We start from the raw sequence: 49648 nt of genomic DNA, 5'->3' as shown, positions 1-49648 counted from the left end.
CAATAAAACAAAACAGCAATGAAAAATTTTGAAATAGTATCTCAGGAAGAATTACAAAACATCAAGGGCGGTATCAACGAAATGACTGATGTAAGTACCTGTGAAGATTGCATCGTGTAAGTCATAAATATATCTTTAAAAACATTGACAATGTTATTCTTATAATTTATATTTACTGGGTTCATGAATAATTTTGAAGAAATATATACACAAGAACTACATCTTCTTAAAGGTGGAGTAAATGAAATGACTGATGTAAGTACCTGTGAAGATTGCATTGTTTAATAATCCCTATACATTTTATTCATAAAATTAGTGTTTTTTGTAGTGTACAAACAAAAGGCTAATTGACTCTATTATTGAGACCAAATTCATTTGCATGGAGAGACGTCCTACATATAAAGAACTGGAGCAATTGCTGAAAGAAGAAAAAGCTAAAACTGCCAAGGCAGAAGTGCTTAAAAATTCTTTTCTGGCAAATATGTCACATGAAATTCGAACACCAATGAATGCCATTATCGGTGCTTCAGAATTATTACGTGATGATTCTCTTTCAAAAATAGAGCGAAATGAATTTACTAACATTCTTAATTCAAGCAGTAAAGAATTGTTGGATTTATTTAATAGAATACTTGAACTTTCCCAATTAGAAAGTGGGTCTATGAATTTCCAGGAATCGGAAATATCAGTTCACACTTTGTTTATTCAATTGTATTCTATATTCGGACAAAACATTAGTGATTCTCAGAAAAATTTAATTCTAAATTTCACAGAAGATCTTCAAGAAATTAAAATATTCACGGATCTCGATAAATTAACGAAGGTTCTATCCTATCTTCTCGAAAATGCAGTAAAATTTACTGAAAAAGGAGAAATTGATTTTGGTTGTGCTATTCAGGATAGAAATAATATTCTTTTCTACGTAAAAGATACTGGTCCTGGAATTAACAAAACTGAGCAAGAAAAAATATTTGAAAAATTTACGCAAGTGGATAATTCATACACAAGAATTTATTCAGGTGCCGGATTAGGTTTGAGTTTATGCAAAGAGATTGTAAACTTTTTAGGTGGTAAATTATTTATTGATTCCCACCTTGGACAGGGTTCCATTTTTTATTTTACAATTCCGCTAAAATATTCAGAATCAAACCTAGTTTTGAAAGAAAAAATAGAAGCTATTTTAAAGCTTAATATTAACGATATATATTCTTTATCTACTATTAAAAAGAATATTGCTATTTAGGAAAATTACTAGGTAATAAAAAGGAGCTTGCTGGTCACAAGCTCCTTTTTTTATTTCGATTTAAAGGATATTTCTTTTAAATTAAGTAAGAGGTCAAATACAATTGTAAGTATTAAAAAGTTAAACTTTTGATTCCAATCGTAAAAAAATCCTATACAAGCCACAATCATAAATAAAATATTTGCCAAACGCAGAACATCCAAAATTTTAAATGATTTAACACTTTCATAACTTAGTGTACTAAATCTGTAAAATACATTAAGAACAAGTCCCAGACTTAAAACAGCCAATCCGTATTTCTCAGCTTGCAAAATAAATAAGGCACCAATAATAATTAGTATTGTTGCAATGGTATAAACAATTGGTAATATTTTATTCATCTATTTTTATGATTAAAAAAGTAGTTCAGGATTAGTAAATTTGTTTTTGCCCAAATGTGCGTACGCCAGAGGAGTTACCTCTCTTCCTCTGGGTGTTCTTTTAATAAATCCTTCTTTAATTAAAAACGGTTCGTAAACTTCTTCAATTGTGCCACTATCTTCTCCAACAGCTGTTGCAATTGTTGAAATACCAACCGGCCCTCCATTAAATTTATCAATCACTGTATTTAGAATTCGATTGTCCATTTCATCCAAACCGTGCTTATCAATATTTAGTGCTTCTAAAGAAAATTTAGTTATACTCAAATCGATATTTCCATTTCCCTTAACCTGAGCAAAATCGCGAACCCTTCTTAAAAGTGCATTTACAATTCGTGGTGTACCTCTGCTTCTTGAAGCAATCTCACCGGCAGCTTCATGAGAAATTTCTACGTTTAAAATTTTTGCTGATCGTTCTACTATTTTTGTCAAAACAGGGAGGTCGTAATACTCTAAGTGACAATTAATTCCAAAGCGTGCACGTAAAGGTGAGGTTAGTAAACCCGAACGAGTTGTTGCACCAATTAATGTAAAAGGATTTAATTCAAGTTGGATGGAACGTGCAGCGGGTCCCTTATCAATCATTATATCGATCTTGAAGTCTTCCATAGCAGAATACAAATACTCCTCTACAATCGGACTTAAACGATGAATTTCATCGATAAACAACACATCGTTAGGTTCAAGATTGGTTAAAAGCCCGGCAAGATCTCCTGGTTTATCCATTACCGGACCCGATGTTATCTTTAGTCCAACACCTAATTCATTGGCCAAAATATTCGAAAGAGTTGTTTTACCCAATCCAGGAGGTCCATGAAGCAACACATGATCCAAAGCCTCTTCCCTCATTTTTGCAGCTTTAACAAATATACTCAGGTTTTCAACCGTCTTTTTTTGACCTCTAAAATCATTAAATTCAAGAGGTCGCAATTTCTTTTCATACTCTTTTTCGTTGTCCGAAAAATTATTATCTCTGATATCCAGGTGATCCTTCATTTGAAGCAAGATTTGACTACATTCATTTGTAAATAATGAAGTAATTATACAAAAAAGGTTACGGAAATTTATTAATAGACTTATCCCGAATTAGATTAATTCCTTTTCAAGGATAAAACTGAAGCTGCAAATTTATTTAAAGATCTAAACTTTTTAGCACTTTAAACAAATTATCAATTTCAAAAGGTTTCGCGATATGACCATTCATCCCATTTCTCAGACATTTTTCTTCGTTGGCAATCATGATATCTGCTGTTAAAGCTATAATTGGAATTTTCTGACCATTTTCCAGATTTCGAATTGCTCTCGTTGCATCTAATCCGTCCATTTCAGGCATCATGATATCCATTAAAATAAAATCGTAATCGCCTTGTTTAAACATCTCAATTGCCTCTATTCCGTTATTGGCAACATCAATTAAATAACCATATCGTCTTAAAGTAAATTTAACAACAGTTTGATTTAACTTATTATCCTCAACTAATAAAATGGAATAGTTTTTTGTTTCCCAGCTCATATTCTGTTTCGTGGATTTTTCAATGCAATGCAAGATAATAAAATCATAACAAAAACAAGATATTTGAAAGAACTAATGATTTGAATATATTTCATGCTTACGGTACACAATTAACCTTTATCAACAAGTCTAATATTATTATTTATTTTTTAAATTTCTTAAAAGAATATAATGATTAATATATCCTGTTAATACTGTTGGTAAGAGTTTCGGTATTTTGTTGATTTTTGATTTAAATTGAACCTAGTAACAGGAAATGAACAGGTATTGTTAATTTTATCATGTTTGATTTTCAGTGAAATAATGATGTTATTAACATGTTGTTTATAACTTGGAATATTAATAAAAATTTAATTTATTGATATTAACAGCCTGTTGAAAACCTGTTGAGAGATGTGAATCTTTAGATGAAAAATAAAGTTGTAATGGGATAATATTTTTTCTATACAATTATGAAATTGTATGATCCAAAGAAAAGATTGTAAAATTTAGTAAGGAAAAATCAACAGTATGTTAACTGAATGTGAACAAAAATGTTGATAGTAGTTAAATATTAGTGTAAGTATCAGATTTTCAGTCTTTCTGTTCATTGTTTTAATTCAATTGAATGTGAATATATTAAAATCTTTTTTTTTTAAGCAAATGAGTAATTTTAATTAGTTTTGTAGCCTTAAACAATGAATATTTTTGCGGATTTTATAGAATAGATTAAAAATTCATACTTTCTTAATCTACTTTATTTTGAAAAATTACAAATATGAAAACACTAAAAATAGCTATTGCATCAGATCATGCAGGTTATCAATTCAAGAATAGACTTGGAGAATTTTTAAAGGAAAACGGTTATTTGGTAACTGATTTTGGTACTGATTCGGAAGCTAGTATGGATTATCCTGATACAGCTCACCCATTAGCAGAGGCTGTAGCCGCAGAGAAATTTGATTTTGGATTTACTCTTTGTGGCAGTGGTAATGGAATTACTATGACAGCAAATAAGCATCAGAAAATTCGGGCCGCATTGTGTTGGAATTCTGAAATTGCAGAATTAGCAAGATTGCATAATAATGCAAATGTGTGTGGAATTCCGGCTCGATTTATTTCTTACGAAGAAGTAGAAAAGATTGCAAAGATATTTTTAGCTACTGATTTTGAAGGGGGTAGACATCAAACTCGAATCGATAAAATTCCTTTAAAATAGAGTGGTATTTTTTTGATAAACAGAATCTAAATAAGGAATTAAAGAATTAAAGATGCTTTATTAGTAGTAAATATTGTTATATTTGTGCTGATTATTAGATGAATGTGAGAGTAATACTAAATAGAAAGAATGTTATCGAATACCTGTAAATATGCAATTCGTTCAGTAATTTATTTATCACTGAACGGAACAGAAGGAAAGAAAATTGGAATCAAAAAGATTTCGGAAGATTTAGAAATTCCTACTCCATTTTTGGGCAAAATATTGCAAAGTTTAGCCAGACAAAAATTGCTTACTTCAACAAAGGGGCCTCATGGTGGTTTTGGTATGGGAAAAAAACCATCTGAAATTACTTTAATGAATATTGTAGAAATAGTTGATGGATTGGATATGTTCGAGAATTGTTTAATTGGTATGAAACCATGTAAAACACATACAAATAAGCAATCTCCTTGCCCGGTTCACAATCAGTTTGGAAGTATCCGACAAACTATTTATGATTTATTTAATGGCAAAACGATTGGTGAATTAATAGATGAAATGGGAACAGCCGAAGAATTTATTAGTTTATAATATTTTCTTTAAAAAAGATATCTTATTAAAGGGCTTGCGGTTTAACAGCAAGTCCTTTTGTTTTTTTAGCCAAGGATACATTATTATAGCAAAAATACCTCCTAAAATATCAGCGAATAAATCCCAATAATCACCGCTTCTATGTATAAAATAGTTTTGCTGAAGGTACTCTATTAAACTTCCGTAAAAGGCAATTAATACTAGTATAATTACTGCACTATAAATTCGTTTTAATTTCGTTTGAATACTTAGCTCTGCGAAGAGAAAAATTCCCATTATAAAGAACATTCCAAAATGAACAATTTTATCGAAGTGTGGTATTGATATTAGTGGAGTTTTGGGAAGGTCATCTCCAGGAATTGAGCATAGAATGAAAATGATAACTGCCCAAAGAATGTTGCGCCAAAATAATTTAGTATTCATAAAGTTTTGCTGAATTTTATTCAAAGGTAATACGCATTTTTAAGATTTTTATTTTTTCAGAAGAATACTTTCTTTTCTCTCAATGGAGAATTATTACTTGGTGGGTGATTGTAAAGAGTAAATAATTGGTTCATAACTTGTAAAATATTTTATTTTTATGATATATATTTTTGAGTGTTTATTGTTTTAAACGGCAATTATTGGATACAAAAAAAGGAATCAAATTGATCCCTTTTTAAGTTCGTATGTTGTTTTTATCAATACTTTTTTAAACTGCCCAGAAAAGAAATATCACTTGTAATTTTAGGTTCGCCCTTGTATTTAACCGAACCAATTCCTGAGATACTTACCCGAAGATCTTCTTCTACACAAATTTTACCACTTCCAACTCCACTAATATCAATACTTCCTCTTTTTACAATAAGATCGTAGGCACTTACACTACCTGCACCGGAAATATCAATTGAAACCTCGTCGCATTTGCCTGCCAGTTTAATGGTTGAAGCTCCACTATTATCAATTGATAATCGGTTAGCTGAAAGTTCTAAATCAGCAGAAGATGCCCCGTTTATTTCTATTTCCAACTCATCGAAACGCAGCATTTGATTGCTTTTTAAAGAAATTGCACCATTGGCTTTTAAGCCGTTAAGGTGTTTAAAACCGATGTATAATTTCAATTCTTTTGATTTGTAGATACTCTTTTCGGTTGATATGTAAAGTACGTTGCCTTTTACCTGGGTTTTAATAATCTCCATAAGATTTTCATCGGCAACTACTTTTAAGCTGTAGTCATCACCCTGTGAAAGAACAATGGTAAAGGCACCGTTTACCTTAATGGTTTCGAAAGAGCTTACTTTTCTTTCCTCTGTTTGCACATTTCCATTGCCTTTTACTCCATCTGCCTGAGCAGGAAGTATACATATAAGGCTGATAAACAGAATCAAGACTAAGGAAAATATTTTTCTAATTGGATTCATAACTGCTATTTTTAGGTATAAGTTCACTTTAGATTTGCTGATATAAAGACGTTTTTGGAATACAAGTGTTGCATTTTTTCGAAATGGATTATTTTTATAGCTAACAAAAGTGAACAAGATTTTTAATTATTCTCTTGTTGAAGAGGAAAATTTATGAAATGAATTTACCTTGCAGAAAAATAGATTGATATGTCGGGAGTATATTTTCACATTCCATTTTGCAAACAACTTTGCCACTATTGTGCTTTTCACAAAAGTATTTCATTGCAGGCAAAAGATGACATATTGGAATGCTTAAAGCTGGAATTAAAACTTAGAAAAGATTATTTAGGAGATACATCTTTAAATACCATATATTTTGGAGGAGGAACACCATCGGTGTATCAACCGGAAGAAATTGAATCGCTGATCGATGAAGTGACCAAGTATTTTACCATTGATGCAAATGCGGAAATTACATTGGAAGCCAATCCTGATGATCTTACTGAAAACTATCTGAAAGAACTGCTTAAAACCAGAGTTAACAGACTTAGTGTGGGTATTCAATCGTTTCATGATGAAGATTTGATTTTGATGAACAGAAGGCATACTGGTAAAGAGGCTTTTGATGCTATTCGCAGGGCACAGAGTTTTGGTTTTGACAATATATCGGTAGATCAGATTTATGGTGTTCCCGGCCTGAGTATGAAGAAATGGAAGGAGAACTTAGATCTGGTTTTTGACTTGAATGTTCAGCACATATCATCCTACCATTTGATGTTTGATCCGAATACGATTTTCACCAATAAACTGGAAAAAGGACAGCTGGTTGAGATGGATGAAGAAGAGAGTTTTGAGCAGTTTAATTATTTGATTGATGAAGCCAGAAAGCATGGTTTTATTCACTACGAAATTTCCAATTTTTCGAAAGAAGGATATATTTCCAAACACAATTCAAGTTACTGGAAACAGAAAAAATATCTGGGAATTGGACCATCAGCTCATTCCTACAATTTGGAGCAAAGAGAGTGGAACATTGCCCACAATTACAAATACATAAAAGCAATTAGGGAAGGGGAGTGTTTTTCTGAAAAGGAAGAATTGAGTGAATTCGATCGTTTTAATGATTTTGTTTTGACTTCGCTTCGAACTTATTGGGGAATGGATTTGGAATTGGTGCGTAAAGATTTTGGTGAAGAACTTTATCAGCATTGTATCACAAAATCTAAAAAATACCTTTTATTTGATCATATCAGGCAAGAAGAGAATTGCATTATTTTAAATGATAAAGGTGTGTTTGTATCCAATGATATTATGTCCGATTTTTTCTGGATTGAGGAAGAATAATAGCATGCAAATACAAACGTTGTTAAAGAATACATGAATTACAATTCTATTTTGGATGAAAGCAATTACTTCTTTTTTACTTGTGTTTATTGTGTTAGGCATTTCAAATGTTTACTCACAAAACGATTCAATTCAGGTCTTGAGCCCAAACCATTTTAACAGGGTTTTACAGCTAAATCCAGACGTTGTTCTAATTGATGTAAGACCATCGAAGGAGTTCAAAAAAGCTCATATTAAGGGCGCTTATTTAGCTCAAAATTCTGAGGTATTATTTCATTTGATTGATTCTTTGGGAACATCGAAAGTATACTTGCTTTATTGTAAGTATGGAGAGCAAAGTATTGATGCCGGGAAGATGATTTGTGAAAAGTATAAAATCTCTGTTTGTTCCCTGGAAGGAGGATTGGATGCCTGGCTTCAGGAGGGAAAAGAAATTGAGAATTGATATTATTTCTACTGCAATTGATCCAAACATACTTGGTTTGAATAAACAGGACTGTGTTGGATCTGCCAATTTAAACTGTTTTGGTACCATTTCTCAAGCAATTGTTCAATTCGAATCTTAAATTGTAAGAATTTCTGCAGAAATTCTTACAAACAAATTTGGTTTGAGTGACAGGATTGCATTGGATCAGTTCATATGCTACTGCATTGAAGAATTTCCGGAAAGAACAACTAAATAAAAGGCAGATCTCTAAAGATCTGCCTTTCTCAATTAAATTCTTAATATTTCGGGATTAGAAAGTGAATCCAGTCCATCCCAGTACTGAAGTATCAGCACCTGTATTTCCTGCTTCGATTACCACATTTGTGTAAGTATCGTTTGCTTTGATATCGTTGCCTGATTTAGTTACATTAGTAACAGTCAGGCTGATAGATGAAGCAGTATTGCCATCACCTTTGCCATCTGTCAGGTCAATGATATCAGTGGTAGTTCCACCAATCATCAATGCATTGGTAATTGTTGCAGTGGCACCACGACGGACTTTAATACCATCTGTCATTTCGAAACCTGAAGCATTTTTAATGGTAATGTTTTTCATGGTAAAGTCAGATTGACCTGCATCGCCAGGGTAGTTACCATCGAAGTTCCCATCGGCTTCAATACCGCGTGGATCAGCTTCAGTACTAGTATAATCACTTTCCCAGATGCCATAAGCATTGTCCAAAGTACCGTTCCAGCCTTGAGTTACGTCGAAACAATCATCATCGCAGCTTACAGCCAACAGGTTTTGTACATTTACCGAACCACCAAAGAATTCGATTGCATCGTCAGCACTTTTGTAAACATAAATGTTGTTGATAGTTGTTCCGCTGCCTACAGCGTCAAGAGTCAAACCATTGTGCTCAACAGTTTCAGAGTTTTGAGCCCCGGTGTATAACAATTCTACAAATTCCAAAACACCAGAGTTGTCATCGCTTACATTTCCTCCGTAAACAACTGAAGCATCCATTTCGCAAGTTGCAGTACCTCCACCGGAGATAGGTGCCTTACCGTTCAGGATCAAACCACCCCAGTCGCCTGCTTTTGGGCTTGCTTCTTCAGATGTGAAAATGATTGGCTCGGAGGCAGTACCTTTAGCCATGATTTTACCACCTTGTTCAACAATAACATAAGAAGCAAAACCTTTTTTAGCTTTGATAACTGTTCCGGCAGGGATGTTTAATACACCACCGTCTTTTACACTTAAAGTTCCGGTCAGGTTGTAAGTAAAAAGTGCGTTTAAGGTCATTTCGTTTACTACGCTGCCATTCAATTCAACAGTTGATTCTGATGGGAAATTATAACCTGTCCATGCAAAAGCAGCCGTAGAAGCACCTGTATTTCCGCTTTCAATTGCAACATTTGGATAAGCACCGTTTGCATGAATTTCATGCGAAGCATAAACAGATTTCTCAACAGTTAAGTTGATTGAAGATGCTGTATTGCCATCACCTTTAGAATCTGTCATATCGATAAGATCGCTGGCAGTTCCACCAATGAGCAATGCATTGCTGATTGTTGCAGTTGCGCCACGACGGATCTTAATTCCATCTGTCATTACGAAGCTGGAAGCATTTTTAATGGTAATGTTTTTCATGGTAAAGTTCGATTGGCCTGCATTGTCAGGGTAGTTACCATCGAAGTTACCATCGGCTTCAATACCGCGTGGATCGGCTTCAGTACTAGTATAATCACTTTCCCAGATACCATAAGCATTGTCCAAAGTACCGTTCCAGCCTTGAGTTACGTCGAAACAATCATCATCGCAGTTTACAGCCAACAGGTTTTGTACATTTACTGAACCACCAAAGAATTCGATTGCATCGTCAGCACTTTTTAAAACATAAATGTTGTTGATAGTTGTTCCGCTGCCTACAGCATCAAGGGTCAAACCATTGTGCTCAACAGTTTCAGAGTTTTGAGCCCCGGTGTATAATAATTCTACAAATTCCAAAACACCAGAGTTGTCATCGCTTATATCGCCTCCGTAAACAACTGAAGCATCCATTTCGCAAGTTGCAGTGCCTCCACCGGAGATAGGTGCCTTACCGTTCAGTATCAAACCACCCCAGTCGCCTGCTTTTGGGTTTGATTCAGCAGATGTGAAGATGATTGGCTTGGCAGCAGTACCGTTAGCCATGATTTTACCACCTTGTTCAACAATAACATAAGAGGCAAAACCTTTTTTAGCTTTGATTGTTGTCCCTGCAGGGATTGTCAGCGTTGCGCCATCTTTAACGCTTAATGTTCCAACCAGCGAATAAGTAACAGAAGCATCCAATATTACATTTCCTGCAACAGGTCCATTTAGCTCTTTGTCTAGAACTGGTACCGGATCATTGTTGTCATCATCGTCACTACATCCTGTAAAAAGGAGCGCAACAATAGAAATTGCGAATAAAATCTTTTTCATTTTTTTCATTTTAAAGTTAAAAGTTATTATAATATTCATTGAGTTTAAAAATGATAGGAAATCCCAAAACTGAAGTCAATGCCTTTTTTATAATTTCTAAGTACGATTTTTTTGGCTCCCTCAATACTTGGGTCACGAGATAGCTTGTGTTCGGGATCCAATAGGTTTTTGGCTTTTAGTTTGATTCCCCAATGTTTGTTCATTTTAATTGAAGAAATAAAATCTAAAGTAGTTAGGCTTTCTTCATTGATATCCTTATATCCGTTTACCCCGACGGAATAAATGTGTTCACTAACGTAATTAGCTACAATCGATGCAGTGAACTCAAAATCTTCTTTGAGGTAATTATAGGACAAATCTCCGTTTGCAATTTCAGGTGAAGCACCTTCAAGCTCGGTATTTTGTTCTGTAAAATTAAGCGGGATCGCACTCGCAGTTTGGCTTTTGGTTTTAACGTCGGTATTCAAATACGAGAAGTTAAGCCCGGCACTTAATTTGTTTGTAATGTTGCCAGACTGGTTTGTTGCTGAAAACAAATTTTTCCTCATTTCTATTTCAATGCCTGCAAGCTTTGCGTTGTCTGCAATGTTGGCATATGATAAGAATCCGCCGGCGCTGTTAACTTGAACCCTTGAAATAGGATCCTTGATGAATTTTCCGAAAGCAGTCACCGAAATCAGCTCCCCGCTGGAAGGATAGAAATCCCACTTTAAATCTACGTTGTAATTTACAGACGGATTCAGGTCGGTATTACCCTGAGAACTCCATTGCGGTCCTTCGTATAACATTGGTGAGATTTCTTTCGATTGTGGCAAGGTATAAGTCCGGCTGGCTCCCAGACGCAATGTATTCTGCTCATTTAAATTGTACTTTAAATTCAGGTTTGGCAAAAGATAGAATTCATCCAGTGAATGAGAATCCTTCTTTGAGCCATCATTAACATTATAGTCCACAATCAGATTAATAATGTCTGTCTTTAGGCCAACGTTCAAAATGAAGTCCATTGTCAATTGATAGTTCAATTCAGAAAAGATGGAATGGATTGTTTTGTCGACGCTGTAAGTTGAAATATTATATTCCTCATTTTGAAAATGACCCGCAGCAAACTCTTCATGATTAAAAATTGAGTTCAGTGAAAAATCATCAAGGTTTAATTTTGGCAATGTTGATTGAGTCCGTGAGTTGTCCCAACTGTTTGCTTTGAAATCATCATTTAAAAAACGTCCCTTGTAACCTACTTCCAGCGATGTAATATCATCAGCATCCTTTGAAAATTTGTATTTTACTTTGGCAATCACATTCAGGTCGTCTTCTTTCAGTTCGTTGAAGTAACGGTGCTGGCGTCCTGAACCACGTAAAGGAGAAATGATATTGTCGCCTTCATAGGACAGATAGTTGACCCTGCGGTCCGGTTCTTTGCCATTCGTGTGATTATATGCCAATCCAATATTTGTTGATAAATGTTTATTAATTTCCTTTTCGAAATCAAGTTGGTTGACTAACAGGAAGTTGATATTATTTTGCTGACGTCTGACTAAACCCATGTTTTCCACAGCTTCCTGGAATACTTCAGAATTTTTGCCGTAATCATCTCTTAAGCCTTCCTTTGCAGTATGAATAGCGACTAAATTGTACGACAGTGAATTTTTGCCGAATTGGTAGTTGACATTGGCCATTCCTAAATGAGACGATTTTCGAATGTATTCTTCTGTTTTCTGATCACGGAAAATGTTTCCGCTAGTTGTTGTTTCACGGGTATTACCATCGTGATAAGTATAGTCGTTTGAATAAGTACCAATTACATAAAAACTCAATGGGTTATTATTGATTTCGTAATGTTTTCCTCCCGAAAATCCAAAACTTTTCCCTAATTGAAAATTCTGGGTCGAGGGATCCAATGAATTTTTAAAGGCGTAACTGTCATGATCGGTCGGGCTGCTTGTGTTTTCTCCAAAACCCAGTTCGCTTATCCCTTCAGAAATAAAAAAATCTTCTGTTAAAGTCCGGCTGTTTGCTTTTGCTGAAACATTAAGGTTGAACTCACTGGCACCAACTAATTCTTTTGATGAAATATCAATGATTGCCCCGGTTGCATCACCTTGACTTTCTGCATTAAAAACCTTTTTTACACCAACCGCTTTAATAATATCAGAAGAAAAGAAATCGAGTGAAATATTTTTATATTCAGGATCTTCTGAGGTAATGGGGAACCCATTTAAAGTCGTAAAGTTGAAACGGTCGCCTAAGCCACGCACGAAAACATTTTTAGCGCCTTCCTGTTTTGCAATTCCCGAAACTTTCGTCACTGCCGCTTCTGCATCGCCGGCACCTTTACGCGAAATTTCCTGCGCACCGATGGCCTGGTTTGCTAAAACCGCTTTTTTTTGTTCCACCAGCAACATAATTTCCGATTCGCGGTTGGCTTTAGCAATCACGACCACATCATTCAGTTCGACTGAAGAAGCACCCATTGCAAAATTAACCACAACCGAATTTCCCTCTTTCACAGTGATGTTTTCTTTCGATAAGCTTTCGTAGGATATAAAAGAACACTTAAGGGTTACTACACCTGCAGGAATATTTGGCAGTGTATAATTTCCATCAAAATCGGTTACAGTTCCAATGGTGGTGCCTTCTATATATACGGACGCACCAGTAAGTGCTTCTCCGGTTTTTCCATCTTTCACATTTCCTTTTGCGCTTCCCTTTTGCGCAAATACACTAATTGATGAAATGCTTAGTAATAAAACTAAGATTACTTGTTTAATCATTTTTTAAAAAATAAGTCAATACATTTTTACTTTCTAATCACATTGCGATGTTAGGTAAGAAGTATGATTAGAATGATAAGAACGCTTTAAGTAAAAATTATCAAACTCAACTGTCTGTGTTAATTTTAAGTTAGGATTTGATGTGTTTGTAAAACAAATGTGAAGTGAGCGTTAAGATGATATTTACATTGATGATTGTAGTGTCAGGTAAGAAGCATGTAATTAGTGTGTTATATTTGTGTGTTGCGTTATTATTACAATGAAATTGCGGAATTGTTACAGTATTTTTTTAAGACATTTTTTTTTGATTTATTTATTTATTGGGGTAAAAATGATCGAAAATTTACCATCAAATATTTCTCGTATTTTTAAGAATAAATTATTGGTTCTAAATATTTTTAAGTCTTAATTGTTAAGATTTTATTAATATTTAAACGATTGAACTACAATAAGATTAATGAAAACTTAACATGAATTTCAACTATTATCTTACTTTTATTTAAATATTTGCTGATCAAAAAAAGGAGTGATCTGTCAATCCATATTTACGCCATTATTGCTGGTTTACTTACTTATTTGAAATTGTGTTTTAAAAATATTTTAAGATAAATATGAAACTCATAACAAGAATATTTTGACGCACAGGGGGATAATTATTGGTTCATGGTAAGTTCCGTATAGCAACTAAAAAACAAATTATAATTATATGAAATTGATTTCATCAAAAAGGGTTACAGTCTATCTAAGTTTATTTACTGCATTGCTAAGCATATTACTATATGGGCTCACTTATTTTTTACCCTTTAATTTGTTGTATCTGATTATATTTACAATTATTACAGGTTTGCTGGTTTATTTCATGACAAAGTATCTCGTTGATCGATTTTTATATTCTAAAATCAGAATACTTTATAAAACAATTCATGATACTCAGTTAATTGATAAGGATTTAGCTGAAAGAGTTCAAAATACCGATGCTTTGCATGCCGTGGAAATGGAAGTGATGGAATGGAGCGAAAACAGGGGATCGCTGGTTTCACAATTAAAAAAACAAGAGAAATACCGAAAAGAATTTATTGGTAACGTCTCTCATGAGCTTAAGACACCTATCTTTAATATTCAAGGTTATGTTCTTACCTTGTTGGATGGAGGCCTGGAAGATCAATCCATTAACAGAATGTATTTGGAGCGAACCGAGAAAAGCATCAACCGTATGATTACCATCGTGAAAGATCTGGAAGTTATTTCAAAATTGGAATCAGGGGAATTAAAATTGTATTTTGAACGTTTTAATATTATCGATTTGATAAATGAGGTGTTGGAGATGCAGGAAATTAGAGCTAAAAAGAATAATATAAAGCTTGTTTTTGCACAAGAGAATGATAGTTCTAAATTTGTGTATGCAGATAAAAAGGAAATCTTCCAGGTTGTAAATAATCTGCTTGTTAATTCCATTAAATATGGAAAAAACAAAGGAACTACTCATATTGAAGTAATGAGTATGGATAAAACGTTTCTGATCGAAATTCGGGATAATGGTATCGGGATTGAGCCAGATAATCTTCCTCGGATTTTTGAACGTTTTTTTAGAGTGGATAAAAGCCGCTCCCGAAATATGGGTGGTTCTGGATTAGGACTTGCAATTGTCAAACACATTATTGATGCTCATAAGCAAACTATAAATGTTAGCAGCACGTATGGTGAGGGTGCAAGTTTTACGTTTACACTGGATAAAGCAAAATAAATAAAACTAAATAACCAAACGTATAATGGAAAGCAGTAATTACAAGATTTTATTGGTAGACGATGAATCTGATATTCTTGAGTTTTTGAGTTATAATCTGAAAAAAGAAGGTTTTCAGGTTGCCACAGCTGGAAATGGCGTTGAAGCCATTGAAAAAGCAAAAAAATTTCATCCTCACTTAATTATTTTGGATGTAATGATGCCGGAAATGGATGGAATTGAAACATGCGAAAAAATTCGTTCAATACCTGATTTTCAGGATGTGCTGATTTCTTTCTTAACCGCACGTGGAGAAGATTATTCCCAAATTGCAGGTTTTGAAGCAGGAGCTGATGACTATATCAATAAACCAATTAAACCAAAGGTATTTATAAGCCGGGTAAATGCTCTTTTGAAAAGATCAGGACGAATTTCTGATGATACTTCGAATCCATCAACCCGACTGATTACGATTGGAAATTTATCAATTGATAGGGAACGTTATCTGATTATTCAAAATGGAAATGAGTTTTCATTGCCAAGAAAAGAATTTGAATTGTTATTATTGTTGGTATCGCGTCCGGAAAAAGTATTTACCCGTGATGATATTTATGCAGCCATTTGGGGCGAAAAAATTATTGTGGGAGATCGGACAATCGATGTACACATTCGAAAACTGCGTGAGAAAATTGGCGATCGGTTTATCCAAACCATTAAAGGAGTGGGATACAAATTTGTTGATGTAGATTAGGCATATGCCAGGGTAGCAATACTAACTTTTGCGCCCTCGGCTTTCAATAATGCATGTGCGCACGCTTCAAGGGTCGATCCGGTGGTAACAACATCATCAACCAATAAAATATGTTTGTTAATTAGATTCGATGGCTCGGTCAGATCAAAAATGTTATCTACATTTCGCCATCGTTCTAATTTGCTCTTTTTGGTTTGCGATTCGGTATGTATCTTTCTAATTAAACTTTTTGAATCAATAGGTTTCAGCATGGATTTTCCAAGGCCAATTGCCACTAATTCTGCTTGATTGTATCCTCTTATTTTTTCTTTCTTTGGATGAAGTGGAACGGGAATAATAACATCAATATCTTTAAAAAATTCCGAATTTTTTAGGCTTTCACCAAAGTGTTTTCCCAATGCAATTCCAATTTCTTGTTTATTGTGATATTTCAACTTGTGAATTAACTTTTGAAATTGACTCCCTTTACTAAATGTATAATACGAAGTGGCATAATTAATAGTTACTCTACCCCAAAACAATATCGAGACAGGATTATTTTTATTCAAATGAAAATCAGTCTTGGGTAAATGAAATAAACATCTGGTACATATTGTTGTTTCATTTTTAAAAAGATAACTGCCACAAGCCTCGCACAATCTTGGGTAAAACAAATTAAGGAAATCATTAAACCATATTGATATAGAGCCTTTTAATGTCATGTTGTTTGGATTGTAACAATTTCTCAATAAAAAGTTAACTCATACTTAATATTTTAATAAGCTTATTCTAATCTCTTTCAGATTATACTGAGATACATTTGTAGTGTAAAGAGAATGGTAAATACAATGAGTTATTAATTACCTTCTAAAACTAATAAAATTAAGTTAATTAAAAAATATTTGAAGATTGAATGTTCTTCTTAAACTGAAATCAAAAAAAGATGAAAAAGTTCGTATTCCTTTTTGTTGCATTGCTTGTTTTAGGTCTTGAAAGTCAAGCTGAAAATGTAGTTACGCCTGTGGGCGATAAAGAAATGGAAGTTGCCGAAATGGCAACAATGACAACAACGAGTTTAACTGGTGTTGTTTTGGATAATGAAACTGGTGAAGCATTAACAGGAGTTGCTATCCGTTTCGAAGGATCAAATGAAACTGTTTACACGGATTTTGACGGGAATTTTAAAATTGCCAATGTAGTTCCAGGAAATTACAACATTTTATCAAGTTACATTTCTTATAGTGATAATAAATTAAAAGATGTAAATGTGAATGGTGTAAACAATGTTATTCGCATGGTTCTTAAAAAGGATTAATTTTTATAGATGAGTAAAAAATTACCAATTGTCTTAGGCATTTTATTTTGTCTGATTGCAAATCACTCTATTTCCCAGGTGATTAAGGAAGTTGAAGGATTGTATTATAATACCACCGGAGATCTGTATACGGGAACATATACCGAATTTTACGAAAGCGGTAACAAACGGATAGAAATGAATTTAGCGGAGGGAAAGCGAAATGGAAAAATTACGCTTTACTTCGAAAATGAAAAAATTGAGGAGGTTCGTTCTTATTCCGACGGACTAATGGATGGAACCTGGATTACCTGGAACGATAATTCTGTGAAAATTGCGGAAGCAACTTATAAACGGAATAAAAAACACGGGAAATGGTATATCTGGGATGATAATGGTGTTAAAAGATACGAGATGGAATATAGTGAGGGTGAAAAAGTTGGCACCTGGTATATCTGGGATGAAAATGGAAATCTTTTAAAAGAACGTAAGTTTTAGTAAATTCAACAATAATAGTTCTCTGGAGTCGCTTAATGAAAATTAAGCGGCTTTTTTTGTTTATTCTAATTGATTGTAATGAATACATGAAAATTGTTAATAATTTTGCAATAGACGCGTTAACTATTACAATAGTAATCTGAAATAGAATAAAATTTAATGAATTCCTTTTTTCAAATAGTAAGAAATGTTAAAAACTGGCTTGTTCAATTTTTCAGCTTTCTATATTCTGAATTTGTTGTTTTTTTGAGAAGGAATAAATATGGTGTGATGGGAACACTCGCGTTTCATATGCTTCTGATAATACTGCTGCTGGCATTTAAACTGAATACGAAGAGAGAATTTTTGGAATCGGAAATTTTAATTGATATCCCACCCGAAGTGGCCGAACAATTTTTGAAAGAAGAGAAAGAGAAAATTGAAGAAGCTCTCGAAGAAAAAAAATCTGAAATATCTAAAAGTGTAGACGAACTTCTTCGATCAATTGCCGTAAACCAAAACGTTGCAAAATCGAAAACGGATCCGAAACGAAACGTCGATAAAATGATTGAAGAGATTCGTAAGGATTTGGATGATTATGGTTCTGATGATGCAGTAAGTGGTTCAGGGGAGTTAAAAGAGTTTAAAAAAGATAGTTTGACAGCAGCCGAGGCAAAAGAAAAACAGAAGCTTTTAGATTCTTTGGAAAGTATTGAGTACAATGGTCCCAGCAGTGTTTATTACAGTTTAGAAGGACGGCATAAAATTTATTTGCCTATTCCGGTATTTAAATGCGAAGGAGAAGGCTTAATTGTTGTGCAGATTGCAGTTAATCAGTCAGGTAGAGTTATTCAATCCAAGATTTTGGAACAAGCATCTGGAGTTCAGGATGATTGTTTATTTGATGCTGCATTACAAGCTTCCCGAAAAACCAGATTTAATATCAGCACCAGTAGTCCGCAGCAGCAAATTGGTACAATTACCTATCAATTTGTAAAGCAATAAACCTGTTGTATTGGTTTACTGATATAGCATGAAAATATATTATTGATTATTAAGCAATAATATATAAATTGGAAACTCATTTTATTAAAAAATTTAATTTCGCTATGAGCTTTTTTTTAGCATACAAACTTCGTAAAGCTTCTGATACTGTTGGTATTGAAAATAAAAGAGATACTCTTAGAAAAGACTTTGAAGACTTTAAAGCTTTTTCTGTTTCTGAAGAATTGAAAGATTATTATGATTTGGAAGCCTATGTTCTGTCTGAGAAATTCAAATCAAACAGAAAATCAATAGAAAGTAAGAACTATAAAAAGAGTAATCTTTTTAAGGATGAAACGGATTTTAAACGTTTTCAACGATCAAAGAAATTCAAAACTTATTTTCGATTAAAAGGGTCTAATGAGTTATCCACTTTTGAATTAACGAAAGTATCAGAAGAAATTTCCCGATTCAAGGAGCTGGATTCTATTGTTCACTCAGTGAATTTTAATAAGAAGGACCAATTGGAAGAATTAAAGGAGTTTAAGCTGATGAAAAATTCTCAGCATATTAAGGACTTTTTTAAGTTTGAAAAATCGAAATCTTATAAAATTTATAAAGAGCTTGAGGATTCGAAAGAATTGGAAGAGTATTTGAAGTTGGAGGAAAAGATTAGTTCTGATGAATTCCGGGAAGAAAAAGCTGATTTGCTGGATAAAAAGAGATTCGAAAAGACCGATGATTATAAGAAGTTTCAGGAATACATGGCTCTGAAAGAATCCGACAGATATAAAAAGTACTTCGGACTTAAAAATAAAAATCCTTTTGGCGAATTGAATCAATGGGAGCTTAGCTTTTCTGAAGAGTTTGATTCCAAACAATTGGATGAAGAGAAATGGATCAATAAATATTTTTGGGGTGAGGAACTGTTGAATAAGGGATATAGTCTAAATTCAGATTTACATACCTTCACCGAAGGTAAAAATATCGATCAATCGGGCTCTTCAATTCTGTTGCAGGCGCGAAAAGAAAAACATCAAGGTTTGTTGTGGAACCCAACAATGGGTTTTGTGCCTAAAGAATTTGATTACACATCGGCCATTATTAATACAGGAAAATCATTTCGCCAAAAATACGGTCGTTTCGAAGCCAAAATTAAGCTTACAAACCCAAATCAGGTTATGCATTCATTCTGGATGGTTGCTGATAAAAATTCTCCTCATATAGATGTTTTAAAGACTTCCGGTGATGGTAAATTATTAATAGGAAACTATTGGGGGAGTGAGAATCAAATTCATTCAAAACATTTTAAAATAAATGGAATTGACCTTTCGAAAAATTATTTTATTTACACCTTGGATTGGAATAAAAATGAACTGGTTTGGAGGATAAATGATGTGGTGGTAAGAACACAGACCGAAGGTGTTCCGCAAGATCCAATGTATTTAAATTTTAGCATGGGTATTACTAAAGAACAAGCAAACGTAAATGCTTCCCTCGAAATAGATTGGGTAAGATGCTACAAAATAAAGGAATAAAAAAAGTGCCCGCTACTAGGGCACTTTTTTAATTTAACGATGTTCCGACATTAAATACACTAAAGTAGTTATCTATTGAATCGGCAAGTTGAGATTTCAGGTCATCCAATTCTTCTTTTTCCATTTCTTCTTCATCCCAATAAGTAAGGATGATATTCAGGTAATCTTTAATTAGTGCCGGTGATGTTTCAAGACCTAAGTCGCTTCTTAGTAAAAGATTGAATTCGGCAAACCACAATAAGGCTATTTTGTGCTCGTGAACAGTTCCTTCAACAAATGAACTTAAGGACTTAAATTCCAAAAATTTCTTGATGGTTCGTTCTGAAGCTAAATAATACAATCTTGTTCCTAATTCCAGAAATTCTTTCTGTAGTTTTTTGAAATTGCTTTTACTTTTCTTTTCGCATAATATTTTCATAAAAAATGCATTAATCCGGAGAAACTCCTCACGTTTTTCGTTAGAATTGTTTGCAGAAGTATGAGATTCACTCAATTCATTTTTTATTTTAATCTCATCAGAATCCCTTGTGGTATTTTTCTTTTCCTGGATTAAAAAGGAAATTAAGAAAGCGAGTGCCACCAAGCTTAAAATCTGTAATATCATTAAAGCGATTTCCATGAGTAATATTTTTATAAATATGGCTAATATTGTCGAATGTCTGTAACAAGTTTGTAATGAAAAATTTACGAATTATTATGTTCTTACACAAAACAAGAATGTCTGTTTTTATTTATCTACGTTTTTGTTGGACTAACAGACTGTTTTTCGAGACTAAAAAATGATTTTAAGTTTTTATAAATTCACTGGTAAAATCAATAAAATCAGATCTTTATGGATTGTGTTTGTATGTCGTAATTTTTATCATTTTCTTTTGGTTATTCAATCTTAATGCGTAAATGAAATGTTAGTTATCTTCAAGTAAACAGTACGGGCTAAAGGTATCTTATAAAAAAAAGCTGACCCTTTGGCCAGCTTTAATTGGATGAATAATATAAACTATTTTTTAGAGAATATATCGTATAAACGATGTTCGATTTGAGTTGAAAGGCGGAACATAACCGGCGCAATAATTAGCGTTAAAAAAGTTGCAAAACTAAGTCCGAAAATAACAGTCCACGACATAGGCCCCCAAAATGCTGTACTATCACTACCGAATGATAATTGTGGATCGAATTCACTAAACAGAGTAAAGAAATCGAAATTCATACCTACGGCAAGAGGGAACAGACCAAGAACAGTTGTGATTGCTGTTAGCATAACCGGACGTAATCTGGTTTTACCTGCGTTTGCGATACAATCAACTTCTTCGGCAGAAGTCAAATATTTGCGTTGGCTTTTGTCAATGGTTTCTATTTTGCGTTTTCGCAGCAAGTCAATGTAATCGACAAGCACAATCCCGTTGTTTACAACAATTCCGGCAAGTGAGATAATACCAATTCCTGTCATTAGGATAACGAATGGCATATTGAAAATACCTAAACCAAGGAATACACCGATCGTACTAAATAGTACGGTAATCATTATAATTAGCGGCTTAACTGCCGAATTAAATTGTGTAACCAATATAAGGGTAATTAAAGCAAGGGCAATTAATAAAGCCTGAGTTAAAAATGCTGATGTTTCATCTTGCTCTTCCTGTTCTCCGGTTAATTTGTGAGTGTATCCTTTTGGCATTTCGAAATTGGCCAAAGCTTCCCTTATTTTTGCGTTTATTTCATTGGCATTAAACCCTTCTTCTACGTTAGAGTAAATTGTAACAACCCGTGTGTTGTCAATTCTATTAATTCTTTCGTAAGTAGAACCATAGTTGTAGGTTGTAACAGCTGAAATTGGAATTTGAACCATTTGGTTACTTACCGGACTCATTACATTAATTTTCTGGTTCATAAGAGAGGGAACGTCATATCGGTATTTATCTGAAAGACGGAGCATAATGTCATATTCATCTTCGCCATCTTTAAATTTGGATACTTCCAAACCATATAATGAATTACGAAGTGCACGTGCTACTTGATTCGTTGATAAACCAAAGCGTCTTACCTTATCCCGATCGATATTGATCAGCATTTCTGGTTTTCCCTGATCCAGATCGAGCTTCAATTCTTCAATACCGGCAATTCTTTCGTCATCTAGTTTCTGTTTTATACGATTTGCCTGAATCAACAATTGTTCAAAATCATCACCTGAAACCTCAACGTTGATTGGATGTCCAACCGGAGGACCTTCAGAATTTTTTTCGACAAATATTTTGGCTCCAATAAAACCTTTAAAGTTTTTGGTAAGCTCCTGCATTAATTTAGAAGTACTTACACCATCTCTTTGTTTGTATTCAACAAATGAGATGCTGGTTAAAGATTTATTTGCTGAACGGGAACCTTCAAACATGCCACCTTTACCTGAACCTACATTGGTTGAAATGGAACGAATGATATCTTTATAGGGTTCCATTGTTTTCTTTACAATTTTCTCAACCTCAACGGAAATTTCGTTGGATTTGTGAATATCAGTTCCTAATGGAAGTTCCATAGTAACGTAAACAGACTTGGGATCGTTATCCGGAAAGAAAACGACTAAAGGCTTGGTTCCAAAATAAAACATGATGGACACAATCATTAAAACAAAAGTTCCAAGAAAGAAAAGTAAGGGACGAATACCTTTAAGTGCATACCTTAGGGTTTTTTCATACGAGTTTTCGAGTGCAACCAGAAATTTTAACTGAAACCAACGTGCAAAAGGTTTTAGCACCAATAAATTTGTTACGATTAATAAGCCCATGCATGCCAAAAGATTCGCCATGATATAGGTATCCAGCACTCCAAATGCTTTGGATACATAGAATGGAAGTGAGGCAATTAGGAAAGATCCTGAAATAATAAGGTACTTTTTAGCGTCAATCTTTTTCGAAATATTATCTATTTTTACAAAACTAGCTGTAAATACAGGATTTAGAATTAATGCAACAAACAGCGATGATGACAACACAATGATTAATGTAATTGGAAGGTATTTCATAAATTCGCCCATTATACCACCCCAAAGCAATAATGGGAAAAAGGCAGCAAGGGTTGTTGCTGTTGATGAAATAATTGGCCCTGCAATTTCACTCACTCCTTGTTTGGTCGCTTCTAGTTTCGACAGTCCCTCCTCATGCAGTCGATATACGTTTTCGACCACAACAATTGCATTATCAACAAGCATTCCCAATGCCAAAATCAAAGAAAATAGAATCATCTGATTTACCGTATATCCCATTTGATTGAGAATAATAAACGAGATAAACATCGACATAGGAATTGCTAAACCGGAGAAGAGTGCGTTGCGTAATCCCATAAATAAATAAAGGATCAGGATGACCAATAACATCCCCATAATAATGGAGTTCTCAAGGTCGCTTACCTGACCGCGAACATCTTCTGATGTATCATCGGTAACTGTTACCAGCAAGCCTTGCGGCAAATTTCCCAACTCTTTTTCTTTCGAGATAATTTTATAGATTTCATCGGTAGCAGCCAAAAGGTTTTCTCCCGATTTTTTAGAAATCGAAAGAGAAACAACAGGATTATTATTCAATCTCGAAATGGAAGAAAGTTCTTCATATCCATCTTCAATTTCGGCAACATCCTTAAGATAAACCACTTTACCATTGGTAACTTTTACAATGGTATTTTCGATTTGCTGCATGTTGGTGTAATCGGCACTGGTTCGAATGCTTCGACGGGTATTATCAGTGATTAATGTACCTGCACTAACTGTAACATTTTCATCGCTAATGGCAGTCTCAATATCATGAAAGGAGACACCATTTGCTTCCATTTTGTGCAAATCGGCATTGATCTTAATTTCTCTTTCATCAACCCCTTTGATATCAGCCTCAGAGACTTCAGGTAAGGCTTCAAACTTATCTTGAAGATCTTCTGCAAATTCTTTTAATTCGTTCAATCCAAAATCGCCTGAAAGGTTAATGTTTAGGATTGGAAAATCAGCAAAATCAATGTCTTCAACAACTGGATCTGTATCCAAATCATCAGGCAATTCACTTAAAGATTTGTCTACTTTGTCTTTTGTATCCTGAAGAGCTTGTTTTACATCTACATCAGTGTTAAACTCAACTACAATCAAACTCATATCCTGATACGAGGCTGAAGACATTTTCTTAACTCCTTTTAAGGATTTTAACTCCTTTTCGATTGGTCTGGTTATCAGATTCTCGATATCAACCGGAGAGTTTCCTGGATAAGGAGTTGAAATTAGAATATTCGGAATCACTACTTCAGGAAAATATTCCCGAGGCATACTTTGGTACGAAAACCAACCAAACATGCAGAGAATTGCAGTTAGAATAAAAATGGAATTCTTATTCTTTAATGCTCCAAATGTTGGTTTAAACTGCCTTTGATTTTCTTCGGCAGAGCTTGTATCTTTGATTTTATCCATTTTATTTGAAATTATTTGGTGCTAATCAGCGATCCGTTTACAACTTGAGAAAACCCATCTGTTATAATTTGGTCACCTAGCGAAAGACCAGAATCAATCATCGAAACATTGTTGTAGGTTTTGGAAACAGTTACATATGTTTTTCTTGCCACAAGGTTTTTCCCTTCCTTTTTAGCTACGTACAGGTAGTTTCCTTCAAAATCTTTTTTAATAATGATTGAAGGAACAACCATGGCATCCTGAACCTCATAATCTTTGATTTTCATTACAGAAATCAAATTTGGCTTGATCATGTGTTTTGGATTGTTAAGGTTGATTCGAATTTTAAAACTTCTGTTTGCAGGATCAATTACATTTGATGTGCGATAGATATTTGCTTTGGTCTGGTAATTAATAGCCGGGAAATCCAGTTCTGCAGCTTCTCCTGCTTTAATAAAATTTAAGAATGTTTCAGACACATCACCTTCAACATATACTTTATCGATATTTACCAACTGTGCGAATGGAATAGAAGGTCCTGCTAATTCTCCTTTTTTCTGATGTATTTCATCAACAATACCGCTAAAAGGAGCCATGATAATTGCCATGTCTTTTTGAGCTTCCAAACCTTCCAGTTTACGCTCGAATCCTTCTTTATTTGCTTTTGCCTGCAAGTATTCAATTTCAGAACCAATCTTCTGGTTCCATAAACGCTCTTGTCTTTCGAAGATAGTTGTGTTTAGTGCAAGATTGGTTTTTGCCTCGTCAATTTGTTGTTGAATTTGAGATGTATTCAATTTTCCTAAAATATCACCTTTGTTTACATGCTGTCCTTCATTTACATCAATAGAAATAATATTACCGGCAGTTTCCGGGGTGATTGTTATGTTTTTATCGGCTTCCACATTACCGGTTACTTGTATATAATGTTCAAATTTTGATGTCGCTAATTTTTCAACAATCACATTGATCGTTTCTTCTTCGTTATTTGTACTTCGAATTTCATTTTCCAAATCTGAAATTTTGGTTTTCAAAATAGAAAGTTCTGATTTATACTGTTTTAATTGTTCGGATTTGTTCTCATTTTTTTCCGAGTTCTTTGCAGAACAGGCAAAAAGTAATGGAATAATACAGGCTATAAGTAAGTTCTTCATTTTATAATATTTTTTGTAGGATGTTAGTATTACAATTTACCCAAGGCTTTTTCAAAGGCAATTTTCGAATTTAAAAGCGAGAGTGTCGAATTAATATATGCGGAATGCGAATCCAGGTATTGTTTTTCGTTTTCAGATAATTCTGTACTTGTAGATATTCCTTCCTTAAACTTGATTTGGGTTCTATCGAAAATTCGTTTGGCAATTTTTAGGCCTTGGATATCATTTTCATATTTCTCCTGAGCATTCAACAAGTTGGTAAAGGATAGAGTTACATCCATTTTAAGATTTTGTTGAGTCATCTCCTGTTGGTTTTCCAACTTCATAAAATTGATTTTCTCTTGCTTAATTCTTGAACGTTTTTGGCCGGCCGAAAAAATCGGCATTTTTAATTGAAATCCAAGAACTGAAGATTTAAACCAGGGAACATCAGATCTGAATACATTGGTATAATCTGAACTGGTGTTTTTACCATAGTTGTAAAAGGCCGAAATAGTTGGTAAATAAGCCGCTTTTTCATTTTTTATAATCAATTCCTGTGCTTTTAATTGGGTCTCAATAATTCTGAAATCTATATGATCAGACATATTAAAGTTCGAAATTACAGGCGATTCTGTTCTAATAGGATCAACCAGTTCTTCCAAGCTATTGGTCAACTCAATATTTTCATCAATTTCTATCCCTAAGCCAAATTTTAATATAATTAGGGAGGTTTGAATAGCCCTTTTGGCATCTGCTAATTGATTTTTATTTGTATTGAGCATCAGTCGAATTTGATCTACATCCAATTCTTCTCTAAATCCATTTTGATAGTAGGCATTGGTTTCGTTTAGGAGTTTCTGATTAATTTCCAGATTTTCCTGAATGGTTTTGTAATTTTCTTTGGCAACCAAAACAGTAAAATAGGCTTGAGACACAGTGTTTTTAATCTCAATTTCTGATTTTTCTTTTTGATTATGAGAAAGTTGTACAAAAACTTTGGCTGCCATTGTTCCAACAATGTAAGATCCGTCGAAAATTTTCTGACTAACACTAAGGGAAGCAGAGCTGGTATATCGCTGACCAAATTTAATTGGAGTATAAGTTCCTGGTGTGCCTCCAAAAAATTCAGAAGGAAGCAAGGAAACAGATAAATTCAGATTATTGTTGTAATCAAGTGAAGCGTCAATTTGAGGCAAACCATCGGCAATTGTTTCCCAAACCTTTTTCCTGGCTACTTGTAAATCGTATTCGCTTGCTTTTACCGAGTACGAATTCTCCAAAGCGTACTGTTGTGCTTCGGCTAAGGTAAGTTTTAAGTTGGATTCAGTTTGTGCTTTTGCGGGAGTACCGAGTCCAATAAAAATCACCATTAATGCTGGTAGGATGTTTTTCATTGTATTATTTAAATTTATTTTTAAAATATTCAATTCCTTTATTTGTACAAATACCATAAAGATGATAGAGGGTCAATTCCCTGTGCATATCTTTATTAAAAACTTCGTTGCTTGAAAACACCTGATATTCTGTTGTGTTAAGATTTAAATAAAAACTAACCAGATTCTTACTAATAAACCGGATATTTAATTCCGGCCGATACAGACCTTCTTTAATTCCTTTTTGCAGATTGTAAATTATCTCTATTTGGAAATTTTTAATTTTCTCCTCTTTAGTTTTCAACCATATTTCAGGGTAATACTTTTTTAGATCATAGTCTAACGAATCACATTTTTTAAGAATCCTTTCATTAATAAAATTGAAAAATTCAAAATACTGATCGAGTGCATTTAAATTAATTATTTGATCAGATTTAAAGGAAAACTGAGGATTTTTGATATCCCATTCACAGGCTTCATTTATTAATTCATTTTTGTTGGAGAAATAATTATATAATGTTTTTTTAGACATGCCCATTTTTGAGGCAATGTCATCCATGCTTATACTTTTAATACCATATTGGAAAAATAAAGCCCAACTGGTAGTAATGATATTTATTTTTTGCTCATTCATTCTACAAATATAAATCAATAAAAAACCTCAGAAACTATTTTTGTGTTAGAAGTTTCCTTATCATTGATTAACTCTTGTTAATAAACTACTCATGGGACATCAAAAACCTATGAATCAAGTGTAAAAATAAGGATGTGACGGCGCATTTTCTTTTCTAAATAGGTAATTTGAAGGTTTTTATCGGTAAACGGCGATTAATTAGTTCCTATTGTTAAGTAAACAAAATGGAATCTGGTATATTTGTTGTAAAGAATACATCTATGAAAGCAACTTTATCCATACTATTTTTTCTTATTGCAGGACACTTGAGTGCTCAAAATGGCGCGAAAATAAATTTACAGTCGACACAAACAACGGAGAATATAAGATATTCAAGACCTGGTGACCAGCGTGTTGATTATTACAGTTCGTGGACCGAGCGAACAGCAAAAGCAGTTCCTTATGGTGAGATACAATTAAGTGCATTGGCTGTAAGCAGATATGGAAATTATCCCAAAACGGAAATTAATTCTCAGTTATTACTTTTTCCATTTGCGCCCAATGTTGGTGTAAAACATGAATGGTTCGGCAACAATACAATTGTTTCGACTCAGCATACTCTTTATTATCCCACGCCTGGTCTTAAATGGGCACGAAGTAGTGGATTTCAAGATCAAATTCCTAAGTCGGCAGTAATTCTGCATATTTTCACCTTTAGAAATGAATTGATTGTTAGTCATATAATTAATCCACAGCCTAAAGATTGCTTTATAAAACTTCCCGATTTAGTACTTACAGGAAGGCTTGGTTTTGATTTTTCGTTAGCAACAGGAGACTCTCAGTTACCATTGCTGGATTATCATTTTTTATACCACAGAACAGCATCCTATTACAACAGCCAAAAGCTTTATTTTGCGGGAGTAGAATTGGATGGTAATGTTTATCGAAATTTTAATTTTTCGATCAACGCAGATTATTATTCTATCGATTTTAATGACGAATGGGCTGCTGAGAGCCAGGGGAAAATTCATTGGCACCGCAATAGTAAATTTTCTGTTTCGGGAGGGTATAAATTATACTACCTGAACACCAATTACGGGTCTCAGTTTTTAGCGATGCCGGTTATCGATTTTGTCTTTAAATTGAATCACACAACCCGCCTTCAGAATGGTTTATTTAAAAAATAGAAATCCATTCTTTAAAGGAATGGATTTCTATTTTATTCGTGATACAAACTGGTGTACAAATACCTTTTTATATTTCTTTTGGGAGTTTTCTTGAATTCCTCGGGAAATACAATAACCCGCGATATTTTCATATAGGCAGGAAAGCTTTTGTTTAAAATTTGCTTGTCCTTATTAAGTGCCTCTTCAATTTCGTCTTTGTTTAATCCTTCCGCATCACAGGCTTCGTAATCCGGATAAATCAATGCAATTAACTTGTGATCTTTATCATCAGTAACAATTGATTCCTGAATAAATGGCATGTTATTTAATTTTGCCTCAATTTCTTCAGGGTAAATATTCTGTCCCGATGGACCGAGTAACATATTCTTACATCTGCCTTTGATGTATATGTTATCGTCTTTATCAATGATTCCAAGGTCACCTGTTCCCAGCCAACCCTCTTTATCAAGAGCTTCTTTTGTTGCGTCAGGATTTTTGTAATAACCCTTCATAACGTTGGAGCCTTTTACCTGAATTTCACCAACAATATTGAACGGGTCGTCAGATTTAATTCTAACCTGCATGCGATCAACTACTTTACCACAGGAATGTGCGCGAAATTTAGTGTTTGGACTATAACTAATTAATGGACCACATTCGGTCATTCCGTAACCAACAGAAAATGGGAATTCAATTTTTAGAAGAAAATCTTCCACCTCTTTGCTTAAGGCTGCACCTCCAATAATAACTTCGATAAATTTTCCACCAAAGGTTTCTGTGAGTGAATTTCGAATTTTTTTGTAAATTTTCTTTTCCAATAATGGGATCTTCAGCATCAGTTTCACTCTTCGGCTTTCCAATACTGGCAATATTCTTTTTTTATAGATCTTCTCCATAATAAGAGGAACCAAACAGATTAACCGAGGTTGTACTTCCTGAAAGGCCTTGGTTATTATTTGAGGAGTTGGCACTCTTGAGAGAAATATAACATGACAACCACAACAGAATTCGGTGAGGAATTCGAACATACAGCCGAATACATGTGCCAATGGCAAAAATGAAACGATCTTGTCCTGAGGACGAAAATCCATATAATCGAAGCCAATTTGTATATTCGAATACAGTGACTCATAGGCCAGCATTACTCCTTTCGAAAATCCGGATGTTCCTGATGTATACGATAAAACTGCAATATCTTCGTCTTTAGGATCGGCGTAATCCAGTTTGTTTTTATCTACCTTATTTTTTAGTGATTCTGCATTGGCTTTTTCAACTGCTTTTTTCAATTTGTCGCACGATGAACAAAAAACGTTATAATCCTCCAATGAAATGATCCCCTTTAGTTTTTCGATTTTTGAATCATCAATTTTATTGAAAATATTTTCGGTAGTAAAAAGTAATGTAGATTCGGAATGATTAACAATGTGATGAATATCGCTGGAATTAAAATCGGGAAGAATGGGTACAATTACAGCTCCATAAGTTATGGTTCCCAAATAAGTAATGGCCCAATTGTTTAAATTGCGACCAATAACTGCAATTTTGTCTCCTTTTTTTATTCCTAACTCTTTAAAAAGAAGATGCATCCAATGTATTCTTTGGGCAACTTCCTGATAAGTTAAGGTGTCTTTTTGGTAATTGGTAAATGCTGGTTGCTCCCAGTTTTTATGTATGGTTTTTCGAATTTTTTCGATTAACTTATTCTCAATCATATACTTACTGATTATTTGAAGGGCTTAAAGATACTAATCTTGACAAAAAATCATAATCATACTTGTATTAAATTCCTTTGTAATATAAATAAGCATCACAAAATCAATCGTTTGCGCTACAGCTTTAATGTTGAAAAAAAAAGGTATTTCAGTTTATTAAGAGAATAAATGTCCAGTTTGTCTTACGATTTTAAGTGATTATTTACTTAATAAGACCATAATTGAATCCAATTTTATATTTTTGTAAACTTATTATCTCATTAACCAGTAATATAAAATGGAACAGAAAAGAATTAAGATCAAGAAGCTGTTGGTTTCGAATGAAGTTGGCAGTGAAGTAAATGTGAAAGGTTGGGTTAGAACCAAGCGTGGAAATAAGCAAATTAATTTTATCGCTTTAAATGATGGTTCTACAATTCAAAATCTTCAGATTGTTGTTGATGTTCCTAATTTTAATGAGGATTTATTAAAGAAAATTTCGACAGGGGCAGCAATTTCTGTTGTTGGAGAGGTTATTGCTTCGCAGGGAAGCGGACAGAGTGTTGAGGTTTCTGCTACAAAAATTGAGGTTTTAGGTGTTGCCGATCCCGAAAAATACCCACTTCAACCAAAGAAACATTCCTTGGAATTTTTGAGAGAAAAAGCGCATTTACGTTTCCGTACCAGTACATTTAGTGCGGTTTTCCGTATTCGTCATGCAATGGCTTTCGCAGTACACGAATTCTTTAATAAAAAAGGATTTTTCTATATGCATACGCCACTTATTACAGGTTCGGATGCTGAAGGTGCCGGTGAAATGTTTAGAGTAAGTACTTTGGATGCTAAAAATCCACCTTTAAACGAGGATGGAAGCATTAATTATAAGGAAGATTTCTTTGGAAAGGAAACGAATCTTACAGTGTCGGGTCAGTTAGAAGGTGAATTGGGAGCAATGGCTTTGGGAGAAATTTATACTTTTGGTCCTACATTCCGGGCTGAAAATTCAAATACAACCCGTCATCTGGCAGAGTTCTGGATGATAGAACCTGAAATGGCATTCTATGATATTACCGATAACATGGATTTGGCCGAAGAGTTTTTAAAGTATATGATTAAATATGCTTTGGATAACTGTATGGAAGATCTTGAATTTTTGAGTAAGAGATTAAAAGAAGAGGAAAAAGGGAAGAAAGCGGATGAACAATCAATGGAATTGATTGAGAAATTGAAATTTGTTTTGGAGAATGATTTTGTTCGTTTAACTTATACTGAGGCAATTGATATTCTTCGTAACTCTCAGCCAAATAAAAAGAAGAAATTTCAATACTTGATTGATGGTTGGGGAGCTGATCTGCAGTCGGAGCATGAGAGATATTTGGTAGAGAAGAAATTCATGAAACCAGTTATTCTGATTGATTATCCAAAGGAGATTAAATCTTTCTATATGAAACAAAATGAGGATGGAAAAACTGTAGCTGCTATGGATATTTTATTCCCAGGAATTGGTGAGATTATTGGAGGATCGCAGCGGGAGGAAGATTTAGATAAATTGGTAACCCGCATGAAAGAAATGGGTATCCCTGCTGAAGATATGGATTGGTATTTAGATACCAGAAGATTTGGAACAGCTACTCATAGTGGCTTTGGATTAGGATTTGAAAGAATGATGTTGTTTGTTACCGGAATGGGTAATATCCGCGACGTAATTCCTTTCCCAAGAACACCAAAAAATGCTGAGTTTTAAACGGATAAAAACCAAATGATATAGAAAACCGTATTGCATATGTAGTACGGTTTTTTTGTGTTTTAAATTTTTAATATTTGGTGTTGAAATTCGTGGTTTTATTTGATGTTTTATCCCGATAAGGCAAAGGTTGGCAGAATTGTTTATAAAAAAACAATGAAGTAAGTTACTTATTCTGAGCTTTTTGAGTCTGCCTGTTCTGCTTAAGATTTTGATACTTACCACTTATGGCTTGAAAATTGTACTTGAGCGATGATCTTCTTGTAAGTTCACAAGAGAATATGTACCTTGCTTCATTCAAAAAAAGAACGGAATTAGTATGCTAAAGCAAAGTTTACAGCAAAAGTTATTACAGAAATTATCACCTCAGCAAATTCAGGTGATAAAATTGTTGGAGCTTCCAACTTTGCAGCTTGAAGAGCGAATTAAAAAGGAGTTGGAAGAGAATCCTGTTTTGGAAGAAGGAAATACTGAGGAGGATTATCATGATGATAATCAATCCGATGAAGCTCCGGAGAAAGACAAAGATCAGGAAGAATTTTCTTTGGAAGATTATATGAATGATGAAGATACTCCATCTTATAAACTTTCTGCACAAAATTATTCGCAGGACGACAAGCACGAAGAAATTCCTTTTTCGGGAGGAACAACTTTTCATGAATTGCTGATATCACAATTGGGATTGCGTATTCTTACTCCTGAAAAGTATGCTTTAACGGAGTATTTGATTGGAAATATTGATGAAGACGGATACCTGCGAAGAGAAATTGAAAGTATTGTGGATGACTTGGCTTTCTCGATGGGGGTTGAGACTTCCTATGAAGAATTAGTGGAATTGTTACGGGTAATCCAGGATTTTGATCCGGCAGGAGTTGGTGCGCGCGACCTGCAGGAGTGCTTGCTTCTTCAGATTGAACGCAAAGGCAAATTCAATCCCGATGTAAAATTAGCTAAGCTGATTCTGAAAAAGAATTTTGAAGAGTTTACCAAAAAGCACTACGATAAAATTCAGAAGAGAGTTGGTGCAAGCGATGAAGATTTTAAATGTGCTGTTGACGAAATTTTAAAGTTAAATCCAAAACCGGGAAGCACATTCAATAATCCATTAGATAAGGCATCGCCTACTATTATTCCTGATTTTATATTGGAAGAGGAAGATGGTGATTTGTTATTAAGCCTGAATTCACGGAATGTTCCTGAACTGCATATTAGCAGAGCTTATTCCGAGATGCTCGAGGATTATTCCGGCAATAAGAAAAATCAGTCACGAGAGAATAAGGATGCCGTTATGTTTGTGAAGCAAAAGCTCGATTCAGCAAAATGGTTTATTGATGCAATTAAACAACGACAAAATACATTGTTGATAAGTATGAACGCGATTATTGATTTTCAGCGGGAATATTTTCTGGAAGGTGATGAACGTAAACTCAGACCAATGATTTTGAAAGATATTGCTGAAATCACAGGACTAGATATTTCAACCATATCACGAGTATCAAATTCGAAATACATACAAACTCATTTTGGTATTTTTTCCTTAAAATATTTCTTCTCAGAAGGTTTGCAGACCGATTCCGGAGAAGAGGTTTCGACTCGCGAGATAAAGAAAATATTACATGAATGTATTGATAATGAGGATAAGAAGAAACCATTAACTGATGATAAGTTAGCGGTTATTTTAAAGGAAAAATCGTACATGATTGCAAGGCGTACTGTAGCTAAATACAGGGAACAATTAAATATTCCTGTGGCCAGATTAAGAAAAGAATTATAAATTTTGTTAAAGAATAAACGAGTTGGTGCAAAGACAATTATCTTTGCACTTTTGTTTTGTTAAAGGGCTTGGATAAATGATGTAAATACTTTTTTCACATCTCTATCCGGCATCTCAAATCTACTTTATATGAATTTCGCTCGAATAATATCAGGAGTGGCACATCCAATGTTAATGCCATTAATTTCTGTTTTTGTAATATTTCATTCAGGAACCTATCTTGACTTTGCGCCCCATCAATTGGTACGTGTAATTTATATGATTGTAGTAATTTCAACGGTATTACTTCCCTTAAGTATTTTGCCTTTACTGAAGAATCAGAATATTATTTCAGATATTGGTTTGGAAAAACGTCAGGAAAGACTCATTCCCTTAGTATTGACACTACTATTTTACTTTTTGGGCTATTACATGTTGCTTAAATTTCCAATCACAAGGATAATCGCTAATTTACAACTGGCAGCTATCATTTCCATTTTCATAGTAACTCTTATCTCACTAAAGTGGAAAATCAGTTTGCATATGGCAGGTATTGGGGGGTTTTTAGGAATGGTAATTGCGTTTACCATGCTTTATTCCAGTTCTCTAAAACTTGTATTTATGGTGGGAATTATTTTTGCCGGATTAATTGCCTATTCCCGGTTAAAATTAAACCTGCATACTCCATCTCAGGTTTACGCAGGTTTTATAGTTGGTTTAGTAACAATTTGTTCTTGTATGCTGCTAATGTAAATTCTATTATTTATTGGTGTAACAACCACAAATCCGGTGTTTTATTCAACTTCCGTAAGCGAATCAGTTCTTTTACTGCAGTTTCTTTTTTATTAAATGATTGCATTACAACACGGAACTTTCCGTTTTGTTCCATTACAATACTTGGATATCCTTTTTGGTACAATTTACTTTTAAAATTTTCAGCCTGACTTATATTATTGTAGCTGGCGGCTACAATGTGATAATCAAAAGAATTCCTGTTTTCAGCAATTTGCTCACTTGTAAATTTTGGATCAGGCTTGTTTGGTTCTGGTGTTAATTCAGGAACCAATCGTTTTGCTGTCTGTTCTACAACCTTACCTTTTTCAATCGGAGTTATTGTTTTTTTATCTTTACATCCGGAAAAAAGAAGAAATATAAGAATTAAAAAGAAGTTAAATTTTACCATTTTGATGTCAAGTTTCAAATCATCGTTTAATATAAAGCCAGTTTTCTTTATGCTCTTCAGATGCTCTAGCCGATTTTAGTTCCTGAAAAGCAAGAGTGCGATCTGAAAAAGCTTTGTAAGAAACCCGGTGAAAACCATTTGCAGCTTCAAAAACTTCAGAACTATAACCATCCTTGGTTAATTTTTGCTGCAAACATTCAGCATTTTTCATATTTTGAAAACTAGCTAAAATTAAAAAATACTTGTTCGGAACTTGTTCAACTACAGGTTCGAGTTTCTTTTTAGCTACTACAGGCTCGGCTTTTGGAGTCTCTTTTTTTGCCTTCACCTTTTCAGCAACTTCTTTTTTTACAGGTGTCTTTGCTTCATCTTTACAAGCTGAGACACCAATTGTAAGAATAAGTGAAACAATAAATGCGGTTCTAATATATTTTCTCATAAGGGCAGGATTAATATTATAGTAACAAATTTACAATTTTATTAATGATTTCAATAATACTTCGTTTATTTGTTATTCCATTGGTGTCAGATCTATTTATTCGCAGCGGGCTTTGGTTCCTGTCATTTCATGAATAAACGAATATTTTACAGAAGCACTAATATAAGTATGAATTATTAATTAAAAAAAGGATTATCAACTCATACTTTGTGAAATATATTAAATTACAAAACAATTAAAAAATAAATGTATGAAGACAATCGCGTTGGTTGCTCACAATGAAAAGAAGAGTGTGATGCTTGCCTGGGTAAAAAGGCATAAGGATGAGCTTAAAAAGCACAAATTAATTGGGACTACAAATACATCAGAATTATTGAATTCAGTTTTAGATCTTGAGGTGAAAGGTTTTGGTCATGGCCCAAATGGTGGAGATATTCTTTTAGCAGCCCAGATATTGGAAGGAAAAGTAGATGAAGTAATTTTCTTAATTGATGCTGAAACACCGCACGGACATGAGCATGATATTCAAACTTTAATAAGAACATGCGTAATAAATAATGTGCCAATGGCCTTAAATGTGGCTACTGCAGATTATTTGGTAAAACTTAATAAATCAGAGGTATAAGTGTATTAACATTAAATTAACACAAAAATAACGTTTGTGAAATATTAGCGTCTCCATGTGTTTGTATGTTTGCGGAGAATTTACGAACTTATTACATGGAGAACTTTTACTTAATTATTGTAGTAGTGCTTTTTGCGCTGGCTGTTTCTGACCTCATTGTTGGGGTTAGTAATGATGCTGTTAATTTCTTAAACTCTGCATTTGGTTCCAAGGCCGCCCCGCGTTGGGCGATTTTAACAATTGCCAGTCTTGGAATTTTGGTTGGAGCCACTTTTTCCAGTGGAATGATGGAAGTTGCCCGAAAAGGGATATTTCATCCTGACCAATTCTACTTTGCAGAAATCATGATCATTTTTATTGCGGTAATGTTAACGGATATTATTCTGTTGGATTTTTACAATACCGTAGGTTTACCAACGTCAACAACCGTATCGATTGTATTCGAATTACTGGGTGCTGCTGTGGCTGTGGCCGTTGTAAAGATCATGAACTCTTCTGATCAGACAATGCTCGATTTGGGAAGTTATATTAATTCGGCAAAAGCATTGGCGATTATTACAGGTATTCTGTTGAGTGTGGTTATAGCCTTTTTTTCAGGTGCTCTCGTGCAGTATATAAGTCGCTTGATTTTTACTTATAAGTTTGAGAAAACGTTTAAGTATTTTGGAGCCCTTTTTGGTGGGTTTGCAATTACTGCAATTACGTATTTCATTTTAATAAAAGGAGCCAAGGGTTCTTCTTTTATCACAAAAGAAACTCTTGGTTGGATCAAAGAAAACACACTAACAATTATTTTTGTTTGTTTTGTTGGATGGACAGTTGTTCTGCAGGCTTTGGTGTGGTTTGTACGTTTAAACATCTTAAAAGTAATTGTTTTGGTTGGAACCTTTGCTTTGGCAATGGCTTTTGCGGGTAACGATTTGGTAAATTTTATTGGTGTTCCATTGGCGGGTTTCAAATCGTTCCAGGCATTTATTGCAAATCCAGGTACTGATCCTTACGGGATGACAATGGAGATTCTAAACGACAAGGTGAAGACAGAAACTTATTTGTTGATTATTGCCGGTTTAGTAATGACAATTACTCTTTGGTTTTCTAAAAAAGCCAGAACAGTTACCGAAACTGAAATAGGATTGAGTAACCAGAATGAAGGCGAGGAAAAATTTGGATCATCCTTTTTTGCCCGTCTTTTGGTTAGACGTTCTTTGTCTGCAAACAGTAGTTTAAAAAGTATATTACCTGTTAAGTTTCAAGAGGGGATTCAAAAACGATTTGCCAAACCTTCAGCTCCGACAGGTATCGATAAAAAGGATGTGCCTGCTTTTGATATGATTCGTGCTTCGGTAAACCTTACGGTTGCAAGTATCTTAATTTCTATAGGAACATCTCTAAAATTACCTTTGTCTACAACCTATGTAACATTTATGGTGGCAATGGGTACTTCACTTTCCGATAGAGCTTGGGACAGAGATTCTGCAGTTTACAGAATTACAGGAGTACTTACAGTAATTGGTGGTTGGTTTTTTACAGCATTTTTTGCTTTCACCGCGGCTTTTATTTTCGCAAGTTTAATTAATTGGCTAGGTGGATACGCTATTGTTGGTTTATTAGCCGTAGCGGTTGCATTCGTTGTGCGTTCGCATGTATTTCATAAACGCAAATCGAAGAATCAAGACTCTGTAGAAGAAATTGATGAAGAAGATGCTTCTATTATTAGTAAAGGAGAGATTTTTGAACAACTTACTCATGCAGTATCGGTTGTAACCACTAAGATTCCTAAGGTGTATGCTAAAATTGTTAATGGTTTGGCTTTTGAAGAACGCAGCATCCTTAAAGAATCTCTGAAAAAGGTTAGAAAGCTCGATAAAGAAGCTAAATCTCTGAAAGATCAGGTTCCTTTGGTTGTTCAGAAACTTTCTGAAGACAGCATAACAACAGGGCCATTTTACGTTCAATTGCTCGACTATTTAAGAGAAATTGCTCACTCGATTAATTTTATTGCAGAACCTGCTTTCGATTACGTGGATAACAATCACAAAGCATTGGTTCCGGAACAAATCGACGAATTGAATATTATTCAGGTAAAGCTTGAGGATTTCTTCAAAACTATAAATCGTCTGTTAAAAGATAATAACTATGATTTAGATCAAATTGAAAGAGCTTTTGAGAAACAAAAAGATTTGTTATCATCTTTAAATAAGTTTAGAAAAGAGCAAATTAGAAGAATTAAGGCTGAGAAAGTTGGAACCAGAAATTCGGTTCTTTATTTGGGAATCATTAATGAAACCAAAAACCTTGTGCTTTATTCAGGGAATCTTTTGAAAGCATCCCGTGATTTTACAACGATGAATAACGAAGGTGAAATTACTGATGATGTTTTGTAGTTAAAATATCATTCAAAAAATAGAGAAGGGTATCCGATTTTTTTGGATGCCCTTTTGTTTATTTTATTTTTCGCTCGAGAATACCTTCCTCCTCAAAATATTTTTCAAATTCTTTCGTGTGTGTTTCAATATACTCTTTAAAGCTTTTCGAGTTGGGAAACACTTTGTTAAACTGATCTTTTGATAGAAAGAAGATCTTGTATCGATTCCCGGAAATTGGCTTGTAACGATAAATCATAAAACCCTTATCGATATCTGAACCAACAAATTGCATATTTAAATAAACATTCCCGTTTACTTCCGATGAATACATTCGAAGGTTAATAATTGATTCAATATACTTCGTTGAGTCTGCAATTTCTATTAATTGAACAAGGTACTCTGTATCATTAAAAGGAATCACTTCGATATAACCTGATGCTTCTTCTTTTTTATTGTCGGAAGAAAGAATCCATTCTCCCAATAAACTTTTTTCGATTACAGAATTACCCGAAGGCGATATTGGTACTTTCGATTCATAATGATTACAAGAAGTCAAAACTAATATTCCCAATAGTAGCAACAGCACTTGTCTTTTCATAATTCAATGGTATTTAATGAAGAAGTTCGAACAGTTTTTCCATTCCAACACTCGCCTTTTCTCTAATATAAGTAATATTTCTGTTTGATCGCATTAATGGTTGATTTGGATCGATGACATAAACTGCTGTTTTATTTGGAATATAGTCGATTAAACCTGCTGCCGGATACACATTTAACGACGTCCCAATAATTACAAAAACATCCGCTTTACTAACAATAGCAACCGCTTCGCTAATTGCCGGAACACTTTCTCCAAACCATACAATATGTGGCCTCAATGGCGAGCCTTTTTCACAGGTGTCGTTAAAAGTTAGTTCCCAGTGATCCAAATTATAAATTAATTCAGGATCAACTGTACTTCTTGCCTTCATTAACTCACCATGAAGATGTAATACATTGGAACTTCCAGCTCGTTCATGCAAATCATCAACATTTTGAGTTACAATTTCAACCTCATAGTGTTTTTCAAGTTCTGCAATAAGCAGATGTCCCTTATTGGGAAAACAATTAAATAACTGTTTACGGCGCTCGTTGTAAAATTGATGCACTAAATGTGGATTTTTTTCCCATGCATGCGGACTGGCAACCTCCATTACATCATATTGGTTCCAAAGACCACCCATGTCGCGAAATGTTTGAATACCACTTTCAGCACTTATACCGGCACCACTTAATACAACCAATTTTTGCATACAGTAAATAGATCTTTACGATTCAATTTAGTCATAAAATAAGGTCGTTCAAAATTTATCAATTCGGGCAATTATCTATTTAAACGAATTAAAGCAAGTATAAACATATATTTATTTTGCTAACTTTTTAAAATCACTCCCCAAAAATCTGTCGTTTTGCTTGCCTTTTACCATATGGTAATCGAAATAATAAAACTTTGCGTCGCCGGCACCTATAAGTATTTTAAAACATCTGGCCTTGTTTTTTGTTTTTTCGGGGCCAACTTTATGCAAAAAGATAATATAGTTGTTCTTATTTCGAATGGCTTCCTCAATTTCATCGGCTTCAACCAATTTCACTTTTCCAGGATATATCTTTCGGATTTTAGCTACGGAGTTAACGTCATCATTCATCTCATTTTTTAGCAAATAGAGAGTTTTGTCTTTAGTTTCGGAACTGTTTTTATTGTAGTATTTCAGTATGTTTTCAGATATAATGTCAGGATTTTCAGTCACCAGTGCAATATGGTTTTGCATAAACAGAACCAAAGAGGTGAGTTTATAAATGTAACTTTCTTCATCAACCCGAACATACGATAATGGGATTGAACACAGGTCAGGCATATCACCAATCTGATTTGCCTGTCCACCCAAAAGCAGACTTAAAAAATTGTACTTGGCATTGGTTTTGTCTTTATTAAAAGTAACAATACTTGTTATTAAAAATGAATACTTAGGATTGAATTGTTGCTTTTCGAATTCTGCATTCGAAATAAATTCATACTCGGTAATAGTCCAGTTTTGTTTAACCGCTTCTTTTATCTTGTCATTAAAATCGGAAAACAGATTATCTTCCAAAACCACAAGTGTTTTTGTGTTGTAAAATCTATTGTAATCAGATGCACTTGGCAAATGTTCTTGTGAGAATGACTGGATTCCTGCCAGACAAATTGCGATTGTTATAATGATTCTATTCATGGTTTTACATATTGCTAATGCGTTGACTTGCTTGTTTTTTTTATAGTTTTAATACAATTCAAGTATTGAATTTAATCAAATAAATTATGTCCATCAAAATGTAGAACGAATTGTTGCTGGTATTATTTTCGATTCCGGAAGAATTTTCAAGAGAATGATTACATGGTTTTGTGGTTGGTTTAATATTGAATTTCTAAAATCTGTCGATCTTTCCATTTTTATCAATCTTGTTTCCTATTTTTGTTGCTATGATTGATCAGTCAACAGTTGCACGAATTTTCGACTCTGCTGAAATTACCGAAGTAGTTTCCGATTTCGTGACTCTTAAAAAAAGAGGCGTTAATTTCCTGGGATTGTGTCCTTTTCATAACGAAAAGTCACCCTCTTTTACCGTTTCTCCTGCCAAAGGCATTTACAAGTGTTTTGGTTGCGGAAAAGGCGGAAATTCTGTGAATTTTATTATGGAGCATGAGCATCTCGATTATGTAGGTGCATTAAAATATCTGGCGAAAAAATATCACATCGAGGTTGTTGAAAAAGAGCTTTCGCCCGAACAGGAACGACAAAAGAATGATCGGGAGAGTATGATGATTGTAAATTCTTTTGCTCAGAAATCATTTACCCAGAATTTGTATGAGCATCCTCAGGGTATGGCCATAGGAATGGGATATATGCGGGAACGTGGGTTTCGTGATGATATTATCAAGAAGTTTCAGGTTGGCTATTGTTTAGAGGCTTGGGATGCTTTTTCGAATCATGCTCTTGATTGTGGTTATAAAAAAGAATATCTGGTAAAAACCGGATTAAGTATCGAAAAAGAAAACCGATTGCTTGATCGCTTTCGTGGAAGAGTAATTTTTCCGATTCACGGAATTGCCGGCCGGGTTCAGGCATTTGGAGGAAGAATACTTAAAAATGATGCCAAAGCAGCCAAATATTTAAATTCCCCCGAATCAGAAGTATATCACAAAAGCCGGATTTTGTATGGCATTTTTCAAGCCAAGAAATCCATCGTTCAAAACGAAAAGTGTTTTTTGGTTGAAGGGTACACCGATGTACTCTCATTCCATCAGGCAGGAATCGAGAATGTTGTTGCTTCATCGGGAACGGCTCTTACTGCCGACCAAATACGTCTCATAAAAAGATTTACCAATAACATTACCATTATATACGATGGCGATGCAGCAGGTATTAAAGCTTCACTCCGTGGAATCGATTTGGTATTGGAACAGGAAGTGAATGTAAAAGTTTTGCTATTGCCGCAAGGCGAAGATCCTGATTCATTTTCCAGAACTATGGGAGCAAGTGAATTAACGGAATACATCGAGAAGAATGAGAGTGATTTTATCGTTTTTAAAACCAATTTGCTTCTAAAAGATGCAAAAGATGATCCGGTTAAAAGAGCTAATCTCATTATCGATATTGTACGTTCCATTGCAATAATACCCGATGGTATTGTTCGGGCAGTTTATGTGCGCGAGTGTAGTAATATCCTAAATGTAGACGAAAGAGTATTGTATACCGAAATCAATAAAATAATCCATAAAGTAAAAGAAGAATCTTGGAAAAGTGAGCAGAGATCTAACTTGCCTCCGGATCAGGGACAAGAGAATTTACCTGATAATTCTGCATTTATGCGTTCAGCAAATGAATGCGATCTGGAAGAACGGGCATTGGTTCGAATATTACTCAATTTTGGTAATGAGATTCTGTTTAGTCAAAAAGACGAAGCCGGAAATGAAGAGCAGTTGTTGGTTGGACAGTATATTATTACAGAGCTCTCCAATGATGAACTGGAATCCGTCAATCCATTGTATCAATTGGTATTCGATCAGTACGGTGAAAATATGGAAAAGGAAGCCTTTAATACAAAAACCTTCTTTCGCGATCTTCCCAACGAAAAAGTGAATCAGTTAGCTGCCGATATTCTTAGTGAACCCCATCAATTAAGTGGTTTGTGGACGCGTAATGAAAGCGTTGTTGAATCAGAAGAAATGAAACTGAAAGAGATCGTTCCTAAATTGGTGAATGAATACAAAGGGAAAAAGGTTCGTTTGTTGATGAAGGAAGTTATGCAGGAAATGCAGAAAGCTCAGGACACCGGTAATGCCGATCGAATGATGGAACTAATGAAGCAAAAAATGGTGCTCGATCAAATTAAAAATGCGATTTCAAAAGAACTGGGAAATCGAACCATATCATAGAATCTAATAAAACACATATATATGAAGACCATATTTATTGAATCCAAGGAACAGATCGACGAAATCATTCATTCATGCGATACTTGTTTTTTGGGAGTAGTCGATCCGGAAAACAAACCATATGTTATTCCTATGAACTTTGGCTTTCACGATAATTACATTTATTTACACGGAGCAGGCTTTGGAAAACTAATAGATTGTTTAAAATTGAACCCGGAAGCATGTGTTACTTTTTGCACACCTCCAGAGCTGGCTTATCAGGATGCTCACATGGCATGCAGTTACCGCATGAAGGGGAAAAGTGTCGTTGCACGAGGTACTATCGAATTCGTCATCGATATGGATCAAAAGGTCGATGCCCTAAACATTACCATGGCCAATTATACCGATCACAAATTTACCTACAATACTCCAGCCGTTCGTAATGTAGAAGTATATCGTATGAAAATTGATGAACTCACCGCCAAAGAGTTTGGAGCACCACATGGCAACGAATTCCCCTGGCAAATGAAACGAGACAATAAAGAATCTCAAAAAGACCAATAAAAACAGCAAGCCTTCTCATCTCGGGAAGGCTTTTTTTCAGGTTTGGGCGTTTCCCTCATAAATTCGGGTCAGGCTTTCCGTTCCTACTCCTCGCTTTACTCTTCTATTATATAGCAGTAAGTAAATTAATCAATCTGCCTCTTCCAATTTCTCAAATGATTTTATGCAGCGCTGTGGGGTATCCACTTCAATCCTTAACGCAATAGTATACAATTTGCTCAATTTGGCACATTTGGCAGTTGTAATTTGTTTCTCATAAGCATATATTTGCTTTTTAACAAAATAATATGCGATTTGTACTTGTTTCACTATTAAATTACAAAACGGATGATTCAAGTAAACATATTTGGATAATATTGTTTGTAAATACTTAACATTTAATCGATTATGAGAAAATTAATTTTTGCATTCTTATTTCTTTCCTTTGTTTTTGCAGCTTGCGATAATGGAAGTGATAAGAGTTTAGATGATTTAAAAAAAGAAAATCAAGAGTTGAAAGATGCGCTTGCTGCCAGCTCTAAAATTACCAATGTAGAATTTACTGCATCTGAAATGATATTAACCTATAGTAATGGGTTAAAGTTGACAACTGCAATACCAGATGTATTAAGAGGTGAAGATGGTACTACGCCAAAAATTGGCGAGAATGGAAATTGGTGGATTGGTACTACTGACACAGGAGTTCTTGCACAAGGACAAAATGGAACTAATGGTGCCGATGGTACTGATGGATCTAATGGTACTAATGGCGTTGATGGGAATTCTCCAATTATTGGAGAGAATGGAAATTGGTGGATAGGTGATACCGACACAAATGTTGCAGCAACGGGAGCTGCTGGAGTTGCAGGTGTAGGAATTCAATCAATAAGTTTCGATCAGTCAACAGGAGTAATGACCATTACCCTAACAAATGGAACTGAATCAAAATTTGTGATTGATAATAAAGATGGAAGCTTGGCAGCATACATCATGGAAGATTTAAATGGAAAGTATTTGGTAAAGAAAATTACCATGGGCGACATTCCATATGCTGAGTTTGAATATAACGATGATCACCAAATTACTAAATTGACTTCTTATTCGGCTAACGGGTATCAAACTTTTAAAAGGTTCGAAGTTGAGAAAGAGTATGTAGATGGGAAGCCAAGTAAAGTGCTTACCAGACGTTTTGCAACAGAAAAAACTACAAAGTATAGTGATGAATATGTGGGAAGTAATGGGTATGATGTCATTGAAGTAGATGAAGATAAGGGAGATAGATTTATGGAAGAGAATAGTGATGGTATATTTTTTGTGTATTTTAAAAACGGTCCGACTGAAAATGGATTTGGATACAATAAATATTTTGCTTCAAAAGGAAGTCGTTTATATTCTGAAATTAGTTTTAATGCAGGAGGAAAAACATGTACGGTCTATGATTATGAAAGTACTGTAAGCATAGCTAATTCTGAAAATGTAAATATTGATTATTACTATTATAGGGTATATGAGAAAGCTCTTATATTTTCCGATTATGAAAATTCTTATTATAAGTCAATTAAGAGAGCGGACAATCAATTTGAAATATATGAACACCGAGGTTCTAGATATTTCTATAGAAGTGGTAGTGGGAATATCGATGATTTGGAGTTCTATGTGTTAAATAGTGTTAGGACTATCCAAGGCACTTATGAAATTGGAGAATTAATGAGTGAAACCTATTCCGATTTAGTTTATGATTCAAGTAATAAAGTTGAAAAAATCTACGAAAGTAGAGAAGAAGGTGTAGAAGCAACGTCTTATATCTTAAATTCTTATGATGGAGATAATTTAGCCAAAACAGAACGTTTTAGTAAGGATGGTGATAATTGGATGAAAGAAGCTAAGTATTCAACCTATCAATACAACTCACAGAATTTATTAACTCAAGCCATCGAACACGATGCGGAAGGAAATGAGAAAGTAATTTCTAAAATTGAGTATGATCAGGAAGGTAATCCTATTGAGATATTCAAATACTATAGTGAACAGGTTGATCGTTACGGAATAGTTAATCCAGAAACTGGAATCAGAGAGTATCAGGATGTTGTTGTTGCTGAATCTGGTTTGTATTCTTTTGCGAAATTAGAATACAATTACACCATGAAAAATTTCTTTGGTAATACAATTACCGGTTTATTCCCAGAATTGTATGGCTTTAATTTTATCAATGCCTTGAAAAGCGGGACTTTTTCAAATTCTATAAATGCAGGTGCTATAGAGTACAAGAATTTCAATGATGGGGGTTATCCTCAAATAATGGAATTTATTGGATCGGGAGATGATGATTCATCATTCATTGGTCAATTAAAAATTGAATACATCAAAATTGAAGATTAACTTTTATTAAAATAGATATTAATTCGCCACAAACACTGTGGCGAATTAATGTTTGAGTTTAAAAGAAAAATTAAATTATTAATATCTTCGGTGGCTGCTTCAGTAATACATTGAAGTAGCCATTTTTATCTTCTGCCACATGTCTCAATTTTTACGACTGAATTTATTGATTTCAGTTTTGCTTGTACTTATACAACCTTCGTTTGCTCAAATGTCAATTAAAGGGATTGTTGTGGATCAATCAAGTGGTTTGCCAATCGAAAGAGTAAGTCTAAGTGGTTTATCGGTAAATAAAAATGCTGTAACCAAAACGAATGGAGTATTCTTAATCGAAAATGTTCAAACGGATTCGGTGTTATTTGCAATTCGTCATGTATCGTATCGTGCAGATACTTTATGGATTAGTGCGAACGCAGAAAGTGTAATTATTGAACTGGAACCTTTGGTAATCAAATTGGACAACATTAGTGTATCAGCTATGGCGCAAAGAAAAAGTCAAAGACCGGTTGATAATGTAATATTGGGAATAAAGGAAATTGAAGCTTTACCAATTCAACTTGGCGAAGTAGATGTTTTGAAAGCATTGGAAGCTCAGCCAGGAGTCTTTAGAACCAGTGAATTGAGTTCGGCAATAAATGTAAGAGGTGGATCTGGTGGGCACAATAGTTTTTTGCTAGACGGGCAAACCATATTTAATCCTAATCATCTATTGGGCTTTATGAGTACATTCAATGCTGATTTAATAGAAGGGGTTGAAATGAGCAAAAGTGGTTATCATCCAAATTTGGGAGGTAGTTTATCCTCATTTATCCAGATATACAATAGAATTGGTAACACCGATCAATATAAAGGCAAAATAGGAATTGGACTACTGTCTTCCAGACTAATGATAGAAGGTCCTTTGAAAAAAAATAAATCATCGATAATAATTGGTGCTCGCAAGTCTTATTTTGACCTTTTCACAAAAACCTATAATAGAATTCATGAAGGGAAAATTGATTTTACTCCTCTTCCGGAATATAATTATAATGATATTCAATTTAAACTTCATTCGAGTTTAGGCTCCAAAAGTTTTATTGAATTTATTGGTTTTAATAGCTCCGATAAATTGGATTTGATAAAAGAGAGCAGTAAAAAACTAAATACTGGTTGGAGCAATAAATTTTTGGCACTTCACTTAAAACATTACCCTTCAGGCAAAAGTTATTTTAGTTTTAATTCAGGAGTAAGCTCCTATTCGTTTGATCTGGATAGAGATTTTAATAGTCAATTGTTAATGCGGAGTGATATTTATCGTTGGAACAATTCTTTTAATTGGGAAAGGGAGTTTTCTAAAGTATTAAATATTTCAAGTGGATTATTTTTTGATCGAACCTGGTATAGGCATAATAACAGGAAATTAGAGAACCAATTACTACTTGAAGAACAAAGTGAAAAGCTTCAATCGATATATACAGGAGCATATATCCAATCGGAAATAAGTTTGTCTTCTACAGTCAGGTTTGATTTGGGATTACGGCTAAATAGCTTCTTTCAAGACAAATGGTTTTTAAAACCTGCTCCCCGATTGGTTTTGGCTTATGCAAAAAATGATTTACGAATCAACCTTACATATGCCCGGACTTATCAGTTTGATCATTTGATTACAGCATATGGCATGAATTTGCCTAACGATATTTGGTACCCATCCGGTAACGATTTTCCGGAAGAGAGCTCTGATCAGGTGACTTTAGGAGCTGAAAAGAAGTTTAATAAAACCTTACAGGGCGGTATTTCTTTGTTTTACCGAAAAATGAATCATCAGTTCGATTATAAGGAAGGAGCTGATATAGTATTCGAAAGTGTAAGTGAGCAAATACTTATAGGAAAAGGTGAGGCCAAAGGAATAGAGGCTAATTTCAATTTATCCTCAGGTAATATAGTGAGTGATATTAACTATACTTTGGCAGACACATGGCGAAAAACAGATGGTATTAATAATGGACAGAAATATAATCCTTCATTTGATATTACCCATAATGTTAATGTATCGTTTCAATACAAGATAAAAACAAATTTATCTTTTTGTGCATCTTGGTTTTTTGCTTCAGCCCAATATATCACTTATCCCCAAGGATTAATGTTGGTTCAAGGATTTGGAAATGACATTGCAAAACAGAATTTGGTTCCTTTGTATGGGAAGAGAAATAATGTTCAAATGCCTTCAACTCATCGTCTGGATTTGTCCTTAAATTATTCAAAGGAGCATTCAAAGGGGCGGTCTACAATAAGTATAGGTGTGTATAATGTTTACAATAAGGCAAATCCATATTTCGTTTATTTTGATACAGAGAAATCAGAAATGAATTCAACCCGAATAATACCTGAACAAAAATCAATGATTCCGTTTTTACCCAGTTTTAATTACAGCTATGAATTTTAATCGAGGACAGATGCGTACAAGATGTGCTTTTATATGGACTGTATTGATTGTGATCACCCAAACGCTGCTATCATGCATGCTTGAAGATGATGTAGATATTGAATTTCCGGATGTAGAAAGCCAAATGATGCTTGAATGTTATTTATGTCCGGAGGAAAATTATGAGTTGACATTTATGGAAACGAATAAGCTAAGTGAAGATCTGATTCTTCAGCTCAATTGGAATGCAGATATCACCATTAGATCCTATCATGACACCATTTCCCTTTTTAATATTTTGAACATAGAGAAAGAAACAGGGTATGTATTTAATTACGGGACTCCATCAATTGTACCGAATAATGAGAGCGGAACTTACTATCTTGATGTTGTTACAGAATCGGGCATTAAAATTACAGCTCAAACTAATATTGTGTCTCCTGTTAAAATTAGTGAAATACAGCTTAAAGATAAAAATCTAAGTGTTCTTTTCACAGCAGATACTGATCCGACTCAACGGTATTATTCTTTGTTAGTGGAAGGATATCTGGATGGTGAATATACAAAAGTAAGAGACTATATGGATGCAAGTAAAACAAATGAGAATGAAATTACTTATTCGGTTAAAGCGAGTTTTTATAAATGGGAATCAATAAAAGTAATGTTATTTCATATTACTATGGATAACTATCATTTTCAAATGTCAGCGAAAAATGCCTTAGTCGCTAATATGGATCCATTTTCTGTTCCAGAGGAGATTAAGTCAAATGTAAGTGGTGCAAAAGGGATATTTACGTACTTTACTGTAGATTCTTTACAGATTAAATAGTTTGGTAGTTCGTATATTTCTGATTTCGATTTTCATTAACAATACTTCATACGGCTTTACAAATACCACCCATATCTTTATTTCGAAGATTAAAGTAGTTTTATTTATCGGGTTATAGAATGCTTGTAATTTGGAACACCACGACGAAGCATTCGCTAATTTAAATTTGAGTTAAAATTATTACTTCAGGATATCAGGGAGTTAAGTTAGAGTTTTAAAAAACTTTGAGAATGTATTAGGAAGTGGGAAAAATAATGGTTTATCTTTGCACCGCTTTCAACGGAAAGTGAGCAACAGTTTGAGTGATTTGGGGAGTGATTTTGATTTCACAACAACCGGTTTTTATTTTTTTTAAAATTTTTTCGATTAGGGATTAGGATATAATGAAATAAATGATTTATCTTTGCACCCGCTTTAAGAGTTAACGAACTCACGGGCCACTAGGAAACATGGGGTTTAAGGTGAAATTAGC

Annotated in this window: 42 protein-coding genes; 23 read left to right on the top strand and 19 right to left on the bottom strand. The window is 34.1% G+C overall.

The features are described 5' to 3' along the window. Positions 1-18 precede the first annotated feature (18 nt). Together QUH73_RS20900 and QUH73_RS10990 are read left to right on the top strand one after the other, a co-directional pair. Complete coding sequence (locus QUH73_RS20900) at positions 19-120, top strand: bacteriocin (RefSeq protein WP_289530489.1); 102 nt, start codon at positions 19-21, stop codon at positions 118-120. Positions 121-379: 259 nt separating this feature from the next. Then, complete coding sequence (locus QUH73_RS10990) at positions 380-1243, top strand: sensor histidine kinase (protein ID WP_289530488.1); 864 nt, start codon at positions 380-382, stop codon at positions 1241-1243. 50 nt (positions 1244-1293) lie between these two features. Here QUH73_RS10990 and QUH73_RS10985 read toward each other — a convergent pair whose 3' ends face one another. From QUH73_RS10985 to QUH73_RS10975, 3 genes are all read right to left on the bottom strand, one after another. Next, positions 1294-1623 (bottom strand): hypothetical protein, encoded by a 330-nt coding sequence (locus QUH73_RS10985; RefSeq protein ID WP_289530487.1) that lies wholly within the window; start codon positions 1621-1623, stop codon positions 1294-1296. A 12-nt stretch (positions 1624-1635) separates the two neighbouring features. Then, positions 1636-2658: a Holliday junction branch migration DNA helicase RuvB gene (gene ruvB, locus QUH73_RS10980; protein WP_289530486.1), complete on the bottom strand. Its 1023-nt coding sequence runs from the start codon at positions 2656-2658 to the stop codon at positions 1636-1638. Between the two features lie 136 nt (positions 2659-2794). Beyond that, positions 2795-3175, bottom strand: coding sequence for a response regulator (locus QUH73_RS10975; protein ID WP_156194762.1), 381 nt, complete (start codon positions 3173-3175; stop codon positions 2795-2797). Positions 3176-3932: 757 nt separating this feature from the next. Here QUH73_RS10975 and rpiB point away from each other — a divergent pair. Both rpiB and QUH73_RS10965 read left to right on the top strand, forming a co-directional pair. Then, entirely contained in the window at positions 3933-4373 is a 441-nt protein-coding gene (gene rpiB / locus QUH73_RS10970; RefSeq protein ID WP_289530485.1) for a ribose 5-phosphate isomerase B, read from the top strand. 129 nt (positions 4374-4502) lie between these two features. Next, a complete protein-coding gene (locus QUH73_RS10965) occupies positions 4503-4946 on the top strand; it encodes an RrF2 family transcriptional regulator (protein ID WP_289530484.1) in 444 nt (147 codons plus the stop codon). Here the strand turns inward: QUH73_RS10965 and QUH73_RS10960 are convergent. Both QUH73_RS10960 and QUH73_RS10955 read right to left on the bottom strand, forming a co-directional pair. Next, positions 4941-5369, bottom strand: a complete 429-nt coding sequence (locus tag QUH73_RS10960) for a VanZ family protein (RefSeq protein WP_289530483.1) — start codon at positions 5367-5369, stop codon at positions 4941-4943. The genes QUH73_RS10965 and QUH73_RS10960 overlap by 6 nt on opposite strands. A 257-nt stretch (positions 5370-5626) precedes the next feature. Further along, on the bottom strand, positions 5627-6346 hold the full coding sequence (locus QUH73_RS10955; protein ID WP_289530482.1) for a head GIN domain-containing protein: 720 nt from the start codon (positions 6344-6346) through the stop codon (positions 5627-5629). 189 nt (positions 6347-6535) lie between these two features. On the opposite strand from QUH73_RS10955, the gene hemW reads away from it, so the two are divergent. Next, a complete protein-coding gene (hemW, locus tag QUH73_RS10950; RefSeq protein WP_289530481.1) occupies positions 6536-7672 on the top strand; it encodes a radical SAM family heme chaperone HemW in 1137 nt (378 codons plus the stop codon). Positions 7673-7727: 55 nt separating this feature from the next. After that, a complete protein-coding gene (locus QUH73_RS10945) occupies positions 7728-8117 on the top strand; it encodes a rhodanese-like domain-containing protein (RefSeq protein WP_289530480.1) in 390 nt (129 codons plus the stop codon). Between the two features lie 292 nt (positions 8118-8409). Here the strand turns inward: QUH73_RS10945 and QUH73_RS10940 are convergent, their stop codons facing one another. Next, a complete protein-coding gene (locus QUH73_RS10940; protein WP_289530479.1) occupies positions 8410-10569 on the bottom strand; it encodes a hypothetical protein in 2160 nt (719 codons plus the stop codon). 44 nt (positions 10570-10613) lie between these two features. After that, complete coding sequence (locus QUH73_RS10935) at positions 10614-13340, bottom strand: TonB-dependent receptor (protein WP_289530478.1); 2727 nt, start codon at positions 13338-13340, stop codon at positions 10614-10616. Between the two features lie 706 nt (positions 13341-14046). On the opposite strand from QUH73_RS10935, the gene QUH73_RS10930 reads away from it, so the two are divergent. Beyond that, positions 14047-15084, top strand: a complete 1038-nt coding sequence (locus QUH73_RS10930; protein ID WP_289530477.1) for a sensor histidine kinase — start codon at positions 14047-14049, stop codon at positions 15082-15084. Positions 15085-15109: 25 nt separating this feature from the next. Then, positions 15110-15814, top strand: a complete 705-nt coding sequence (locus QUH73_RS10925; protein ID WP_124994520.1) for a response regulator transcription factor — start codon at positions 15110-15112, stop codon at positions 15812-15814. Here QUH73_RS10925 and QUH73_RS10920 read toward each other — a convergent pair. Beyond that, entirely contained in the window at positions 15811-16515 is a 705-nt protein-coding gene (locus QUH73_RS10920; protein WP_289530476.1) for a ComF family protein, read from the bottom strand. The genes QUH73_RS10925 and QUH73_RS10920 overlap by 4 nt on opposite strands. A gap of 221 nt (positions 16516-16736) precedes the next feature. Here QUH73_RS10920 and QUH73_RS10915 point away from each other — a divergent pair, with 221 nt between their 5' ends. From QUH73_RS10915 to QUH73_RS10900, 4 genes are all read left to right on the top strand, one after another. Beyond that, positions 16737-17108, top strand: coding sequence for a carboxypeptidase-like regulatory domain-containing protein (locus QUH73_RS10915; RefSeq protein ID WP_289530475.1), 372 nt, complete (start codon positions 16737-16739; stop codon positions 17106-17108). A gap of 9 nt (positions 17109-17117) precedes the next feature. Next, positions 17118-17585, top strand: coding sequence for a toxin-antitoxin system YwqK family antitoxin (locus tag QUH73_RS10910; RefSeq protein ID WP_289530474.1), 468 nt, complete (start codon positions 17118-17120; stop codon positions 17583-17585). 270 nt (positions 17586-17855) lie between these two features. Continuing rightward, positions 17856-18569, top strand: coding sequence for an energy transducer TonB family protein (locus QUH73_RS10905; RefSeq protein ID WP_289530473.1), 714 nt, complete (start codon positions 17856-17858; stop codon positions 18567-18569). 104 nt (positions 18570-18673) lie between these two features. Beyond that, a complete protein-coding gene (locus tag QUH73_RS10900; protein WP_289530472.1) occupies positions 18674-20086 on the top strand; it encodes a glycoside hydrolase family 16 protein in 1413 nt (470 codons plus the stop codon). A gap of 28 nt (positions 20087-20114) precedes the next feature. Here the strand turns inward: QUH73_RS10900 and QUH73_RS10895 are convergent, their stop codons facing one another. From QUH73_RS10895 to QUH73_RS10875, 5 genes are all read right to left on the bottom strand, one after another. Further along, entirely contained in the window at positions 20115-20705 is a 591-nt protein-coding gene (locus QUH73_RS10895) for a hypothetical protein (RefSeq protein ID WP_289530471.1), read from the bottom strand. Between the two features lie 378 nt (positions 20706-21083). Beyond that, on the bottom strand, positions 21084-24521 hold the full coding sequence (locus QUH73_RS10890) for an efflux RND transporter permease subunit (RefSeq protein WP_289530470.1): 3438 nt from the start codon (positions 24519-24521) through the stop codon (positions 21084-21086). Between the two features lie 11 nt (positions 24522-24532). Then, positions 24533-25654: an efflux RND transporter periplasmic adaptor subunit gene (locus QUH73_RS10885; RefSeq protein ID WP_289530469.1), complete on the bottom strand. Its 1122-nt coding sequence runs from the start codon at positions 25652-25654 to the stop codon at positions 24533-24535. A 29-nt stretch (positions 25655-25683) separates the two neighbouring features. Further along, positions 25684-27030 carry a TolC family protein gene (locus QUH73_RS10880; RefSeq protein WP_289530468.1) on the bottom strand — a complete coding sequence of 449 codons (1347 nt, stop codon included), beginning with the start codon at positions 27028-27030 and terminating at the stop codon, positions 25684-25686. Positions 27031-27034: 4 nt separating this feature from the next. Beyond that, a complete protein-coding gene (locus tag QUH73_RS10875; RefSeq protein WP_289530467.1) occupies positions 27035-27643 on the bottom strand; it encodes a TetR/AcrR family transcriptional regulator in 609 nt (202 codons plus the stop codon). Between the two features lie 260 nt (positions 27644-27903). Between QUH73_RS10875 and QUH73_RS10870 the strand changes: the two genes are divergently transcribed. Continuing rightward, on the top strand, positions 27904-28809 hold the full coding sequence (locus tag QUH73_RS10870) for a hypothetical protein (protein WP_289530466.1): 906 nt from the start codon (positions 27904-27906) through the stop codon (positions 28807-28809). Between the two features lie 32 nt (positions 28810-28841). Here QUH73_RS10870 and QUH73_RS10865 read toward each other — a convergent pair whose 3' ends face one another. Then, complete coding sequence (locus tag QUH73_RS10865) at positions 28842-30500, bottom strand: AMP-binding protein (RefSeq protein WP_289530465.1); 1659 nt, start codon at positions 30498-30500, stop codon at positions 28842-28844. 277 nt (positions 30501-30777) lie between these two features. Here QUH73_RS10865 and asnS point away from each other — a divergent pair, with 277 nt between their 5' ends. From asnS to QUH73_RS10850, 3 genes are all read left to right on the top strand, one after another. Beyond that, positions 30778-32223 (top strand): asparagine--tRNA ligase, encoded by a 1446-nt coding sequence (asnS, locus tag QUH73_RS10860; protein ID WP_289530464.1) that lies wholly within the window; start codon positions 30778-30780, stop codon positions 32221-32223. Positions 32224-32542: 319 nt separating this feature from the next. Further along, on the top strand, positions 32543-33997 hold the full coding sequence (rpoN, locus tag QUH73_RS10855) for an RNA polymerase factor sigma-54 (protein ID WP_289530463.1): 1455 nt from the start codon (positions 32543-32545) through the stop codon (positions 33995-33997). A 129-nt stretch (positions 33998-34126) separates the two neighbouring features. Further along, positions 34127-34729 carry a phosphatase PAP2 family protein gene (locus tag QUH73_RS10850; RefSeq protein ID WP_289530462.1) on the top strand — a complete coding sequence of 201 codons (603 nt, stop codon included), beginning with the start codon at positions 34127-34129 and terminating at the stop codon, positions 34727-34729. Positions 34730-34739: 10 nt separating this feature from the next. Here the strand turns inward: QUH73_RS10850 and QUH73_RS10845 are convergent, their stop codons facing one another. Continuing rightward, complete coding sequence (locus tag QUH73_RS10845) at positions 34740-35159, bottom strand: SPOR domain-containing protein (protein WP_289530461.1); 420 nt, start codon at positions 35157-35159, stop codon at positions 34740-34742. A gap of 19 nt (positions 35160-35178) precedes the next feature. Further along, positions 35179-35598 (bottom strand): SPOR domain-containing protein, encoded by a 420-nt coding sequence (locus tag QUH73_RS10840; protein ID WP_289530460.1) that lies wholly within the window; start codon positions 35596-35598, stop codon positions 35179-35181. Between the two features lie 250 nt (positions 35599-35848). Between QUH73_RS10840 and QUH73_RS10835 the strand changes: the two genes are divergently transcribed. Continuing rightward, positions 35849-36223, top strand: a complete 375-nt coding sequence (locus QUH73_RS10835) for a methylglyoxal synthase (RefSeq protein ID WP_289530459.1) — start codon at positions 35849-35851, stop codon at positions 36221-36223. A gap of 95 nt (positions 36224-36318) precedes the next feature. Beyond that, positions 36319-38607 carry an inorganic phosphate transporter gene (locus tag QUH73_RS10830; protein ID WP_289530458.1) on the top strand — a complete coding sequence of 763 codons (2289 nt, stop codon included), beginning with the start codon at positions 36319-36321 and terminating at the stop codon, positions 38605-38607. A 58-nt stretch (positions 38608-38665) separates the two neighbouring features. On the opposite strand, the gene QUH73_RS10825 is transcribed toward QUH73_RS10830, so the two are convergent. From QUH73_RS10825 to QUH73_RS10815, 3 genes are all read right to left on the bottom strand, one after another. Then, positions 38666-39187: a hypothetical protein gene (locus QUH73_RS10825; RefSeq protein WP_289530457.1), complete on the bottom strand. Its 522-nt coding sequence runs from the start codon at positions 39185-39187 to the stop codon at positions 38666-38668. 13 nt (positions 39188-39200) lie between these two features. After that, the gene (locus QUH73_RS10820) at positions 39201-39881 is read right to left on the bottom strand and encodes an SIR2 family NAD-dependent protein deacylase (RefSeq protein ID WP_289530456.1); all 681 of its coding nucleotides are present in this window, start codon (positions 39879-39881) and stop codon (positions 39201-39203) included. 111 nt (positions 39882-39992) lie between these two features. Continuing rightward, a complete protein-coding gene (locus QUH73_RS10815; protein ID WP_289530455.1) occupies positions 39993-40838 on the bottom strand; it encodes a hypothetical protein in 846 nt (281 codons plus the stop codon). Between the two features lie 248 nt (positions 40839-41086). On the opposite strand from QUH73_RS10815, the gene dnaG reads away from it, so the two are divergent. From dnaG to QUH73_RS10790, 5 genes are all read left to right on the top strand, one after another. After that, on the top strand, positions 41087-43042 hold the full coding sequence (gene dnaG, locus QUH73_RS10810; protein WP_289530454.1) for a DNA primase: 1956 nt from the start codon (positions 41087-41089) through the stop codon (positions 43040-43042). A gap of 21 nt (positions 43043-43063) precedes the next feature. Continuing rightward, complete coding sequence (locus tag QUH73_RS10805; RefSeq protein WP_289530453.1) at positions 43064-43588, top strand: pyridoxamine 5'-phosphate oxidase family protein; 525 nt, start codon at positions 43064-43066, stop codon at positions 43586-43588. A 387-nt stretch (positions 43589-43975) separates the two neighbouring features. Next, complete coding sequence (locus QUH73_RS10800; RefSeq protein ID WP_289530452.1) at positions 43976-45946, top strand: hypothetical protein; 1971 nt, start codon at positions 43976-43978, stop codon at positions 45944-45946. A gap of 139 nt (positions 45947-46085) precedes the next feature. Continuing rightward, positions 46086-48368 (top strand): TonB-dependent receptor, encoded by a 2283-nt coding sequence (locus QUH73_RS10795; protein ID WP_289530451.1) that lies wholly within the window; start codon positions 46086-46088, stop codon positions 48366-48368. A 10-nt stretch (positions 48369-48378) separates the two neighbouring features. Further along, positions 48379-49176, top strand: coding sequence for a DUF4249 family protein (locus QUH73_RS10790; protein WP_289530450.1), 798 nt, complete (start codon positions 48379-48381; stop codon positions 49174-49176). The last annotated feature ends 472 nt before the right edge of the window (positions 49177-49648 follow it).

Source organism: Labilibaculum sp. K2S (genome assembly GCF_030372765.1).
GTDB lineage: Bacteria > Bacteroidota > Bacteroidia > Bacteroidales > Marinifilaceae > Labilibaculum.
This window is presented reverse-complemented; position numbering and strand designations above follow the sequence as displayed.

Excerpts from the sequence above, each read along its gene's own strand:
- QUH73_RS10910 (WP_289530474.1), top strand. The coding sequence starts at position 17,118 with ATGAGTAAAAAATTACCAATTGTCTTAGGCATTTTATTTTGTCTGATT.
- QUH73_RS10830 (WP_289530458.1), top strand. The coding sequence starts at position 36,319 with ATGGAGAACTTTTACTTAATTATTGTAGTAGTGCTTTTTGCGCTGGCT.
- QUH73_RS10930 (WP_289530477.1), top strand. The coding sequence starts at position 14,047 with ATGAAATTGATTTCATCAAAAAGGGTTACAGTCTATCTAAGTTTATTT.
- QUH73_RS10965 (WP_289530484.1), top strand. The coding sequence starts at position 4,503 with ATGTTATCGAATACCTGTAAATATGCAATTCGTTCAGTAATTTATTTA.
- rpiB (WP_289530485.1), top strand. The coding sequence starts at position 3,933 with ATGAAAACACTAAAAATAGCTATTGCATCAGATCATGCAGGTTATCAA.
- QUH73_RS10850 (WP_289530462.1), top strand. The coding sequence starts at position 34,127 with ATGAATTTCGCTCGAATAATATCAGGAGTGGCACATCCAATGTTAATG.
- hemW (WP_289530481.1), top strand. The coding sequence starts at position 6,536 with ATGTCGGGAGTATATTTTCACATTCCATTTTGCAAACAACTTTGCCAC.
- QUH73_RS10800 (WP_289530452.1), top strand. The coding sequence starts at position 43,976 with ATGAGAAAATTAATTTTTGCATTCTTATTTCTTTCCTTTGTTTTTGCA.
- QUH73_RS10895 (WP_289530471.1), bottom strand. The coding sequence starts at position 20,705 with ATGGAAATCGCTTTAATGATATTACAGATTTTAAGCTTGGTGGCACTC.
- QUH73_RS10805 (WP_289530453.1), top strand. The coding sequence starts at position 43,064 with ATGAAGACCATATTTATTGAATCCAAGGAACAGATCGACGAAATCATT.
- QUH73_RS10865 (WP_289530465.1), bottom strand. The coding sequence starts at position 30,500 with ATGATTGAGAATAAGTTAATCGAAAAAATTCGAAAAACCATACATAAA.
- QUH73_RS10915 (WP_289530475.1), top strand. The coding sequence starts at position 16,737 with ATGAAAAAGTTCGTATTCCTTTTTGTTGCATTGCTTGTTTTAGGTCTT.
- QUH73_RS10845 (WP_289530461.1), bottom strand. The coding sequence starts at position 35,159 with ATGGTAAAATTTAACTTCTTTTTAATTCTTATATTTCTTCTTTTTTCC.
- asnS (WP_289530464.1), top strand. The coding sequence starts at position 30,778 with ATGGAACAGAAAAGAATTAAGATCAAGAAGCTGTTGGTTTCGAATGAA.
- QUH73_RS10985 (WP_289530487.1), bottom strand. The coding sequence starts at position 1,623 with ATGAATAAAATATTACCAATTGTTTATACCATTGCAACAATACTAATT.
- QUH73_RS10815 (WP_289530455.1), bottom strand. The coding sequence starts at position 40,838 with ATGAATAGAATCATTATAACAATCGCAATTTGTCTGGCAGGAATCCAG.
- QUH73_RS10905 (WP_289530473.1), top strand. The coding sequence starts at position 17,856 with ATGGGAACACTCGCGTTTCATATGCTTCTGATAATACTGCTGCTGGCA.
- QUH73_RS10835 (WP_289530459.1), top strand. The coding sequence starts at position 35,849 with ATGAAGACAATCGCGTTGGTTGCTCACAATGAAAAGAAGAGTGTGATG.
- QUH73_RS10840 (WP_289530460.1), bottom strand. The coding sequence starts at position 35,598 with ATGAGAAAATATATTAGAACCGCATTTATTGTTTCACTTATTCTTACA.
- QUH73_RS10890 (WP_289530470.1), bottom strand. The coding sequence starts at position 24,521 with ATGGATAAAATCAAAGATACAAGCTCTGCCGAAGAAAATCAAAGGCAG.
- QUH73_RS10820 (WP_289530456.1), bottom strand. The coding sequence starts at position 39,881 with ATGCAAAAATTGGTTGTATTAAGTGGTGCCGGTATAAGTGCTGAAAGT.
- QUH73_RS10875 (WP_289530467.1), bottom strand. The coding sequence starts at position 27,643 with ATGAATGAGCAAAAAATAAATATCATTACTACCAGTTGGGCTTTATTT.
- QUH73_RS10960 (WP_289530483.1), bottom strand. The coding sequence starts at position 5,369 with ATGAATACTAAATTATTTTGGCGCAACATTCTTTGGGCAGTTATCATT.
- QUH73_RS10975 (WP_156194762.1), bottom strand. The coding sequence starts at position 3,175 with ATGAGCTGGGAAACAAAAAACTATTCCATTTTATTAGTTGAGGATAAT.
- QUH73_RS10920 (WP_289530476.1), bottom strand. The coding sequence starts at position 16,515 with ATGACATTAAAAGGCTCTATATCAATATGGTTTAATGATTTCCTTAAT.
- QUH73_RS10900 (WP_289530472.1), top strand. The coding sequence starts at position 18,674 with ATGAGCTTTTTTTTAGCATACAAACTTCGTAAAGCTTCTGATACTGTT.
- QUH73_RS10945 (WP_289530480.1), top strand. The coding sequence starts at position 7,728 with ATGAAAGCAATTACTTCTTTTTTACTTGTGTTTATTGTGTTAGGCATT.
- QUH73_RS20900 (WP_289530489.1), top strand. The coding sequence starts at position 19 with ATGAAAAATTTTGAAATAGTATCTCAGGAAGAATTACAAAACATCAAG.
- rpoN (WP_289530463.1), top strand. The coding sequence starts at position 32,543 with ATGCTAAAGCAAAGTTTACAGCAAAAGTTATTACAGAAATTATCACCT.
- QUH73_RS10870 (WP_289530466.1), top strand. The coding sequence starts at position 27,904 with ATGAAAGCAACTTTATCCATACTATTTTTTCTTATTGCAGGACACTTG.
- QUH73_RS10885 (WP_289530469.1), bottom strand. The coding sequence starts at position 25,654 with ATGAAGAACTTACTTATAGCCTGTATTATTCCATTACTTTTTGCCTGT.
- QUH73_RS10940 (WP_289530479.1), bottom strand. The coding sequence starts at position 10,569 with ATGAAAAAGATTTTATTCGCAATTTCTATTGTTGCGCTCCTTTTTACA.
- QUH73_RS10880 (WP_289530468.1), bottom strand. The coding sequence starts at position 27,030 with ATGAAAAACATCCTACCAGCATTAATGGTGATTTTTATTGGACTCGGT.
- QUH73_RS10925 (WP_124994520.1), top strand. The coding sequence starts at position 15,110 with ATGGAAAGCAGTAATTACAAGATTTTATTGGTAGACGATGAATCTGAT.
- QUH73_RS10990 (WP_289530488.1), top strand. The coding sequence starts at position 380 with ATGGAGAGACGTCCTACATATAAAGAACTGGAGCAATTGCTGAAAGAA.
- QUH73_RS10825 (WP_289530457.1), bottom strand. The coding sequence starts at position 39,187 with ATGAAAAGACAAGTGCTGTTGCTACTATTGGGAATATTAGTTTTGACT.
- ruvB (WP_289530486.1), bottom strand. The coding sequence starts at position 2,658 with ATGAAGGATCACCTGGATATCAGAGATAATAATTTTTCGGACAACGAA.
- dnaG (WP_289530454.1), top strand. The coding sequence starts at position 41,087 with ATGATTGATCAGTCAACAGTTGCACGAATTTTCGACTCTGCTGAAATT.
- QUH73_RS10795 (WP_289530451.1), top strand. The coding sequence starts at position 46,086 with ATGTCTCAATTTTTACGACTGAATTTATTGATTTCAGTTTTGCTTGTA.
- QUH73_RS10935 (WP_289530478.1), bottom strand. The coding sequence starts at position 13,340 with ATGATTAAACAAGTAATCTTAGTTTTATTACTAAGCATTTCATCAATT.
- QUH73_RS10790 (WP_289530450.1), top strand. The coding sequence starts at position 48,379 with ATGCGTACAAGATGTGCTTTTATATGGACTGTATTGATTGTGATCACC.
- QUH73_RS10955 (WP_289530482.1), bottom strand. The coding sequence starts at position 6,346 with ATGAATCCAATTAGAAAAATATTTTCCTTAGTCTTGATTCTGTTTATC.